Origin of the sequence: Pseudomonas azotoformans, from assembly GCF_900103345.1 — a bacterium.
Classification (GTDB): Bacteria; Pseudomonadota; Gammaproteobacteria; order Pseudomonadales; family Pseudomonadaceae; genus Aquipseudomonas; species Aquipseudomonas azotoformans.
The window spans coordinates 2,566,731-2,622,429 of sequence record NZ_LT629702.1 but is presented as its reverse complement, the minus strand read 5'-3'; the positions used below and the strand labels follow the sequence as shown (position 1 = coordinate 2,622,429).

Below are 55,699 nucleotides of genomic sequence, written 5' to 3'. Positions count from 1 at the left end.
AAACAGCCGACTTCTGCCGGTGCCGAAAGGCCGCTCTGGGTCGATTACGGCTCTCGCGACAGGCAGAGATCGGCCAAAAGCGGCGTTCGATCCACTACCTTCCAGCCAAAAAGCGGAAACGTGCCGATCTGTGAAAGCTAGTCTCTAAGGGTGCGCATTATTTCCCCGACCACATACTTCGTGTATTTCTCACTGGGGTCAGTTTCCGGTGGGTCGTTACTGCGGAACCATTCACCTTGATCGAATGCCTGGTAAAGCGAGAAAGCGGGCTGAGGCATATCGTTAGTCATGCCTACTTCAACCACAGCATTTATGATCCCGTTCATAACGCCCTCGCAAAAATCATAGGGTAGAGATCCTTGGAGATAGCCTTCCGCAACCGCGACGGACAGTCCGTTCAGCACATCGTGCGGTGCAACGCCGAACCTTTCGTAAATGGGGGCTAGATCACTCAGTGTTAAACCCTCTGCTTCCGCTTTTACGGAAAGTTCCTTGAGTTCGACTTTCGATAACACCATGATCATGAGCTTCTTCCGGTTATGTGTAAGGTCGCGCTTACAGAGTGGCCGATCAGCGGTGCCACACTTCAATACCATGCTGCAATACGGACTCATGGTCGGTCAACTTCAGCTACAGGCAATATCCGCTTTGGGTCGGTAGTAGCCTGTAATTAAGCGCTGCTATCGACCCAAAGCGGGCATTTGACAGAAAGCGCGCGTTAACTAACTTTTCACTGCGGCTCCAATTCTGACCACAAACAGCTGCGTCCAATATCGGCCATTAACGTTCCGTAGTCTTCAAAATCACAGACATTCACCTCAGCCTGGCTCGTCCACGTTGCTTCACATTCTTCGCACACCCACAGCAAAATTTTTGTAGAGCGAACCCTCATTGCTCGAACGTAACCTTGGCCGCACCTTCGGCACTCAATTAGCATGCAAATAATCTCTGACAGGACTTCGGCGTAGTCTAATCCTATCGGCCGCTTTTGGCCGAGAGTAGCCATTCATCAAAGCCGTTTTGAGTCCACTGAAAAGGGGACGAATTGATTCTTAATGGATCAATCCGCCCCCATTTTTCATACTTCGACTCAGCCACTGACCTGCCTCGTCTTCTGGATAGCTATGGTCAGCCCGCGGAGGGCGCCTCACGATCAAGGATCTTGGCTGTGAGCAATACGCCCAGCTCACTCAGTTGGTGGATAGCCAGTGCAATATCACGGTGTTTGCCGCTCAGGTCTTCGGATAGATCGAGCAGAAGGGTACTGACAGAGGCGAAGGTTTCGTAACTATTGGCAATGAGGGCTTCATTGCTTGCGTCTGGAGCAACGCAGAAGAGCACGGTTGAATCCTGCATGACGTGAGGCATAAAGATATCCTTACTTGGGCCACCACCTCCCCGCTACTAAACGAGTGGGTGGCAGCTGTACGCAGGTTAGTAGACCGGTGGATATCTAAAGCCGGCGCGTCCGAAAAGGCCCTGCGCACAGCCGCCATCGAGCACAGACGTGATGTCTGACTGATGAAGCTCATGCACATTCAGATAACCGATCCGGGCTACTAAACCCGATCACCGAGAAATTCAGCGACCCCGCCACCTTAGTTTCGACCACCCCAGCGCACAAGCCGGCGGATTCTGACCCACGCGTAGGCAATCGGGCAACCCACTGCCCAGCTTTGGGAATTGTCCTAGGAAACCGCCCTCACACCGTCACCACGATTTTCCCCACCTGCTGGTTCGCCTCCAAAAAACGATGCGCCTCCTGCACCTCATCCAACGCAAATGTCTTCGCAATCACCGGCGCCAACGCGCCCGAGGCCAGCCCGTCCAGAATGAACGCCTTGGCCCGCGCCAGCGCCGCCGGGTCGGCGACGATTTCGGCGTACAGGTACCCCTTGAGCGTCAAACATTTGCCTAACACGGTAAACAACGGAAACGGCGTCGGCTCGGCACTCAGTGCGCCGTATTCCAGCAAGATGCCGCCCTGGGCCATGCTTTGGGTGAGGGCTTCAAAACCCGGCCCGCCGATCGGGTCGAACACCACGCGGGCGCCTTTTCCGTCGGTGAGTTGCATCACGCGTTCCACTAGGTTTTCTTCGTCGCTGACGATGACGTGTGTTGCGCCGGCATCCAGCAGCGCCTGTTTTTTTGCGCGGGTGCGGGTCACGCCGATGGCGGTGGCGCCGACGCTGCGGGCGATCTGGAAGGCGGCGAGGGCGACACTGCTGGAGGCGGCGGTGACCAGTACGGTGTCGCCCTGGGTCAGTTTGGCCTGTTCCACCAGGGCGCCCCAGGCGGTGACGTATTGCATCCAGCACGCAGCGGCTTGTACGAAGCTGAGGGTTTGCGGGTGTTTGACGGTGAGGTGGGCGGGCACGTTGGCGACTTCGCCGTAGGTGCCCCAGCGGGCGATGTCCAGCGGTGGGATGACGCTGACGGCGTCGCCCACCTGCAGGTCACTGACATCGGCGCCGACCGCGACTACCACACCGGCCGCTTCGTAGCCCAGGCGGCTGGGGAATTCGGCTTCTTGCAGGTAGGCGTGGTTGCGGAACATCACTTCGGCGCGGTTGAGGCCGAAGGCTTTGACGTCGATTTGGACCTCATCGGCGGCGGGGGCGGGGACGTCTACGTCTTCGAGTTTCAAGACGCTGGCGTCGCCGTAGGCGTGAATCCGGACGATGCGTGCCATGGGGGGCTGACCTCGGGGTTGATCGATAAGGCGTTCAATGTAGGCCGCAGGCGGGTGGAGATAAAGCACAAACGCCTGCCCGTGCCTCAAGCCTTGGCCAACCTGCGCGCCTCAATCCGCTCAAACAGCCACATCCCCAGCGCCATCGCCAGCACGAACACCCCCACCTGCCATTGCCCGGTCAGCAACAGCGCCACCGCAGGGCCGGGGCACAGCCCGGCGATCCCCCAGCCAACACCAAACACCACACTGCCGAGCAGCAGCCGCCGGTCGAGGGTGCGCCTGGTCGGCATCTGTATCGGCGCGCCCAGCAACGCGGTGCGGCGCTGCCTGGCGACGTAGAAGAACACGCTGCTGACGGCGAGCGCGCCGAGCATGACCAGTGCCAGGGACGGGTCCCATTCGCCGGCCAGGTCGAGAAACCCGAGCACCTTGGCTGGGTTGGTCATGCCGCTGAGGTACAGCCCCAGGCCGAAGATCAGGCCGGCGATCAAGGCGGTCAGTTTGCGCATGCTCAGGCTCCGATCAGATGGCGGATGAGGTAGACAGTGGCAAACCCGCTGCCCATGAAGCACGCCACCGCCACCAGCGAGCGCAGCGACAGGCGTGACAGCCCGCAGATCCCGTGCCCGCTGGTGCAGCCGGCGCCGTAGCGCGTGCCGAGGCCTACCAGCAGCCCCGCCAGCACCAACGCTGCGCCACCGGCCTGGATCGACGCGCCGGGCAAGCTGCCGAACAGTGACCACAGCCAGGGCGAGGCGAGCAGGCCGAGCAGGAACAGGCCCTTTTCAGCGCGGCCTTCAGCGTGTTTGGCCAGCAGGCTGCCGAGCAGGCCGCTGATACCGGCGATGCGCCCGTTGAGCAGGATGAACAGGCCGGCGCTGAGGCCGATCAGGGCGCCGCCGAGCAGGGAGGCCCAGGGGGTGAAGTCGGGGGAGAGGGTCATGGTGCTGGGCCTGCGGGGCGGGATGGGGATGTAGCTTAGCGCTATCACGGTGGTGTGGGGAGGGTCATGAAAAAGCCCCCCTTTTCTCAGCCAGCCGGTCTACCATGCCACCCCGGCAGTGGTTCCACGCGCTACCGAATTCTCTCTTTTAAGGTATCGCCCATGTCCATCGACCAGATCAGCCTGCCCAAGGGCGTCGGCCCCCATGCCACCAAACTGTTCGACGCCATTACCGGCGCCGCCACCCCTGAGGAACTCAACCGCGCCGGCGGCAAGGCCGAGGGTTTTGTGCTGGGGCTTGAGTCCACCAAAGCCATCAAGAGCCAGGTCGCCGAGTCGTTGTATGTGGTGTACGACGACGCGGCGGCGCATCGGGCTAGTGAGTTGAAGGGCTGAGGTCAGAAGCCCTGGCTCACGCTGATCCCGCGTGAGATCGAAAAGCGCGGGTCGATCAACTGCAACCCTTGTTCACCCTTCACCCGGCCGACGGTCACGTGGTAGGTTTTCGGCGCTTCGGAGAGGTTTTCCGGGTGGCGCGTCAGTTGTTCGATCGCCGGGTTTTTCGCCCACGGGGCGACGGGCTTCTGGCGGATGTCCACGGTCACCTGCCAGGATTTTTCCACGGCCGGTCCCATCTGATCGGTGTTGACCTCGGTGCTCTGGACCCTGGCGATCTCATAGCCCTGGGCGTAGCAGAATCCGGAGGCCTGGGGCACGTGGGCGGCTTTACCTGGTTCGGTGAGGGTGTAGGTCTGGTCGCTCTTGGCCAACAGGCCTGCAGCGACCAACGCATCGAAGGCCGGTGCGTTGCCCTTGGACACGCTGCGGGTGAAGCTGTCACCCAGGGTCACGGGGAAGTCTTTGAACATCGGTGCGCTGATGCAGGAAGCCCCTTCCAGGCGGGGTTGCAGGGCGGCTTGGATGTCGGTGTCTGAAGCGCTCTCGCTGCAGGCGGTGAGCAATAGGGTGCTGGTGGCGACGAGGGCCATGGCGGTGATTCGCATCGTTTTATCCTTGACGATTGGGGCAGGTTTTTAGCCCGCGGCAAAGTGTATAGAAATCCTGCTGTCACGAAACCCTCCACGCCGTGGTGTAACCTCTGTCGTTCGAGCGCGTCACCGATAACGGAGAGCCCATGACATTGACTGTCGAAACCCTGCTCAACCTGGCCATGGCCAACCCCATCAACGCCGAAATCACTGCGCGCCTGCCCGACCTGGGCGTGGACCAGTGCTTCCTCACGGCCGGCTGCCTGTTCCAGGCGGTGTGGAATCATCAGTCGAATTTGCCGGCGGCCCAGGGCGTAAAGGACTACGACGTTTTCTACTTCGATACCGACCTGTCCTACGAGGCTGAAGACGCAGTGATCCGTGCGGCCGAGCGCTTGTTCCAGGACTTGGGCGTCAACGTCGAGGTCAAGAACCAGGCGCGGGTGCATCTGTGGTACGGCGAGCGCTTTGGTCGGCCTTACCCGCAGTTGCACACGGCCAGGCAGGGGATTGACCGTTACCTGGTGGCGGGCACATGCATCGGCCTGGAGATTGCCACGGGCGAGGTGTATGTGCCTTATGGGCTGGAGGATGTGGAGCAGGGCGTGTTGCGCATCAACCCGCTGCATCCGGAGCCGGCGTTGTTTGTGCAGAAGGCCCGCAGTTATCAGGCACGCTGGCCTTGGCTGAACATCGTGATGCCCTGAATCGCAGTGAACTTTTACCCGCGTCCTACGCGTCAAAGTTGAAACACCCAGCCAAGGACCGCCCATGACCTTCTTCATCTTCCTGCTCGCCTGCGCCGCCGCTGCCAGTACCGGCATCATCTTCAAACCCGGCGCCTGGTACGACTCCCTGGTCAAACCCAGCTTCACCCCACCCAACTGGTTGTTCCCGGTGGCGTGGACGATCATCTACCTGCTGCTGGCCTGGGCCGGTTATCGCCTGAGCCTTATCCCAGGTAGCCAAATGGTGTTGGCCCTGTGGGCGGCGCAGATTGCGTTGAACACCCTGTGGACGCCGGTGTTCTTCGGCGCCCATCGCCTCGTGGCCGGGATGGTGATTCTTGCGGTGCTGTGGCTGACCGTGGCGACCATGGTGGTACTGGCGGTGCAGCTGGATTTGATCACCGGCTTGATCCTGTTCCCCTACCTGGCGTGGCTGTGCGTGGCGGCGGCGCTGAACTTCTCGATCCTGCGGAATAACCGTTGATGGCCTATACACCCTGGCCCGCCAGTGAGCCGGAACTGGCCGAGATGCGCCGCTTCAACCAGAAGCTTGCCTGGATGCCGCGTTTCAAAATTCGTAATCGCGTCACGCCGCGCCTGATCCAGGCGCTGTTGCGCACCAGCCAAATGCTCAAGAAAGCGCCGGTTGCTGAATGCAAAATGGTTGACTCCGTACCCGTGCGTATCCTGCGACCGAGCGGCAAGCCCAAGGGTGTGGTGCTGGATATCCACGGTGGCGGTTGGGTAATCGGCAATGCGCAGATGGATGACGACCTCAACCTGGGCATGGTCAACGCCTGCGAGGTGGCGGTGGTGTCGGTGGATTATCGGCTGGCGGTCGACACGCCGGTGGAAGGGCTGATGGACGACTGCCTGGCGGCGGCGCGTTGGTTGCTCACCACTAACGAGTTTGCCGGCCTGCCGGTGTTCGTCGTCGGCGAGTCGGCCGGCGGGCACCTGGCGGCGGCGACATTGTTGGCGTTGAAGCAATGGCCGCAGTTGCTCCAGCGGGTAAGTGGGGCCGTGTTGTACTACGGCGTCTACGACTTGACCGGTACCCCGAGCGTGCGTACGGCGGGGCCGCAGACGTTATTGCTGGACGGGCCTGGTATGGTTGAAGCGTTGCGCATGCTGACACCTGGCCTCAGCGATGATGAGCGTCGGCAACCGCCGTTATCGCCGTTGTATGGCGACTTCGAAGGCCTGCCACCGGCGTTGATGTTTGTGGGGGAGTTGGACCCGTTGAAGGATGACACGCTGTTGATCGCTGAGCGGTGGCCGGGGGCAGAGGCGTATCTGTTGCCGGAGGCGGCGCATGGGTTTATTCATTTTCCGGTGGTGATGGGGACGCAAGTGCTTGCCTATAGCCGTGAGTGGATAAGCCAGCGGATGAACGGGGAAGTACTCAACCTTCCATCGTCCGATTAATCTTTCGCCTTTCAATACAGCGCCAAGGAAAAAACGTGCCTGTGAACTCACTTAGCCTACGCCCGGCGATTGTCACTGACCTCCCGTCAATCTACCGAGGGGAGTTGGCCTACATCCAACAGTGGGAGCCCACCCACGAAGCCGGCTGGCGCTCGCAGGTGGAGCGCAACCTCGCTTTGTGGGTCGATAACTTCGAGCTGCTCACTGTAGCGGTGCTCGACGGTCAATTTGTCGGGTATTCGCTATGGAAACCCGAGGACAGTTTTGCCGAGCTGTACACGATCAACGTCAGCGAAGCTTATCGGCGCAACGGGATAGGTCGGGCATTACTGCAGGCTTATGGGGTTGCGGCGCGGGGCAGCGGCTGCACTCACCTGAGTTTAAGCGTGCGCCCAGACAACCCTGCCCGGCTGATGTATGAATGTGCAGGGTTTATCGCGGTGGGGACAGACGCCCATGGTTACCTTCGCTATGAACGCGCAAATGAATTGGGAACTTAAAACTTGATCGATTAGTCAGGTTGTTCGGTTGCTCTTATTCTCTAAAAAGGACTCCCCATGCGCGAATACGCCCTCGACTATTTGTTCAACAAAGAGTCCCGCACCCATGTGTTCGAACTCAAGCAACCCCAATTGCCGGTGCATGAAGCGGCATTGCACCTGCTACAGCTGCATTTTGGCGACGCCGAGAATGGCTTGATCCTGCCGCCCGCGGATGCCAGCCCGGATGAAATTCTGGAGCAAGCGCAGGTGGTGGGGATTACGCAGATAGCCGTTGCATGAGTTCACGCCCGATCATTCAGGTGGCCGCTGCCTCGGATATCCCTGAGGTATTGAGGTTCGTGTTGCAAGCCCGTGCCGAGCTTTTCCCCAAGCTCAGAGCGACGGGGATGCAGACGGACTTGGCGCGTTTCGAGGCGATCTATCTGCACGGCGATGGACGATTTCTGATCGCACGTGATGAGGGCCAGATCGTCGCTGCCATCGGCTATCTGCCCTATGACGGGCGTTTCCCGCAGTTGGACTACCAGGGCCGCAAGACGGTGGAGGTGGTGCGCTTGTTCGTAGCGCCAGGGTTTCGCCGTTTTGGCTTGGCGGGGCAGTTGTACCGTGCATTGGAAGCGATGGCGCAGGCGGATGGGGTTGAGGTGATGTACCTGCATACCCACCCGTTCTTGCCGGGGGCGATTGAGTTCTGGGTTCGGCAGGGGTTCGACGTGGTGGATGTGGAAGCAGACCCGGTGTGGCGGACGACGCATATGCAGCGGTTGCTGCAGACCCCTGTAGGAGCGAGCTTGCTCGCGAAGACCTCGTAGGCGCCGCGTTCATCCAGCCAGGACGCGTTATCGTTGACGTTTTTCGCGAGCAAGCTCGCTCCTACAAGGTTTGGTCATACCGGGCGCAGTCGCAGGATCTGCGCCCCATCAAACGGGTCCGTCAGGTAATGCGCCTGCACCCCGAACGTCTCGTGCAAGCGCTGCGGCGTCAGCACTTCCAGCGGTTTGCCCAGGGCCACCAACTGCCCGCGATCCAACACGGCCAGGCGGTCACAGGTCAATGCCTGGTTAAGGTCATGCAGGGCAATCAAGGTGGTGACGGGCAACCCTTGCACGCCCTTCAAGATCGCCAACTGGTGCTGGATATCCAGGTGGTTGGTCGGCTCATCCAGCAATAGAATCTGCGGCCGTTGCGCCAATGCACGGGCGATGTGCACGCGCTGACGTTCCCCGCCCGAGAGGCTGCGCCAGGCGCGCTGGCTCAGGTGGGTGGCGTCGACGTCGTGCAGGGCTTGCTTCACGATGGTGTCGTCCTCAACGGACCACGGGCTCAGCGCCGACAACCATGGCGTACGGCCCAGGGCCACGGCGTCGAATACGCGGATGGCGTCGTCGGTGTCGGCCTGTTGCTCCACCACCGCCAGTTGCTGGGCGATGGCGCGGCGGGACAGCTTGCCCAGGCGCTGGCCGCCCAGCAGCACTTCGCCGGATGCGGGTGCACGCAAGCCGGCGAGCAGCTTGAGCAAGGTGGATTTACCTGAGCCGTTCGGTCCGACAATCCCCAGGGTTTCACCCAACTGCACGTCCAGATGAACATCCCGCAGCAACTCGGCCTCGCGCACCTTGAAGCCCAGCCCGCGGCAGCTCAATACGCTCATCGCGCATTCCTCCGGCCAATCAGGATGAGCGCAAACACCGGCGCACCGACCAGCGCGGTGACCACACCGACCGGAATCACCTGGCCTTTGATCAGCGTGCGCGACAGCACATCCGCCGCAATCAGGAACAACGCACCACCCAACGCGCTGGCGGGCAACAGCCGCGAATGCCCGGTGCCAAGCAACAGGCGCACGGCATGGGGAATCACCAGCCCGACAAAGCCGATAGAGCCGACAATCGACACCATCACCGCCGTCACCAGCGCCGCGCAGCCCACCAGCACAAACTGCACGCGACGCACCGGGATGCCGAGGGACGCCGCCGAGTCGCTGCCAAAGGTAAACGCATCCAGCGCGCGCCGGTGCCACAGGCACACAGTCAAGCCGACGACTGCCACCGGCACCGCCAGCCACACCGAAGGCCAACGCACGCCGCTGAGGTTGCCGAGCAGCCAGAACATAATGCCGCGGGCCTGTTCGGAACTGGCCGACTTGGTGATCAGGAACGCGGTGAGCGCATTGAACAATTGCGAGCCGGCAATGCCGGCGAGGATGATCTGCCCGGTGCCGCTGGCCGAACCACTGGCCCGCGCCAACAGGATCACCAGGGCAAACGCCGCCATCGCGCCGACAAACGCGCCCGCCGACAACGACACCAAGCCGCCGCCCACCCCCATCAACGCCACCAGCACCGCACCGGTCGAAGCGCCGGCGCTGATGCCCAGCAGGTAGGGATCGGCCAGCGGGTTGCGCAACAGCGATTGCAGGATCACCCCGCAGGTCGCCAGCCCGGCACCGCAGGCCGCAGCGACCAGGGCGCGGGTGAGGCGGTAGTTCCACACCACGCCTTCATCGATGGGGTCGAGCACGTAGCCGGCGCCCCACAGTTTGTTGGCGAGTACCTGGAGCACCACCTGTGGCGAGATGGCGGTTTCGCCGATGGCCACGCCGGCGAGCACGGCAATCAGGAGCAGGGCCAGGGCGAGCAGGGTGCGCATCATTTTGGCAGGTCGTAGCCGTCGATGGCCGTGGCCAGTTGTTCAAGGCCGTCGAACATGCGGATGCTAGCCTGCAACGCCAAGGCGTCGAGGATGATGATGCGGTTGTTTTTCACCGCGTCCATGTTGCGCGTGACCGGGTCGCTGCGCAGGAAGGCCAGTTTCTTTTCATGGTCGTCGGCCGGGTAGCGGCGGCGGTCCATGCGGGCGATGACGAGGAAGGTCGGGTTGGCCTTGGCGATGGTTTCCCAACCCACGGCTGGCCACTCTTCATCCGACTGCACCACATTGGAAAGGCCCAGGGTTTGCAGCATGAATTCGGGGATGCCCTTGTGGCCGGCCACGTACGGGTCGCTGGCCATCTCGGCACTGGAGAACCACACCAGCGCGCTGGCCTGCTTGAGGCCTTTGCCCTGCACGGTGGCGACGGATTTGGCCAGGCGCGCCTTGAGTTCGTCGTTCAACTGCTGGCCGCGATCCTGTACGTCGAAAATCTGTGCCAGTTGGCGGATGCTTTTGTAGATGGTCTCGATGCGAAACGGCTCCAGCCGCGTGCCGTCGGCGCCCACCAGGTTGTCCTTGCCTTCGCAGTCGGAGGGCAGCAGGTAGGTGGGGATCTTCAGTTCATGGAACTGCTCGCGGGTGCCGACCACGCCTTGCGGCCCCACCACCCATTCCAGCTCGGCGGCCACCAGCTGCGGGCGCTTGGCGATCACTGCTTCGAAGCTCGGCTCGTTGTTGGCCAGGCGCTCGATGTTATCGTTCTGCGCCTTGTACTGCGGCAACACGCTGTTGAACCACAGTGAAGTGCCGACCACTTTATCGCCTACGCCCAGGGCATAGAGCATCTCGGTGGCCGCCTGGCCGATGGTCACGCTGCGGGCGGGGGCTTGCGGGAAGGTGATCTGGCTGCCGCAGTTTTCCACGGTCAGCGGGTAGTGAGTGGGCGCGGCGTGGGCCAGGGCACAGAAGCCGATACCTGTGAGCAGGGCGGTAACGCGTGGCAGCATGGGGCGATCTCCGAGTGAAGCGTGCGTGCCATTCGGAAATCCACTCTCGGGCGCCGGGGGCGCGACAGGCAAGAATGTCCTTCCCGGACACCCCGCCGGTTAGTGATTGAGCGTGAGCCGGCAGGTTTCCTGACTGATGCGTCGTCGCCACGCTCCAGCCTTCCCGGACGAGGTCCAGTGGCATCTAGGAGCAGGCTCAGCACCTACAGTTGCGGGGGCAGTTCCGATTGGCGCGGGTGTACCGTGCCTCGGATTCCCTATTAGTCCCGTTTGGGAACCGGCGCGGTATGGTAGTCGATCACGCGGTCGAGCGGGAGGCCGTGAAACCAGCAGTGGCTCTTTGAAGGTGGGGCTCCTATGATGCGCAGCCCATGGATCGCTTTATCTCAAGGAATAGACAGTGAAATTATTCGTCGCGCTCGCCCTCGCCGCCGCTCTCGTCGGTTGTGCCACCCAGGGTAAATCTGAAAAGCAGATTCTTGATGAGGCCGCCTCCGCCTATGTCAAGTCGATGCCGGCTGGGTCGGACAAGCTCCGGCTGCATACGATGAGCATCCCCAAAAGCGGTATGTTCGGCGATACCCTGGCGATTTCCATGGCGGGTGAGCAAAATGCCGCGCACCTCAGGGCAGAGCTGCTTGATGCCAAACGCTTGGGCGATGTGTTCTTTTTGATTATCGGTGCCAGCACGCCGGTTGATGTTGCGGTGATCGGCAAAGCAGTCGAAGGGCAAAACTTAAAGGGTATGCAGATTTACTACTCGGGCACTGAGGCGCAGAAAGACGCCGTGCGTGCGGCAGTCGAGAAAACGCAGGCACAGTTTCATTACATCAATGCGCAATGATGGCTAGCCCGTTGACTCGCCTGGGTACGGCGCTCGCCACAGTTGCAGTGTTCACCCTTGATGGAATCGTATCAGCCAGATCAAGAGCGGCTCGCCTCGCGTCGTGGTGAGTGTCGGTTGTCAACGCGGATCAACCTGTGAAGCGTTGATCAAAGACGAATGTCTTCAGGCCCCTGGATCAGCGCTTCAATCCGCGTGCCGGTGGCGCGTTCTTCGTTGCTGAAGCCGTCGTAGTCGGCCAGGTTGCCGAAGCGGATACCGGTCAGGCGCTCGATCTGGATCACACTGCGCTGGTAGGTGCGCAGTTGGCCGAACACCAGCTCCAACTGGCCCAGTTCGCGGCTCTGATCGATCATGTAGGCGCTGGCCGAAGGCTTGCCGTCATCGCTGAGGTAGGCGACCACCTTCCAGAACGCCTTGGGGATCTGCACGCCCCGGTACATGCGGTCGTCGTCGGCGAACACCGGGCCGCTGAACACTGTGGCCCGGGCTTTCCAGCGTTGCGTGTTGTCGAGGATGTAGTCTTCGAGTTCCAGCCAGGTCTTCTGGTTGAAGCCGCTCATCTGCGGTGAGCAGTTGGTGAAGTGGAAGGTGTCGAGGTTGGCGGTTTGCGCCACGTCGCCCCAATTGGGGTCCTGGCGGCGCACCAGGTGGCCGCGATCGAGGCCATTGCTGGCGTAGAGCGCTTCGCCGACTTGGGCGTCGACCGGCAGGCGGCCATCGTAGGCCCAGGTGTCGTTGCTGCGGATGATGTCCACATGCTGCCCGCCATCGATGTTCACGCCCACATACAGCGCTAGGCGCTTGGCACGTGACATCGTGATGGAGAAGTGTGTGTAGTCCAGGCGCTTCTGGGCATCACTCGCCAACGCTTCTTCCAGCGTGGGCCAGGGCACCCCGAAGCTGCCGAGAAAGTCCTCCGCATAGCCGCGCCGGTCCTTCAAGTCTTTGGCCGGGGTGACGCGGGGTGTCGCTGCGCGTGCCTCCAGCAGCGTGGGGCTCGGCGCGATCAGCGGGCGCAGGTCGGTGAGCCGGGGGCGGTGGGCGAGGTCGATTTTGGTTTTACGTGCGGGCATCGGTCAGTCCTCCTTGGATAAACACGACTGCAACATAGGTTAATGACAATTGATCATGCGCACCAACCCCTGGGGGCTATCCTCAAACGGTCACCCGGACGTTCAGCACACGCCAACAAGGAGCCAGCCAATGTGTGATCGCCATCACCGTAACCCGATTTTCTGCCTGATCCCGCCGTATATGCTCGACCAGATCGCGCGCAACGGTGACAAAGCGCAACGGGATATCGCGCTGCGTACCCGCGCCAAGGACAGCACGTTCCGCTCGCTGCGTATGGTCGCGGTGCCTGCCAAAGGGCCGGCGCACCTGGCGCTGGCCATGGGCGCCGACAAACGGCGCTCGATCTACAGCGCCGAGGGTAGCGACAGCCTGCCGGGCAAACTGATCCGTGGCGAAGGCCAGCCCGTCAGTGGCGACGCGGCGGTGGACGAGGCCTATGATGGGCTGGGTGCCACCTTCGACTTTTTCGATCAGGTCTTCGACCGCAACTCCATCGACGATGCTGGCATGGCCCTGGACGCTACCGTGCACTTTGGCCAGAACTACAACAATGCGTTCTGGAACTCGACCCAGATGGTGTTCGGGGATGGGGACGGCGAGTTGTTCAACCGCTTCACGGTGGCCCTCGACGTGATTGGCCATGAACTGGCCCACGGTGTCACTGAGGATGAGGCCAAGCTGATGTATTTCAATCAGTCCGGTGCGTTGAACGAGTCGCTGTCGGACGTGTTCGGTTCGTTGATCAAGCAGTATGCGTTGAAGCAAAAGGCCGAGGACGCCGATTGGCTGATCGGCAAAGGGTTGTTCACCAAGAAGATCAAAGGCACCGCGCTGCGCTCGATGAAAGCCCCCGGCACCGCGTTTGACGACAAGCTGCTGGGCAAGGACCCTCAGCCCGGCCACATGGATGATTTTGTGCAAACCTACGAGGACAATGGCGGGGTGCATATCAACTCCGGCATTCCCAACCGTGCGTTCTACCAGGTGGCGACAAACATCGGCGGATTTGCCTGGGAGCGTGCCGGGCGCATCTGGTACGACGCATTGCGCGATGCGCGGTTGCGGCCGAACTCGGGGTTTTTGCGCTTTGCGCGCATTACCTACGATGTTGCCGGTCGACTCTATGGCGCGAACAAGGATGAGCAAAAGGCGGTCAAGGAGGGCTGGAAGGCGGTCGGTATTTCGGTCTGACGTGAGGAACAGCCATGCAAATTTCGCTGAAGGAAAACGGCGGGCCTGCTTTTTTTCCGGGCCTGGCCAAGCCGCGTACGGTTGAGCTGGACAGCCTGCCCGAGCAGGACCAGCAGGAGTTGCGGCAGTTGGTCGAGGCGTGCGACTTCTTTCAACTGCCGCAAAGCAGTGAGCCTGCGCCCGGTAACCCGGGCCAGGTGCATTACACCCTGACGGTGAAGGAGGACCAGCGCGAACACACGGTCTGTGTGCTCGCGCCGGTGAAGTCGCAGGCACTGGAGGGGTTGGTGCAGTGTGTGCGGCGGCATATTCGTGCATAAACAATTTCAGTCGACCAGATTCCTGTGGTGAGCGGGCTTGCCCTAATGCCGGTCAGTTAAGGGGCAGAACGGGCAACCAGTCACCTGTGGTGAGCGGGCTTGCCCCGCGTTGGGCTGCGAAGCAGCCCCAAAACATAGCCCCGGAGCTGTCTGGCACACTGCAGTGCTTTTATTGGGGCTGCTGCGCAGCCCAACGCGGGGCGAGCCCGCTCGCCACAGTTACAGTGTTCCTCCTTAACTGACTGGCATTAGGGCTTGCCCCGGGTCTGGCGCTGCTCTGATTTATGTGCGATCCAGCCACACGGTCTGGGCATTGCAGAACTCGCGGACGCCGAAGTGCGACAACTCACGCCCGAAGCCGCTTTTCTTGATCCCGCCAAACGCCACCCGAGGGTCGGAGACGCTGAAGGCATTGACGAAGATGCCGCCGGTTTCCAGCTGATTGGCGATGTCCCGCGCCTTCGCCGGGTCGCTGGTGAAGATGCTCGCGGTAAGGCCGAACTCGCTGTCATTCGCCAGGGCCACCGCATGGTCGGCGTCGCGGGCGGTGATGATCGAGGCCACGGGGCCGAACAGTTCCTGTTTGAACGAGGTCATCTGGTCGGTGACGTTGGCCAGTACGGTCGGCGCATAGTAATTGCCGGCGCCGGGTACTTTATGGCCGCCCAGCAGCAGGGTGGCACCTTCTTCCAGGGTGGCCTGGACCTGACCGTGCAGCTCATCGCGCAGGTCGAAGCGGGCCATCGGGCCGATGTAGGTGGCGGCTGAAGTCGGGTCGCCCATCACCATTGCGCGGCTGGCTTCGAGGAATTTGGCGGTGAAGGCTTCCACCACGCCTTCCTCGATGATCAGGCGCTTGGCGGCGGCACAGACCTGGCCGCTGTTCTGGAAACGGCCGATCAGTGCGGCTTGCACGGCGGCGTCGAGGTCGGCGTCGTTGAGCACGATGAACGGGTCGGAGCCACCCAGTTCCAGCACGCATTTTTTCAACGCGGCGCCGGCCTGGGAGCCGATGGCGATCCCGGCGCGCACGCTGCCGGTGAGGGTGACGGCGGCGATGCGTGGGTCGGCGATGGCCTTGGACACACCGTCGTTGGTCACGTTGACCACTTCAAACAGGCCTTCGGCGAAACCGGCTGTGCGGAACGCCTGTTGGATCAGGTAAGCGCTGCCCATCACATTCGGCGCGTGTTTGAGCACGTAGGTGTTGCCGGCCAGCATGGTCGGCACGGCGCCGCGCAGCACTTGCCACACCGGGAAATTCCACGGCATCACCGCGAAGATCGGGCCCAGCGGGCGGTATTCGATCTGGGCGCTGCCGTTGTCCACCAGGGTCGGTTCCGGGGCGAGCATGGCCGGGCCGTGGGCGGCGTACCACTCGCTGAGTTGCGCGCATTTTTCGATTTCGCCACGGGCCTGGGCGATGGGTTTGCCCATTTCCAGGGTAATCATCTGCGCCATGTCTTCGGCTTGTTCGCGCAGGGCGCTGGCCAGGCTCAGCAGCAACTCGGCGCGCTGGCTGACCGGCTGGCGTCGCCAGGTGCGGAAGGCGAGGGTGGCGCGCTCGAGGGCGGCGTCCAGTTGCTGCGCGGTTTCATACGGGTAGCTGCCGACTGTCTCGCCGGTGGCCGGGTTGATCGAGAGGGCGTGGGTAGTCGCGTTCATGGCACCGTCCTGCTGAATGATGAGATTGGGTTCAGCCTACGGGGCTAGCTCTTTTCTGAGAACTGAATAATATTAAGCAATACATTCACGATTGGAGAATGACTTGGACCTGGTGCAGCTGGAAATCTTCAAGGCCGTTGCCGAGCAAGGCAGCATCAGCGCCGCCGCGCAGTTGATTCACCGCGTGCCGTCGAACCTGACCACGCGTATCAAGCAACTGGAGCAGGACCTGGGCGTGGAGCTGTTTATTCGTGAGAAAAGCCGCTTGCGCTTGTCGCCGGCGGGCTGGAATTTCCTCGGCTACGCGCGGCGCATCCTCGACCTGGTGCAGGAAGCCCGTGCGACGGTGGCGGGGGACGAGCCCCAGGGCGCGTTTGCCCTCGGTTCGCTGGAAAGCACGGCAGCGGTGCGTATCCCGGCGTTGCTCGCGGCGTACAACCAGAAACACACCAAGGTCGAGCTGGACCTGAGCACCGGACCGTCGGGCACGATGATCGAGGGGGTGTTGTCGGGGCGCCTGGCGGCGGCGTTTGTCGACGGGCCGGTGCTGCATGCCACGCTGGAAGGGGTGGCGGTGTTTGAAGAGGAGATGGTGGTGATTGCGCCGCTGCATCATGCGCCGATCAAGCGCGGCCAGGATGTGAACGGCGAGAACATCTACACCTTCCGTTCCAACTGCTCATACCGACACCATTTTGAACGCTGGTTTTCACAGGACGGCGCGGTGCCGGGCAAGATCTTCGAGATCGAGTCCTACCACGGCATGCTCGCCTGCGTCAGTGCCGGCGCCGGGCTGGCGCTGATGCCCCGCAGCATGCTGGAGAGCATGCCGGGGTCGGCGGCGGTGAGTGTGTGGCCGCTGACGGATAACTTCCGGGTTCTGCACACCTGGCTGATCTGGCGGCGGGGGACGGTGTCGCAGAGCCTGAACAGCTTCGTGAAGCTGTTGGAGGAACGCAATCAAATGTGGGAGGGGCGGTGCGACGATTCGACTTGCTCCCGATAGCAGTGTGCCAGTCACTACATCTGTGTCTGAGCCACCGCCATCGGGGGCAAGTCGAATCGTCGCACCGCCCCTCCCACATTTTGATCTGTATCAGCCGCCAAATTGCAGGGTGCCCATGGCCAGTTTTGCCATCAGTGCCGTTGCGCCCAGCTGCACCAGCCACAGTGCCAGGCCACCGAGGAACACACCGAGTGCCACTTGCAGTACCAGGCTCTTCTGGCGCTTTACATGCGGCGCGCGCGGGGTGAAGTGGTCGAGTTCGTCGCGGTCGGCACGCAGGTCCAGGTCATCGTTTCTCATAAGGTACTCACAGCAAAGGGGCGGTCGAGGTTCAGTCTAGGGGCTGGAGACGAAAAAGGGGAAGCCATCGGCTTCCCCTTCTGGTGCAACGACTGCAGGTTTACAGCACCTGAACGATTGCCTTTGTGACTGCATCAATGTTCGACTGGTTCAACGCCGCCACACAGATACGCCCGGTATCCAGTGCGTAGATGCCGAATTCGCTGCGCAAGCGGGTAACTTGCTCAACGGTCAGGCCGGAGTAGGAGAACATCCCGCGCTGGCGGCCGACGAAGCTGAAGTCGTGGCCTGGAGCGGCCTTGGCCAGTTCGGCGACCATCTGCTCACGCATGCCACGGATGCGCAGGCGCATTTCGGCCAGTTCGGCTTCCCACTGGGCGCGCAGCTCAGGGCTGTTCAGCACTGCGGCAACAATCGCCGCGCCGTGGGTGGGCGGGTTGGAGTAGTTGGTGCGGATCACACGCTTGACCTGGGACAGGATGCGCGCGCTTTCTTCCTTGGACTCGCCGACGATGGACAGTGCGCCCACCCGTTCGCCGTACAGGGAGAACGACTTGGAGAACGAGCTGGACACAAAGAAGGTCAGGCCCGATTCAGCGAACAGGCGCACCGCTGCGGCGTCTTCGTGGATGCCGTCGCCAAAGCCCTGGTAGGCCATGTCGAGGAACGGCACCAGGTTCTTGGCCTTGACCACGTCCAGCACGTTCTGCCAGTCGGCCGGGCTCAGGTCGACGCCGGTCGGGTTGTGGCAGCAGGCGTGCAGTACCACGATGGATTGCGGCGGCAGGGCGTTGAGGTCTTCGAGCAGGCCGGCACGGTTCACGTCGTGGGTGGCGGCGTCGTAGTAGCGGTAGTTCTGCACCGGGAAACCGGCGGTTTCGAACAGGGCGCGGTGGTTTTCCCAGCTCGGGTCGCTGATGGCGACGACGGCGTTGGGCAGCAGTTGCTTGAGGAAATCAGCCCCCAGCTTCAGCGCGCCAGTGCCGCCGACCGCTTGTACGGTGGTGACGCGGCCAGCGCTGAGCAGTGGCGATTCAGCGCCGAACAGCAGGGTTTGCACGGCCTTGTCGTAGGCCGCGATGCCGTCGATCGGCAGGTAGCCACGGGCGGCGTGTTGCGCCACGCGAATGGCTTCCGCTTCGGCAACGGCACGCAAGAGTGGAATCTTCCCCTCCTCGTTGCAGTAAACGCCCACGCCAAGGTTGACCTTGGTGGTTCGTGTATCGGCGTTGAATGCTTCGTTGAGGCCCAGGATAGGATCGCGTGGTGCCATTTCGACAGCGGAGAACAGGCTCATTTTTGCGGCAGCTCTATGGGGGGTAGGAGGGACGTGTCGCGCTCCAGCCGAATGCACTAGAGCGGTGCACAAACGGGGAGCTAGTATAGAGGCCATCACTGCCGAGGGCGACAGCCGAAATGGCTTTTCGGCCAAGTTTTTCGGTTTATTTGCTGACCGTTAGTCTTATTGCAACATTGATCCGGCACGGCACGTAGGACGATGGTCTTGAAACCCGTCACATTCGGCACCACTTCTACAGCTATCATGGTTTTTTCCTGCAACCTGCGATGATCATTCGCGGGTTGCTGAGCTATTTCGTCCCTGGCGGTTTCGAGTCTGGGGTGACTACACGAGGTACGTTATGTCGGATTTCCAACTCGTCACCCGTTTTGAACCCGCTGGCGATCAGCCGGAAGCCATTCGCCAGATGGTCGAAGGCATCGAAGCCGGCCTGGCGCACCAGACGCTGCTCGGGGTGACCGGTTCGGGCAAGACCTTCAGCATCGCCAACGTGATCGCGCAGATCAACCGCCCCACCCTGGTGCTGGCGCCGAACAAGACCCTGGCCGCGCAGCTCTACGGCGAGTTCAAGGCGTTCTTTCCGAACAACGCGGTGGAGTACTTCGTTTCCTACTACGACTACTACCAGCCCGAAGCCTATGTGCCGTCCTCCGACACCTTTATCGAGAAGGATGCGTCGATCAACGACCACATCGAGCAGATGCGGCTGTCGGCGACCAAGGCGCTGTTGGAGCGCAAGGACGCGATCATCGTCACCACGGTGTCGTGCATCTACGGCCTGGGCAGCCCGGAAACCTATTTGAAGATGGTGCTGCACGTCGATCGCGGCGACAAACTCGATCAGCGTGAACTGCTGCGCCGCCTGGCCAGCCTGCAATACACCCGCAACGACATGGACTTCGCCCGCGCGACCTTCCGGGTGCGCGGCGACGTGATCGACATCTACCCGGCCGAATCCGACCTGGAAGCGATCCGCATCGAGCTGTTCGATGATGAAGTCGAGAGCCTGTCGGCCTTCGACCCGTTGACCGGCGAGGTGATCCGCAAGCTGCCGCGCTTCACCTTCTATCCGAAAAGCCACTACGTGACCCCGCGTGAAACCCTGATGGGCGCCATCGAGGGCATTAAGGTCGAGCTGGCCGAGCGCCTGGAGTACCTGCGTTCCAACAACAAACTGGTCGAAGCCCAGCGTTTGGAGCAGCGCACCCGCTTTGACCTGGAGATGATCCTGGAGCTGGGCTACTGCAACGGTATCGAAAACTACTCGCGCTACCTGTCGGGCCGCGAGTCCGGTGCGCCGCCGCCGACCCTCTACGATTACCTGCCGCCGGATGCGCTGCTGGTGATCGACGAATCCCACGTCAGCGTGCCGCAGGTCGGCGCGATGTATAAGGGAGACCGGTCGCGCAAAGAGACCTTGGTGGAGTACGGTTTCCGCCTGCCGTCGGCGCTGGATAACCGGCCGATGCGCTTTGATGAGTGGGAAGCCATCAGCCCGCAGACTATTTTTGTGTCCGCCACGCCCGGTAACTACGAGGCCGAGCATGCGGGCCGTGTGATCGAACAACTGGTGCGCCCGACCGGCCTGGTCGACCCGGAAATCGAAATCCGCCCGGCGTTGACCCAGGTCGACGACTTGCTTTCGGAAATCACCAAGCGCGTCGCGCTGGAAGAACGGGTGCTGGTCACCACGCTGACCAAGCGCATGTCCGAAGACTTGACCGACTACCTGGCCGACCACGGCGTGCGCGTGCGCTACCTGCACTCGGACATCGACACCGTGGAGCGCGTGGAGATCATCCGCGACCTGCGCCTGGGCACCTTCGATGTGCTGGTGGGGATCAACCTGCTGCGTGAAGGTTTGGACATGCCGGAGGTGTCGCTGGTGGCGATCCTCGATGCCGACAAAGAAGGCTTCTTGCGTTCCGAGCGCTCGCTGATCCAGACCATCGGTCGTGCCGCGCGTAACCTCAATGGCCGGGCGATCCTGTACGCCGACCGCATCACCGGTTCCATGGAGCGGGCGATTGGCGAGACCCAGCGTCGGCGCGACAAGCAGATCGCGTTCAACCTGGAAAATGGCATCACGCCCAAGGGCGTGTTCAAGGACGTTGCCGATATAATGGAAGGCGCCACCGTGCCGGGCTCGCGCAGCAAGAAGCGCAAGGGCATGGCCAAGGCCGCCGAAGAAAGCGCCAAGTACGAGAACGAACTGCGCTCGCCGAGTGAGATCACCAAGCGCATCCGGCAACTGGAAGAGAAGATGTACCAGCTGGCGCGGGATCTGGAGTTCGAAGCGGCGGCGCAGACGCGGGATGAGATCGGCAAGTTGCGTGAGCGCTTGCTGGCCGTCTGATTTGCGGTGGTTTTACCGGCCTCATCGGGGGCAAGCCCCCTCCCACAGTCGATATGTGAACACCGTCAAATGTGGGAGGGGGCTTGCCCCCGATGGCTGCGCCTCGGTTTTCCAGAAATCCCCCAGGCTGTTACCATTCGCCCCTTGTTTCAATTTTCAGTTTTATCGCCCATTCGAGACCTGCCATGACCACCGTCCGCACGCGCATCGCGCCATCGCCTACTGGGGATCCCCACGTCGGCACTGCTTACATCGCCTTGTTCAACTACTGCTTTGCCAAGCAGCACGGCGGTGAGTTCATCCTGCGGATCGAAGACACCGACCAACTGCGCTCCACCCGCGAGTCGGAACAGCAGATTTTCGATGCTTTGCGCTGGCTGGGCATTACCTGGGCGGAAGGCCCGGATGTCGGCGGCCCGCACGGCCCGTATCGCCAGAGTGAGCGCAGCGACATCTACAAGCAGTACACCCAGCAGCTGGTCGACATGGGCCATGCGTTCCCGTGCTTCTGCACCGCCGAAGAACTGGACCAGATGCGCGCCGAGCAACAGGCCCGCGGCGAAACCCCGCGTTACGATGGCCGTGCGCTGCTGCTGTCGAAAGAAGAAGTGGCCCGTCGCCTGGCTGCCGGCGAGCCTCACGTAATCCGCATGAAAGTGCCGAGCGAAGGCGTGTGCGTGGTGCCGGACATGCTGCGCGGTGACGTCGAGATCCCGTGGGACCGCATGGACATGCAGGTGCTGATGAAGACCGACGGCTTGCCGACGTACTTCCTGGCCAACGTGGTCGACGACCACCTGATGGGCATCACTCACGTATTGCGCGGCGAAGAATGGCTGCCGTCGGCGCCCAAGCTGATCCTGCTCTACGAGTACTTCGGCTGGGAACAACCGCAGCTGTGCTACATGCCGCTGCTGCGTAACCCGGACAAGAGCAAGCTGTCCAAGCGCAAGAACCCGACCTCGGTGACCTTCTACGAGCGCATGGGCTTCATGCCGGAAGCGATGCTCAACTACCTGGGCCGCATGGGCTGGTCGATGCCGGACGAGCGCGAAAAGTTCTCGCTGCAGGAAATGGTCGACAACTTCGACCTGTCCCGTGTGTCGCTGGGCGGGCCGATTTTCGACATCGAGAAGCTGTCGTGGCTCAACGGTCAGTGGCTGCGTGATCTGCCGGTGGAAGAGTTCGCCAGCCGTGTGCAGCAGTGGGCGTTGAACCCAGAGTACATGATGAAGATTGCGCCGCTGGTGCAGGGCAGGGTGGAGACCTTCAGCCAGGTCGCACCGTTGGCCAGCTTCTTCTTTGCCGGTGGCGTGAACCCGGATGCCAAGCTGTTTGAATCCAAGAAGCTGTCGGGCGACCAGGTTCGCCAGTTGATGCAGTTGATCCTGTGGAAGCTGGAAAGCCTGCGCCAGTGGGAGAAGGATGCGATCACTGCGACGATCCAGGCGGTGGTGGAGTCCCTCGAATTGAAGCTACGCGACGCCATGCCGTTGATGTTTGCCGCGATCACCGGGCAGGCCAGTTCGGTGTCGGTGCTTGATGCGATGGAAATCCTGGGCCCGGACCTGACCCGTTTCCGTCTGCGCCAAGCCCTTGATTTGCTTGGTGGTGTATCGAAGAAAGAAAACAAAGAGTGGGAAAAGCTGCTGGGCGCCATCGCCTGAGCAAGCGGTTGAAACGGCGAAACCCCGGTTTTTCGGGGTTTCGCCGGTAAGTGATTGTTATCCCGGCAAAAAATTTTGGAAATTGTTGAAAATAAATTTGACACACTTCCAAACCGCCATTAAGATTCGCCCCGTCCTCACCGATGAGGGGCTATAGCTCAGCTGGGAGAGCGCTTGCATGGCATGCAAGAGGTCAACGGTTCGATCCCGTTTAGCTCCACCAATTTACAGGTTCAAGGTCTGGCCACACCGTCCTTGAATCGATCAGCTCTCAGCGCTGATCAGATGTACAGAAGGTTTTGTCCCCTTCGTCTAGTGGCCTAGGACACCGCCCTTTCACGGCGGTAACAGGGGTTCGAGTCCCCTAGGGGACGCCAGTTTCAACAAGCAGTTCGCAAGGCCTGCTGCGTCGCGAGACGAAAAATCCGGGGCTATAGCTCAGCTGGGAGAGCGCTTGCATGGCATGCAAGAGGTCAACGGTTCGATCCCGTTTAGCTCCACCAATTTACAGTTCCAAGGTTCCGGCCACACCGTCCTTGGATCGATCAGTCTCAGCCTGATCAGTGTACAGAAGGTTTGTGTCCCCTTCGTCTAGTGGCCTAGGACACCGCCCTTTCACGGCGGTAACAGGGGTTCGAGTCCCCTAGGGGACGCCACGATTACCCGCTCTGCGGGATTTTTAAGGGTCATTCAATTATTGAATGGCCCTTTTGTTTGTCTGGCGTTTGGCCAATTCTTTTTCCTTCCCTACTTTTTCTTCTGACCAGCGGTCATGGCTGTCGCTTGCCAAATATTATTATGGTAATAATATTCAACCCATGAACATCGGAGGCAATGATGAGCGATAAAAAAGCGCAAACCCGCGAACGCATTTTGCAGGCCGCCAGCGCCGCGCTGATCCAGCGTGGCCCGGCCGAACCGAGTGTGGGTGAAGTGATGGGTGCGGCGGGGCTGACGGTCGGTGGTTTCTATGCGCACTTCGAAAGCAAGGATGCATTGATGCTGGAGGCCTTCACTCAGTTGCTGGCCAAGCGTCGTGCGTCGATTGATGACATGGACTCACAGCTGACCGGAGAGGAGCGCAGAAGCCTGGTGGCGGCGTTCTACCTGTCGCGCAAGCACCGTGACTCCACCGCCCAGGCCTGTCCGATCCCGGCCACTGTCGGCGAGATGAGCCGCCTGCCGGATGAGTTCCGCCAGGCGCTGAATGAGCACTGTGAGCTGATGGCCGCGCAGTTGGCCGCCAGCCCCGAGGACACCGACAAGGCCCTGGCTGACATGGCGCTGATGATCGGTGGCCTGGCCCTGGCCCGCGCCTTGGGACCGGGCGAGTTGTCTGACCGTGTGTTGCGCGCCGCCAAGTCGGCTGTGCGCTAGAAGAGGGCAGCATGATGGGCACGCTTACCTGGATTCGTCGTTTCAACGGCACGCTGGGGCACCTGGCACCACAAACGGTCGCCAATCGCATGCGTCGCGCCTTCATGACGCCCCGCGACCTGCCGCCACGTGACTGGGAACTGCCGCTACTGGCGCAATCGGAGCGCATCACCCTGCGTTTCGGCTTGTCCGCGTTGCGCTGGGGCCAGGGGCCGGCGGTGCTGTTGATGCACGGTTGGGAAGGGCGCCCCACCCAATTTGCCAGCCTGATCACCGCATTGGTCGATAACGGCTACTCGGTGATTGCCCTTGATGGTCCTGCCCATGGCCGTTCGCCGGGGCGTGAAGCCCATGTGCTGCTGTTTGCCCGCGCCATGCTCGAAGCTGCCGCCGAGTTGCCGCCGCTGCACGCCGTGATCGGCCACTCCATGGGCGGCGCCAGTGCGATGCTGGCGGTGCAGTTGGGGCTGCGCACCGAGGCGTTGGTGAGTATCGCCGCGCCGTCGCGCTTTCTGGATGTGCTGCGTGGTTTTACCAAGATGGTTGGTTTGCCGGCGCGGGCACGTTCAGCATTTATCCAGGAGGTCGAGCAGACCTTCGGAATGCCGCTCAAGCATCTGGATGTGGCCCACTACCAGATGAATATTCCCGGCCTGATCGTGCACGCCGAAGACGATACCTTCGTTCCGGTCAAAGCCTCCCAGGCCATTCACGAAGCCTGGTTCGACAGTCGCCTGTTGCGGCTGGAGCAGGGCGGTCACCAGAAAGTCTTGGCCGATCCGCGCGTGATCGATGGTGTGCTGGCGTTGCTGGCCGGTGCTCGTTTACAGGAGCGGCAAAGCGCCTGATACACTCTCCCCGCCGACATTAATCGATAGGGAGCAAGATATGGGCTGGGATTTGGCAACGCCGTTTATCATCGATCTGCAGGTTGCTCCTGAAGATATCGACGGCCTGGGGCACGCCAATAACGCGGTATACGTGTCCTGGCTGGAGCGCTGCGCCTGGCGCCACTCCCAGCGCCTGGGCCTGGACCTGAGCGAATATCGCCGCCTGGATCGCGCCATGGCCGTGGTGCGCCATGAGATCGATTACCTGGCCGCTGGCTATGAAGGCGATGAGCTGCAACTGGCCACCTGGATCGTCGACTGGGACCAGCGCCTGAAAATGACCCGGCGCTTCCAACTGGTCCGCCCCCGTGACGGCGCGACCCTGTTGCGTGCACAAACCACCTTCGTCTGCATTGAGCTGTCCACCGGCAAGCCCAAGCGCATGCCGGCTGAATTCCTCGACGGTTATGGCCCCGCCCTGACAGGGGGTTAACGGTTGCTGTGGGAAACCCAGTAAACTGCGCCACGATTTTTGTTGAGTGTTTTCCATGCAAATTGCTTTGGCGCCCATGGAGGGGTTGGTCGACAACATCCTGCGGGACGTGCTGACCCGTGTCGGCGGTATCGACTGGTGCGTGACCGAGTTCATCCGCGTCAACGACCGCCTGCTCACCCCTGCGTATTTCCATAAGCTCGCTCCGGAACTGCTGCACGGTGCCCACACCGCTGCCGGTGTGCCGCTGCGCGTGCAGTTGCTCGGCTCCGACCCGGTGTGCCTGGCGGAAAACGCCGCCCTGGCCTGTGAGCTCGGTTCCCAGGTCATCGACCTCAACTTCGGTTGCCCGGCCAAGACCGTCAACAAGTCCCGTGGCGGTGCGGTACTGCTCAAGGAGCCGGAGCTGCTCAACCAGATCGTCGAGCACGTACGCCGTGCTGTGCCGGCGCACATCCCGGTGACTGCCAAGATGCGCCTGGGTTTCGACAGCCCGGACGGCGCCCTGGTCTGCGCCACGGCCCTGGCCGAAGGCGGCGCGGCGCATATCGTGGTGCATGCGCGTACCAAAACGGATGGCTACAAGCCGCCCGCGCACTGGGAATGGATCCCGCGGGTGCAGGATGTGGTCAAGGTGCCGGTGTTCGCCAATGGCGATATCTGGAGCGTCGAAGACTGGAAGCGTTGCCGCGAAATCAGCGGTGCCGAAGACATCATGCTGGGCCGTGGCCTGGTGGCGCGCCCGGACCTGGCGCGGCAGATCGCTGCGGCGCGGGCGGGTGAGGAGGTGGTTGAAATGACCTGGGCGCAGATGCAGCCCATGCTCCAGGACTTCTGGACCCAGTCGGTGGCGCAACTGACCGAGCGTCAGGCACCAGGTCGTTTGAAGCAATGGCTGGCGATGCTGACGCGCAACTATCCGGAAGCGGTGGAGCTGTTTACGGCCATGCGCCGGGAAACCGAGCTGGCACAAGTGAGCCGTTTGCTCGGTATGGTGCCGGTAGACACGCAGTGAGTGACGGTGCTGAAAAATAGCGTTTATATTTAATAAGTTTACAAAAGCATTGATGAATGGGCGCCCTTGGCGCCCTTTTTTTGTACTGTGTTTAAGTGAATGCTCCGGGGGCTGAAGAGGGCGGACTCATGTTTACTGATGTTGAATAGGGCGGTTGAATGTATGCAGTTATTTGATTGGTATTTTAATTTTTCAGGAAGAACGCAATTTGATTGTTTTCTGATACGGGCCCGTGCGCAACTAACATAAGTGTTGGGTTTTGTTGGGGGTTAATGGTTTCATTATTTTCGATTTAGGCTTGGTTGTTACCGTGTTTGTCCATGCGGCGTTCGCTGGCGCAGTGGGTTTAGAGCGTTTCCTCAAATAGTCATGGGCTAAAATCTGATTTTCAATTTTGTTTGCCTTATGTGAAGTCGGATTATTGGAACTTGATCGCGTTTTAGTCCACGAAAATAGGGACTGCGAGATGTGATTGTTTCCAGTTTTATATTAATTGCTGTCCGGGTTTCTAAATGCTTCGAGGCAGCACATAACTAATCATGAGGTTACAAGATGTCCAATGTATCGCTTGGCACGCCTAAAGTTTTTGTTCCGGAACTCCAGTTGGGTGGCCAAAGTTCTACCGGTCTTGTGAAAGATGTTGAACGCGTTAGCACGCTCGCTACGGATCTCGGTATTAAAGGGGCTGCACGAGAGGTTAATAAAACTGTGATGGGGGCAAAGGAGATTTCCGTTAACTCTGATGCGCTGGAAAAATTATTCGAGATGTTTGATCTGGTCTTCAAGGCCATGCGCAGCCTGTTGTCCGGCAGGTCATTCAGTTCTAACGCCGCGACGGTAGTACCGCATGCAGCAAAGGCGGAGAGTGGTATTGAAGTGTCTGTGGAGGGCGGGTTGAATTCCAAAGGGAAGCCGTCACCTGCTGTAAAGAAAGATGACCGGGTTTCCGGCGGCATTGTGGGTGTGAATATCAATGCAAATGGCTCCACGCAATTGAAGACTGCTGGCGATAATAATAAGTCGACGACAGTCACTGCGGGTAAGGACGCCAAGGTCAATGTTGATGCTGACGGTGCCGTGCAAGTTAAAGTCCCAGGCGATAATAAAGCGGCGACAGTCACGGTGGGCAAGGACGGTGATGTAAGCATCGGTGCTGACACCTCCATGCAAGTGAAGACTGCTGGCGATAATAATAAATCGATGACAGTCACTGCGGGTAAGGACGCCAAGGTCAATGTTGATGCTGACGGCGCTGTGCAAGTTAAAGCCCCAGGCGATAATAAAGTGGCGACAGTCACTGTGGGCAAGGACGGTAATGTCAAGGCCGACGCGAGTGGCAGCGCGCAGATGAAAATCACTGGTTTTAGCAATAGTTCGTCTGCGCAGACTGTCGGAAAGAGCGTTCAAAGGGATGTTGGCAGTGACGCGCAGGTGGGGACGTCGGGTGGTGATGCCCAGGTGCAGGTTATGCCAGATGGCAGTACGCAAGTGAGCGTTACAGCTGAGGAAGGTAAGCAGTTCAGGGTACGTGTGGAGGCTGGTGTCAACGTGCGGATTAGTTCGGAGGGGTGGGGGGAGAACCAACCAGTAACAATCCGTGACATTACCCCGAGGCAGTCGACGCATGCGGCGCTGGGTAAGCAGCCGGAGGCGGAAGTAAAGACCATTTCTCAGTTGAAGGCAGAGGCTAGAGTCGGTACTGAACCCAAGGTGAATGGCGAGTCGAACGGGGAGCAACAGGCTGAGGTAGCAGTCGGTGCAGAGCCGAAGGTCCAGATGCCGCCCACCCCAGAGCACAAGGTCGAGGTTGAGCCAGAGGTACAGGTGCCACCGACCCCGGAGCAAAAGGTCGAGGTAAAGGTCGAGGCTGAGCCAGAGGTACAGGTGCCACCGACCCCGGAGCAAAAGGTCGAGGTAAAGGTCGAGGCTGAGCCAGAGGTACAGGTGCCACCGACCCCGGAGCGCAAGGTCGAGGTAAAGGTCGAGGCTGAGCCAGAGGTACAGGTGCCACCGACCCCGGAGCAAAAGGTCGAGGTAAAGGTCGAGACTGAGCCGAAGGTACAGACGCCGGCCACTCCAGGGCCACAACCTTCGGACAAGGTTGATGCAGAGCCAACTGTAGAAGTGAAAACCCCCACCGCCCCTCGCAGGGTCATGAATCCCCGATTGGAAGGGGTAAGGGCCTGAGGTGCAGACGAGTCTTGATGTCAGCCGGCTCGTCTTAAAAGCTTGATGAGGGATCCAGCCTCCCCAATCACAGGTGCGATTGGGGAGGGCTGGTTGGGGGCAGCGTTTTTTCACTTATTCAATTTGGTTTCGGAGGGTTTATGACCTTTGCTGTCTTTGCTCCTCCTGTCGGCTGGGGGCGTTCACCGGACTACAGGCACGTTACCCACGCTACGGGACAGGCGGTTGCCAAGCCGACCACAAAGGGGGTCGGCTTTGAAGCTTCTCGGCGTCATTTTGGCGAGAATTTTGATACCAGCACCCATGCGGCGGTCATCAAGATGATGATGGCAACCTTTGGGTCAAGCCCGAAAGACATGTTTGCCCAATTCGTGCCGGTTGCCGGGGGGTACGCCATCACCATGAAAGACGAGTTCAAGGTGGTGATTTCCCAGCATGAACTCGAACAGACAAGGCGCGCCTCCCGCTTCACCGGTGCGGACAGCGGTGCCGTCGACAGCGCCAACGTCGCGCTCACCGCCTATGTCAAACGCAAGCAGGTTATGGGCGGCTATCACACTTTCGACGGCGCCTTGGCTGATACCTTGCAGGGTGAGACGACCCTGCGGTGCCTGCGGGGCATGGGCTTGTACGGACTGTCGCAATATGTTCCGACTCATCAGATGGTCGGGGATGGGGTGGCAGGTGTGCTTGAGACACATACCCGAGGCAGTGCGTTTGTCCTTGATGGCGTCAGGCACGACTACACCGAAAGGCGCCGTGTTGACCGAGGCTACGGCTACCGCTTGTTCAACGACAAAACCCCGCTCGAGAAGGCTTCGGCCAATCGCAATAACACGGTTGTTTCACAGATGCCGGTGGGCATGAAACCCAGAAATATATGGAGCGGCTTTTATCAAGGTGCCGAGGGCAATTGCGTCACGATATCGGCGATCAAGGCCGCGATGATGAAGTTTGGTCAGAATCCTGCGGGTATTTACAAAAACATCAGCGCTGTATCGGGCGGTTTTGAGGTGATCATGCGCGATGGCTTCAAGCTGTTTCTGAGTCATGAAGAGCGGCGCAAGGCCGAGCAGGGGTCAAACCTGGACGGTTCTGACCAGGCGCTCAAGGACGACGCCAACTTTTTATACGCCGTGAGCGCCAAGCGTGCGCAACTGGAAAACAACGACATGCGTGCTGGTCGCAGTTTTGAGGACGCCATGCACTCGTTGAATGACGGAGAAGCGCCAGGCCAGGCGTTGCGCAGATTGGGGTTGATTGCCCACGTGCGGCAGAGCACTGCGCAAGAGTTGGCCAAAGGCGCCATTGGCACGCTCGCTGACAATATGCATTCGGTGTTGGCAGTCAGCGGTTCGGTGGACAACTACGGCCAAAAGCTCGGCTTGACGTCATCGGGGTGGTCCGATAGAACAATGTGGGCATTGAAGCTGGTGTGAGGGCTACCTCAGCAGTTGCCGGAACCCCTCGATCGGCAAGGGGCGGCTATGCAAATAACCCTGGAACAGATGGCAGCCCAGTTTTTGCAGGAACGCCAGTTGCTCCGGGGTCTCCACGCCTTCGGCGATCACTTCCAGGTTCAGGCTGCGGGCCATTGCCACAATTGCACGGATGATTTCAGCGTCGTTGGGGTCATGGGTCGCGTCGCGCACAAAGGATTGGTCGATCTTCAGTGCATCCACCGGCAGGCGCTTGAGATAAGTGAGCGATGAATAGCCAGTACCGAAGTCATCCATCGCAAAGCTCACGCCGAGTTTTTTCAGGCGGCGCATTTTGCTGATGGTGTCGTCCAGGTTCTGGATCACGATGCCTTCGGTGATCTCCAGTTTCAAAAGGCTGAATGGCAACTGATGTTGCTTGAGGCTGCGCTCCACCCGCTCCACGAAGTCGTTCTGGCGAAACTGCCGGGGGCTGATGTTCACGCACAGGCTGAAATTCAGTGGGTCTACCAAGCCTTCGTGGATCAGTTGTTGAAAGGCCGCGCAGGCTTCATCCAGGATCCAGGTGCCCACCTCAAGGATCAGGCCGCTGTCTTCCAGCACCTTGATGAACTCGGAAGGTGACTGCGCACCCAGTTGGGGGTGTTGCCAGCGCACCAGGGCCTCGGCGCCGACGATCTTGTTGCCCCGTGCGTCCACCTGGGGTTGGTAATGCACACTGAATTCGCCACGTGACAAGGCCAGGCGCAAGTCTGTTTCCATGCGCAGGCGTTCACTGGCGGTTTTTTGCATGCTGTTGTGAAACATCTGCGTGGTGTTGCGCCCCGAATCCTTGGCGCGATACAGAGCGATGTCGGCACGTTTGAGCAGATCCGCTGGCGTTGAACCATGATCGGGAATCAGTGCTACGCCGATACTTGGCGTGACCTGCAGTCGATGACCGTCCAGGAACATCGGCTCCGAGAGCAGTTCACGCAGGGTATCGGCCAGCTCCTGCACTTGGGCGCTGACTTCCATGCGCGATCCCTCCAGGCCACTGAGCAGCACCACGAACTCATCGCCTCCCAGGCGCGCCACGGTGTCTTCCATGCGCACGCTGGCTTCCAGGCGTGCAGTGACAATCCTCAACACGGTGTCGCCCACCGGGTGGCCGAGGGAGTCGTTGATGTGCTTGAAGTGGTCGAGGTCAAGAAACAGCAGCGCGCCGCGCAGATTATGCCGCTTGAGCAGGGCGATCTGCTGGCTCAGGCGGTCCATCAGCAGGGCGCGGTTGGGCAGGTTGGTCAACGGGTCGTGATAGGCCAGGTGGCGGATCTGCGCCTGGGCGTTTTTCAGCAGGCTCACGTCGCGGGCGGTCAGCAACAGGCACGGGGTTTCATTCAGGGTGATGGGCTCCACCGAGACTTCCACCGCCAGCAACTCGCCGCGCTTGTTGTGCCAGAGCATTTCCAGATGATGAATGCGGCCCTTGATCTGCAACTCGGCCAGCAGCGCGGCGCGCTGGTTTTCATCGGCCCAGATGCCGATCTGATACAGGGTCAAGCCGATGGCTTCCTCGGCGCGATAGCCGGTCAGGCGGCAGAAGCCGTCGTTGACCTCCACATAGCGGCCGGTGTCGCGCTCAGTGATGGAAATGGCGTCGGGGCTGGAATGGAAGGCCTTGGCGAATTTCTCTTCGCTGGCCTTGAGCGCCGCTTCCGAGCGCTGCTGCTGGGTGATATCGCGCAGCGTGGTGACGATGCACGGCTGGTCACCCACCTTGATCAAGCGGCTGGAGATGACGCATGTCAGGGTCTGGCCGTTCTTGTGATGCACCACGATCGCCACATTGTTCAATGCCTGCTCGCGGATCATCCGCTCGATACGCTGCAGGCGCTTGCTCGACTCGTCCCATAGGCCAATCTGCTCGGCGCTTTTGTCGATGACCTCGGCGGCCGTCCAGCCAAAGGTCTGGGTAAACGCGGGGTTGATTTCGATAAACGCGCCGCCCTCCAGGCAGGTGACGCAGATCGGGTCCGGGCTGGCCTGGAACAGGCTGGCGAATTTTTCCTCGGAGGCGGTCAGGCGTTGTTCGCGTTCCACCTGGTCGGTGATGTCCAGCAACGTGCCGGCCATGCGCAGCGGCGCGCCGTGCTCATCACGGTACAGGCGGGCGCGGCTTTCGAGGTAGCGTGAGCTGCCGTCTTCCATGGGCACGCGATACGTCAGCTGATAATTGCCGGCCGGGCCTTCGCGCAGGGTGCGGTAGGCGTTGCGCATGCTCTCGCGCTCGTCATTGGGCATGCCATCGAAGAAGGCGTCAAAGGACTCGTGGAACGGCTCCGGCGGCAGGCCATGCAATTGGGCGGCGCGGGCCGAGCCATAGAGCATGCCGGTGGGGATGTGCCAGTCCCAGGTACCCAGTTGCGCTGAATCCAGGGCCAGGTCGAGGCGTTCCTGGCTGTCCTTGAGGGCCTGCTCGGCTATTTTGCGCTCGGTGGTGTCCAGAAAGGTACTGAGCAGGTAAGCCTCGCCGTCCAATTCCACCTTTTGTGCGCTGAGGGTGCCGTCGTGGATCTGGCCGTTGCTGGCGCAGAACTGCACCTCCATGGTGATGGGCAGGCCCTTGCGCTGGGTCGCCTTGACCAGTTGCGCACGCTGTTCCGGATGGCGCCACAGGCCCAGGTCCAGGGTGGTGCGGCCGATGGCATCGGCGACCGGCCAGCCGAAAAGCATCTCGAAATACTGGTTGGCCTCACTGATCAGTCCGTCGGACTGGCGAGTCAGCAAGACCATGTTGGGGCACAGGTGAAACAGCGTGGCGAAGCGTTTTTCCGAGTGGCTGAGGGCGTGCTCCCGTTCGCGCTGGCGGGTGGTCTCGCGGATCACCCCGATCATGCGCCGCCGCCCGGCTTTGTCAGGTGCCAGGCTGCCATTGATTTCCAGCCAGTGGTGGGTGCCGTCCGGCCACTGGATATGGTGATGCATCGCCTGTTCGAACGGCTCGCCGGCCAATACCGCGTGAAAGGCCCGCACCACGCGGGCGCGATCCTGTGGCGCGAGCAGGTCCAGATAGTCCAGGTCCTTGGGTAGCGGTTGGCGCGGGTCAAAGCCGAACAGCGCCTGGGTGCCCCGCGACCAGCTTATCCTGCCGGTGTCGATTTCCCAGCACCAGGCGCCCAGCCGGGCGGCATTGAGCGCGGCCAGCAGTTGCGGGGCGCTGTCCCAGCTTTGTTCCGCCTCTTGGGGGTCCAGGGCGTAAATGCGGGGCAGGGGTGGCAAGGAGTCGACGGGGTTGCGCATTATCAAAGGGCCTTGGCTCGATGGGCGTAAGGCGCGGTTCAGTTCAGACCTGGAGGCCGCACGGTTTCATGCCGGTATCCCTGGCAGATCGACCTGTGCATCCAATAGGCTCATGAAAGCCCGCGCAGCATTCGACAGCGTCCTTTCGGTGTGCACGATATAGCCTAGCTGGCGACTGAGTTGTATGCCCGGCAAAGCGATACTTGCCACCTGATCATCGAGCATGGTGCGCGGCAGGACGCTCCAGGCCAGGCCGATCGATACCATCATCTTGATCGTTTCCAGGTAGTTAGTGCTCATCGCGATATTTGGCGTGAGGCCCTGGGCCTCGAACAGCCGGCTGACAATATGGTGGGTGAAGGTGTTGCCGCCGGGGAACACCGCCGGGTGGCCGGCAATGTCGGCCAGGTTCACGTGGCCGTTGCTGATCAGGCTGTGCTCCGGCGCCACCACGAAGTCCAGCGGGTCGTCCCACACCGGAGTGGCACGCACCAGATGGTGGGGATCGGGTGCCAGGGTGATCACCGCCACTTCGGCGCGGCCGTGGAGGATTTCTTCGTAGGCCACTTCCGAATCGAGGAACTGAATATCCAGTGCCACATTCGGGTATTCCCGGGTGAATGCGCGCAGCACCGGCGGCAAACGATGCAGGCCGATATGGTGGCTGGTGGCCAGGGTCAGGCGCCCGCTGACTTCGCCGGTGAGGTTGGTGAGGGCGCGGCGCGTGTCGTCCAGCACGTTGAGGATCTGATAGGCGCGTGGCAGCAAGGCCCGTCCGGCCTCAGTCAGGCCGACTTCACGGCCCAGGCGGTCGAACAAACGCACTTTCAATTGTTGCTCCAGGCCGGCAATGCGCTTGCTGATGGCTGGCTGGGTCAGGTGCAGGCGTTCACCGGCACCGGAGAAGCTGCCGGTCTCGGCGATGGCGATAAAGGCATTGAGGTTGGCCAGGTCCATTCATGTATTCCAGTTGGTAATCCAAAGCATAAAAAATATGAATTTGAGTTATTTAATGTAGCGCCATACCATCAGCCTCACAAGCCAAAGGGTTATTGAAAAGCCCGGCATAGAGAAATACCGCTGATGAGGACCGACTGATGGCCGGCAAAACGCTTTACGACAAGCTTTGGGATTCCCATGAAGTGAAACGGCGCGACGATGGCTCGTCGCTGATCTATATCGACCGTCACATCATCCATGAAGTGACCTCGCCCCAAGCGTTCGAAGGCCTGCGGCTGGCCGGGCGCAAGCCTTGGCGCGTCGACTCCATCATCGCCACCCCGGACCACAACGTACCGACCACGCCTGAGCGCAAGGGCGGCATCGAAGCCATTGCCGACCAGGTGTCGCGTTTGCAGGTGCAGACCCTCGACGACTACTGCGACGAATATGGCATCACTGAATTCAAGATGAATGACGTGCGTCAAGGCATCGTGCACGTGATCGGCCCGGAGCAGGGCGCTACCTTGCCGGGCATGACCGTGGTCTGCGGCGACTCCCACACCTCCACCCACGGTGCGTTCGGCGCCCTGGCCCACGGCATCGGCACCTCCGAGGTGGAGCATGTGTTCGCCACCCAGTGCCTGGTCGCCAAGAAGATGAAGAACATGTTGGTTAAAGTCGAAGGCCAGTTGCCGTTCGGCGTGACCGCCAAGGACATCGTGCTCGCCGTGATCGGCAAGATCGGCACCGCCGGCGGTAACGGCCATGCCATCGAGTTTGCCGGCAGCGCGATTCGCGACCTGTCCATCGAAGGCCGCATGACCATCTGCAACATGTCCATCGAAGCCGGTGCCCGCGTGGGCATGGTGGCGGCGGACGAAAAGACCGTTGAATACGTCAAGGGCCGTCCATTTGCCCCACAAGGCAAGGACTGGGACGCCGCTGTCGAGGCCTGGAAAGACCTGGTCTCCGACGCCGATGCGATGTTCGACACCGTGGTCGAGTTGGACGCTGCCCAGATCAAGCCGCAGGTCAGTTGGGGCACTTCGCCGGAGATGGTCCTGGCCGTCGACCAGAACGTGCCCGACCCGGCCCGGGAAGCCGACCTGGTCAAGCGCGGCTCCATTGAGCGTGCCTTGAAGTACATGGGCTTGAAGGCCAACCAGGCGATTACCGACATTCAGTTGGATCGCGTGTTCATCGGTTCCTGCACCAACTCGCGGATCGAAGACCTGCGCGCCGCGGCAGTGATCGCCAAGGGCCGCAAAGTTGCCTCGACCATCAAGCAAGCCATCGTGGTGCCGGGCTCGGGCCTGGTCAAGGCGCAGGCTGAAGCCGAAGGCCTGGACAAGATCTTCCTCGAAGCCGGTTTTGAATGGCGTGAGCCAGGCTGCTCGATGTGCCTGGCGATGAACCCGGACCGTTTGGAGTCGGGTGAGCATTGCGCGTCCACTTCCAACCGTAACTTCGAAGGGCGCCAGGGCGCCGGTGGGCGTACCCACCTGGTCAGCCCGGCCATGGCCGCCGCCGCTGCCGTCAACGGTCGTTTCATCGACGTTCGCGAATTGATCTGAGGAATACCCGATGCGTGCTTTTACTCAACACACCGGCCTTGTCGCCCCTCTGGATCGCGCCAACGTCGACACAGACCAGATCATCCCCAAGCAGTTCTTGAAGTCGATCAAGCGCACCGGCTTCGGCCCCAACCTGTTCGACGAGTGGCGCTACCTGGACGTGGGCTACGCCTACCAGGACAACTCCAAGCGCCCGCTGAACAAGGACTTCGTGCTCAATGCCGAGCGTTATCAGGGCGCCAGCGTCTTGCTGGCCCGGGAAAACTTCGGTTGCGGTTCCAGCCGTGAACACGCGCCGTGGGCCCTGGAAGAGTATGGCTTTCGCAGCATCATCGCGCCGAGCTATGCCGACATCTTCTTCAACAACAGCTTCAAGAACGGCTTGCTGCCGATCATCTTGAGCGATGCTGAAGTGGACGAGTTGTTCAAGCAGGTTGAGGCCGAAGAGGGCTACCAACTGACCGTCGACCTGGCCGCGCAGACCGTGACCCGTCCCGATGGCAAGGTGTACCACTTTGAGGTGGATGCCTTCCGCAAGCACTGCCTGATCAACGGCCTGGACGATATCGGCCTGACCCTGCAGGACGGCGATGCGATTGCCGCGTTTGAGGCCAAGCACCGGGCGAGTCAGCCTTGGTTGTTTCGCGATTGATGTAGGTAGGCTCGCCGCTATCGGGGGCAAGCCCCCTCCCACATTTTGAGCTGCGAACACATTCAAGTGTGGGAGGGGGCTTGCCCCCGATGAGGCCAGTGTCAACAACACAAGTCCCAAGGAAACCGCCATGACCACCACCGCCCACACCCAAGTCGTGCAAAAACAATTCGGCGAGCAAGCCTCCGCCTACCTGAGCAGTGCCGTGCACGCCCAGGGCACCGAATTCGCGCTACTCCAGGCCGAACTGACCGGGCAGGGCAGTGCACGACTGCTGGACCTGGGCTGCGGTGCCGGTCATGTCAGCTTCCACGTCGCGCCCCTGGTCAAGGAAGTGGTCGCCTACGACCTGTCCCAACAGATGCTCGACGTGGTCGCCGCTGCTGCGACGGACCGTGGCCTGGGCAACATCCGCACCGTGAACGGCGCCGCTGAGCGCCTGCCGTTCGCCGATGGCGAGTTCGACTTCGTGTTCAGCCGCTACTCGGCCCACCACTGGAGCGACCTCGGCCTGGCCCTGCGTGAAGTACGCCGGGTGCTCAAGCCGGGTGGCGTGGCGGCCTTCGTCGACGTCTTGTCACCGGGCAGCCCGCTGTTGGACACTTACCTGCAAACCGTCGAAGTGCTGCGCGACACCAGCCACGTGCGCGACTACTCCGCCGCCGAGTGGATGCAGCAGCTCAGCGAGTCCGGCTTGCATGTGCGCACCAGCAGCCGCCAGCGTTTGCGCCTGGAGTACACCTCTTGGGTCGAGCGCATGCGCACGCCGCAGGTTCTGCGTGCCGCGATTCTTGAGCTGCAAACGGCGATGGGCCAGGAAGTGCGTGATTATTACGAAATTCAAGCCGACGGCACCTTCAGCACCGACGTGCTGGTGGTTTTCGCCGAACGCTGATTGATTTTTCCCGACCTGCCCACGGGCGGGTCGCTTGATGAAATGAGGAACGCATGAGCAAGCAGATTCTGATTCTCCCTGGCGACGGTATTGGTCCGGAAATCATGGCCGAAGCGGTCAAGGTGCTGGAACTGGCCAACACCAAGTACAGCCTGGGCTTCGAGCTGAGCCACGACGTGATCGGCGGCGCGGCCATCGACAAGCACGGCGTACCGCTGGCCGACGAGACCCTGGACCGCGCCCGCGCGGCCGACGCCGTATTGCTCGGCGCTGTGGGCGGCCCGAAGTGGGACAAGATCGAACGTGACATCCGCCCTGAGCGCGGCCTGCTGAAAATCCGCGCGCAACTGGGCCTGTTCGGTAACCTGCGCCCGGCGATCCTCTACCCGCAACTGGCCGATGCCTCGAGCCTCAAGCCGGAAGTGGTGGCAGGCCTGGATATCCTGATCGTGCGCGAGCTGACCGGCGGTATCTACTTCGGCTCGCCACGGGGCGTGCGCGAGTTGGAGAATGGCGAACGCCAGGCCTACGACACCCTGCCGTACAGCGAGAGCGAAATCCGCCGTATCGCCCGTGTCGGCTTCGACATGGCCCGCGTGCGTGGCAAGAAGGTCTGCTCGGTGGACAAGGCCAACGTACTGGCCTCCAGCCAACTGTGGCGCGAAATCGTCGAAGAAGTCGCCAAGGATTACCCCGACGTCGAACTGAGCCACATGTACGTCGACAACGCCGCCATGCAGCTGGTGCGTGCGCCGAAGCAGTTCGACGTGATCGTCACCGACAACCTGTTCGGCGACATCCTGTCCGACCAGGCGTCGATGCTCACCGGTTCCATCGGCATGCTGCCGTCGGCGTCCCTGGACACCAACAACAAGGGCATGTACGAGCCTTGTCACGGTTCGGCGCCGGACATCGCGGGCCAGGGTATTGCCAACCCGCTGGCGGCCATTTTGTCGGTGTCGATGATGCTGCGTTACAGCTTCAACCTGAGCGACGCGGCGGATGCCATCGAGAAAGCCGTGAGCCTGGTGCTGGATCAGGGTTTGCGCACCGGCGACATCTGGTCGCAGGGTTGCACCAAGGTCGGTACGCAAGAAATGGGCGACGCAGTAGTCGCCGCGCTGCGGAATCTGTAATCTCTCGGGCCCGCTTGCAGTTGTTGCTGCAAGGCGGCCCACTTTTTAACAAGGTGTAGTTGCGATGAAACGTGTAGGTCTGATCGGTTGGCGCGGTATGGTCGGTTCCGTGCTCATGCAGCGGATGCTGGAAGAGCAGGATTTCGATCTTATTGAGCCGGTGTTTTTCACCACTTCGAATGTGGGTGGCCAGGGGCCGTCCGTGGGCAAGGATATTGCTCCGCTCAAGGACGCCTACAACATTGAAGAGCTGAAAACCCTCGACGTGATTCTGACCTGTCAGGGTGGCGACTACACCAGCGAAGTCTTCCCCAAGCTGCGCGAAGCCGGCTGGCAGGGTTACTGGATCGACGCCGCCTCGAGCCTGCGCATGCAGGACGACGCGGTGATCATCCTCGACCCGGTGAACCGCAAGGTCATCGACCAGCAGTTGGACGCGGGCACCAAGAACTACGTCGGCGGCAACTGCACCGTCAGCCTGATGCTGATGGGCCTGGGCGGCTTGTTCGAAGCCGGCCTGGTCGAGTGGATGAGTGCCATGACCTATCAGGCGGCCTCGGGTGCCGGCGCACAGAACATGCGCGAGCTGATCAAGCAGATGGGCGCGACCCACGCCGCCGTCGCCGATCAACTGGCCGACCCGGCCAGCGCGATCCTCGACATTGACCGCCGCGTGGCCGAAGCCATGCGCAGCGATGCCTACCCGACTGAAAACTTCGGCGTGCCGTTGGCCGGTAGCCTGATCCCGTGGATCGACAAGGAACTGCCGAACGGCCAGAGCCGCGAAGAGTGGAAGGCCCAGGCCGAGACCAACAAGATCCTCGGCCGCTTCAAGAGCCCGATCCCGGTAGACGGCATCTGCGTGCGTATCGGCGCGATGCGCTGCCACAGCCAGGCGCTGACCATCAAGCTGAACAAAGACGTGCCGATTGCCGATATCGAAGCGTTGATCAGTCAGCACAACCCTTGGGTCAAGCTGGTGCCGAACAACCGTGATATCAGCATGCAGGAGCTGAGCCCGACCAAGGTCACCGGCACCCTGAATGTACCGGTGGGCCGTCTGCGCAAACTGAACATGGGCAGTCAGTTCCTTGGTGCATTCACCGTGGGCGACCAGCTGCTGTGGGGCGCGGCCGAACCGCTGCGCCGCATGTTGCGGATTTTGCTGGAGCGTTGATCGCGTAAGGCAATGAGAGAAACCCGCGTTCTGGTGACAGGCGCGGGTTTTTTGTTGTTTGGTCGGGCCTCATCGGGGGGCAAGCCCCCTCCCACACTCGAACGGGTTCGCAGGTCAAAATGTGGGAGGGGGCTTGCCCCCGATGAGGCCATCAGCCCCACCACAAACCCCAGCTTAATTGCCTCACCCCCCACCACCCGGTAAAGTGCCGCTCCCCCCGCAATGCCCGAGGCAGCCCCCATGACCCAGACCTTTGAAATCGCCGTGATCGGCGCCACCGGCACCGTCGGTGAAACCCTGGTGCAGATCCTCGAAGAGCTGGATTTTCCGGTAGGCACCCTGTATTTGCTGGCGGGCAACAACTCGGCCGGCGCCTCCGTGCCCTTTCGCGGCAAGAATGTGCGGGTCAAGGAAGTCGACGAATTTGACTTCAGCAAGGCGCAGCTGGCGTTCTTTGCGGCGGGGCCGGCTGTCACCCTGAGTTTTGCGCCGCGTGCCACGGCGGCGGGGTGCTCGGTGATCGACTTGTCCGGTGCGTTGCCGGCCGAACAGGCGCCGCAGGTGGTGCCGGAGGCCAATGCCCACGTGCTGGAAGGCCTGAAGAAGCCGTTCCAGCTCGGCAGCCCGAGCCCGTCTGCGACCAACCTGGCGGTGGTGCTGGCGCCTTTGCGGGGCTTGCTGGATATCCAGCGGGTGAGCGTCACCGCCAGCCTGGCGATGTCGGCCCAGGGGCGTGAAGCCGTCAGCGAACTGGCCCGGCAAACCGCCGAGCTGCTGAATATGCGCCCGCTGGAGCCGAAGTTCTTTGATCGGCAGGTCGCCTTCAACCTGTTGGCGCAGGTCGGTACGCCGGATGCCCAGGGGCATACGACCCTGGAAAAACGCCTGGTCCACGAGTTGCGTGCAGTGCTGGGATTACCTTTGCTAAAGATTTCCGCAACCTGCGTTCAAGCCCCGGTGTTTTTTGGCGATAGCCTGACAGTGTCCCTGCAACTGGGGGCGGCGGTCGATCTGGTTGCGGTGAGCCGCGCACTTGACGCTGCGCCGGGCATCGAGCTCGTGGATGAAGGGGATTTTCCTACAGCAGTCGGCGATGCAGTGGGCCAGGATGTGGTCTATGTCGGTCGCGTCCGGGCAGGCGTGGATGACCCGGCGGAACTAAATCTGTGGCTGACGTCAGATAACGTACGCAAAGGCGCCGCACTGAATGCCGTACAGCTGGCGCAGTTGTTGATAAAAGGCCTTGCGTAAAAGATACTTGGCGGCAATTTGTAGATTGATTCTAGCCAGGCGCTATGCTTGGCCCCAGGCAGGAAAAGTTGCGCGTCGGTGACCTATCGGCTCGCCATGCCTTATGGCAGCGGTTACCAACCTTCTCGCAGGCCGGGGAGTGTTCAAACAAAGGATGAGGCTATGGTTCAAGTTCGCAAGCTGGTGTTAGCAATAGCGGCCGCCTCGGCGCTGTCCTCCGGTATGGCGCAGGCGCTGCAGCTGGGGGAGATGACCCTCAAGTCGAAGTTGAATCAGCCGTTGGCGGTGGAAATCGAATTGCTCGATGTCGGTGGCCTCACCGCTACCGAGATCACGCCAAGCCTGGCGTCTGCCCAGGCGTTTGTGGATGCCGGCGTCGATCGCCAGGCGTTTCTCAATGACCTGACGTTCACCCCGGTGATCAACCCCAATGGCCGCAGCGTGGTGCGCGTCACCTCCAGCAAGCCGTTGCCGGACTCCTACGTACGTTTTCTGTTGCAGGTGCAATGGCCTAATGGCCGTTTGATGCGTGACTACAGCGTCTTGCTCGACCCGGCCAAGTTCGACCAGTCGGCACCCGCAGCTGTCGCGCCTGCGCCGCGTCTGGCTGCTCCGGCCAGCACCGCGACCGCAGCGAGCAAACCGGCACAACACACCACCACCTCCCGCGACACCCTGTGGGAAATTGCCGCGAAGCACCGCAATGGCGGCTCCGTGCAGCAGACCATGCTGGCGATCCAGGCGCTGAACCCGGATGCGTTCATCGACGGCAATATCAACCGTCTGAAAACCGGCCAGGTCCTGCGCCTGCCGGATGCCGTACAAAGCACCGCGCTGCCGCAACCCCAGGCAATTGCTGAGGTCAGCGCGCAAAATGCCGCCTGGCGTCAGGGTCGACGCGCCGCCACCAATCCGGCAGCGGGCAAACAGCAACTGGACGCCACCAAGCGCACCCAGGCAGGCAACGCGCCTGCAAGCACCAACGCCAAGGACAACTTGAGCCTGGTGTCGGCCGAAGCCGCCAAGAAGGGCGCCAAGGGCAAGGCGGGCGACAGTGCGGCACTCAGCGACAAGCTGGCGATGACCCAGGAGCAACTGGACACCACCCGACGCGACAACGAAGAGCTGAAAAGCCGCGCGGCAGACCTGCAAAGTCAGTTGGACAAGCTGCAAAAACTGATTCAACTGAAAAACGATCAACTGGCGCGTTTGCAGGCTGAAAAGGGTGTTCCGGCTGCTCCGGCGACTGCAGCAATGCCTGCGCAGTTGGCAGGCGAGCCATCCACTGCACCTGCTACGCCCGATGCCGTCACCCCTGCACCCGTCGCGCCAGCGCCTGAACCGGTCAAGACAGGTGTGGCACCGGCCAGCCCCGACGGCAAATTCAACGAACTGCTGACCAACCCGATCGTACTCGGTGTGATCGGGGGCGCAGCGGGCCTGTTGGTGTTGTTGCTCCTGTTGTTGTGGGCGCGCCATCGCAATGCGCGCCGCGAAGAGGAAAAACACTTGCGCATGGCGCGGGCCCTGGCTGAAGAGCCGGAGTTCACCTCGAACCTCCATGACGACCTGCCGCCAAGCAGCTTCGAAGGCCTGGAGACGCCGCCGCCCAGCGTAAAGCTGGCCGCCGCACCGGCCCCGGCTCCGGTGGTTGAGCCGGCGCCTGTTGTGCCGACCGTTGCTTCCGTACTGGCGCCGCTGGCTGTTGCCGTGGCTCCGGTGAACTCAAACGATGCGCTGGCCCAAGCCCAGTCCCATATCGACCGTGGTCACCTGAACCAGGCCGCCGACGTGCTGGAGCAAGCGATCAAGCATGAGCCCAAGCGCAGCGACCTGCGCTTGAAGCTGATGGAAGTCTACGGCCTGCAAAACGACAAGGACGGCTTCGTGACCCAGGAGCGTCAACTCGTGGCCAATGGTGAAAACCATGCCCAGGTCGAACAGCTCAAGAGTCGCTTCCCGGCCATGGCGGTGTTGGCGGCGGGTGTTAGCGCCGCAGTGGCTGCAGCTGCCCTGGACGCTCAATACGTCAAGGATTTGCTGGAAGACAAGCCGGCTGCTCCTGCGCCCGAGGCCTTCGACACCGATTTCGATCTGAGCCTCGACGAGCTTGAGCAGGCGTCCCCGGCCGAGGTCAAGGACGATCAGCAGACGTTCGAGTCGCTGCTGCAGCAGCAGACCGAAGCCAAGGCCAGCCCGGATGACCTGTCGGACTTCGATCTGGACCTGCAACTGGATGCCCCCGCTTCGGCACAATCCGATGACGACTTCCTCTCGGGCCTGGAAGAGCAGATGAAGGACGTGCCGGCCGTCGAGCCGCCGACCCTCACGCCTGCGGCGCTGGATGACTTCGATTTGCCAGAAGATTTCGACCTGTCCCTGGCCGATGAGCCGGAAGCCGCCGCCAAGCCCGATGCGTTCACGTCGGAGCTGGATGATGTCAACGCCGAGCTGGATCGCTTGTCCCAGAGCCTGGAGCATCCATCCATCGAGCCGTCTTTCACCGCAGAAGATGCGGCGCAGGGCGATGATGAGCCGGAATTCGACTTCCTCTCCGGCACGGATGAGGTGGCCACCAAGCTCGACCTCGCCCAGGCCTATATCGACATGGGGGATGCGGACGGTGCTCGGGATATCCTTTCCGAAGTGTTGACCGAAGGTGATGAGGTTCAACGCGGCGAGGCCAAGGAAATGCTCGGCCGGTTGGCGTAACAGCCCGTTGTTCAAACAGCGGCGACCTTCGGGTCGCCGTTTTGCTTTTGTGGGCTCCCCTGCAAACCGGCATAATGGCCGCCTTCGCGCAACTCATCAGGCTCTCAGTTCTTGGCAAATATAGATAACCCGACCGCCGAAATGGCGGCCGCAGGCTTTTACCGCATCGCCTTGGGCGTGGAATACAAGGGCTCGCGCTATCGCGGCTGGCAGCGTCAGGCGTCCGGCGTGCTGACGGTGCAGGAGACCCTGGAAAACGCCCTGTCGAAAGTCGCCGATTCACCCGTATCGCTGATGTGTGCCGGGCGTACCGACGCCGGTGTGCATGCGTGTGGCCAGGTGGTGCACTTCGATACTCAGGCCGAGCGGTCAATGAAGGCCTGGGTGATGGGCGCAAATATCAATTTGCCCCATGACGTCAGCGTCAGTTGGGCCAAGGTCATGCCGGCGCACTTTCATGCGCGTTTCAAGGCCATCGCCCGGCGCTATCGCTATGTGATCTACAACGACCAGATCCGCCCGGCGCACCTCAACGAAGAAATCACCTGGAACCACCGTCCGTTGGACGCCGAGCGCATGGCCGAGGCCGCGCAGCACCTGGTGGGTGTGCATGATTTCAGCGCCTTCCGTGCTGGCCAGTGCCAGGCCAAGTCGCCGATCAAGGAAGTCCACCACCTGCGGGTGACCCGCCACGGCAAGATGATCGTGCTGGATATCCGCGCCGGGGCCTTCCTGCATCACATGGTGCGCAACATCGCCGGGGTGCTGATGACCATTGGTACCGGCGAGCGCCCGGTGGAGTGGGCCAGGGAAGTGCTGGAAAGCCGCGTGCGTCGCACGGGTGGGGTTACGGCACATCCGTTCGGCCTGTACCTGGTGGATGTGGAGTACCGCGACGAGTTCGAGTTGCCGGAGCGCTTCATCGGGCCACACTTCCTCACAGGTTTCAGCGAACTTGGCGGCTGACGCCTGGAATAGCTTTTGTTACCATCCGGGACTTTCTCGGTCCAACCCTGGAGTTTCCACGACATGTCAGCCGTTCGCAGCAAGATTTGCGGGATTACCCGCATAGAAGACGCGCTGACGGCGGTCGAGGCAGGGGCGGATGCCATCGGTTTCGTGTTTTATGCCAAGAGCCCGCGGGCGGTGAATGTGGTGCAGGCGCGGGCGATCATCGCGGCGTTGCCGCCATTCGTGACCACCGTGGGTTTGTTCGTTAACGCCAGCCGCTGCGAACTCAACGAAACCCTGGATGCCGTACCCTTGGACATGTTGCAGTTCCATGGCGACGAAACGCCTGAGGAATGTGAAAGTTACCAGCGGCCGTATATCAAGGCGCTGCGCGTCAAGGCCGGGGATGATATCGCGGCGGCGTGTTCCGCCTACGGCAGTGCCCGCGGGATTTTGCTGGACACCTATGTCGAAGGCGTACCCGGCGGTACGGGCGAAGCGTTCGACTGGTCGCTGATTCCCGCAGGCTTGAGCAAGCCGATCATCCTGGCCGGCGGGCTCAACCCCGCAAATGTCGGGGCGGCAATCGAACAGGTGCGGCCGTATGCCGTGGATGTCAGCGGCGGGGTGGAGCAGGGCAAGGGCATCAAGGATCACAGCAAGATTCGCGCATTCATGCAGGCCGTGCGCAACAGCAGTGGTGCAATGTGACGGCTGGCAGTCTGCCGCCGTCCATAACTACCACTGTGTAAAACAGCCCGGCGCCGCCTGTGGTGGCCCGGAAACGAAGTGGCAACCCTGCGCTGGCAGGTTGTCTGGAAGGCTGAGGATACAGGCAGGAAAAGGCCGGTCGAACGTCTGACCCCGTCCAGCCTGTGTCATCGCCACATATGAATTTAGCTCAAGGGCATACGCGGGGCTGTGTTCAAGCCACCGGTACTGGAGAAAGAAAGCATGAGCAACTGGTTAGTAGACAAACTGATCCCTTCGATCATGCGTTCCGAGGTGAAGAAAAGCTCGGTTCCTGAAGGTCTGTGGCATAAGTGCCCGTCCTGCGACGCGGTGCTGTACCGCCCGGAGCTGGAAAAGACCCTGGACGTTTGCCCCAAGTGCAACCACCACATGCGTATCGGCGCTCGCGCCCGCATCGATATCTTCCTGGACGCCGAAGGCCGTAACGAACTGGGTGCCGACCTGGAGCCGGTTGACCGTCTGAAGTTCCGCGATGGCAAGAAGTACAAGGACCGCCTGGTCGCCGCGCAGAAGCAGACCGGTGAGAAAGACGCACTGATTTCCGTCAGCGGCAAGCTGCTGGGCATGCCGGTCGTGGTGTCGGCGTTCGAGTTCTCCTTCATGGGCGGCTCCATGGGTGCCATCGTCGGTGAGCGCTTTGTCCGCGCCGCCAACTACGCCCTGGAAAACCGTTGCCCGATGATCTGCTTCGCCGCTTCCGGCGGTGCGCGCATGCAGGAAGCCCTGATCTCCCTGATGCAAATGGCCAAGACTTCTGCGGTGCTGGCGCGTCTGCGCGAAGAAGGCATCCCGTTCATCTCCGTGCTGACCGACCCGGTCTACGGTGGCGTATCCGCCAGCCTGGCCATGCTGGGTGACGTGATCGTCGGCGAGCCCAAGGCGCTGATCGGCTTTGCCGGCCCCCGCGTGATCGAGCAGACCGTGCGTGAAAAACTGCCGGAAGGTTTCCAGCGCAGCGAGTTCCTGCTGGAGCACGGCGCGATCGACCTGATCATCCCGCGCGGTGAGTTGCGTCCACGCCTGGGTAACCTGCTGGCGCAAATGATGGGCCTGCCGACCCCGGTGTACGTCGCGCCTAAAGTCGAGCCGATCGTCGTACCGCCGGTGCCTGCAAACCTATGACCCAACGTACCCTGGGCGAATGGCTCGCCTACCTTGAGCAGTTGCATCCGTCCGCCATCGACATGGGCCTGGAGCGCTCGCAACAGGTAGCGGCCCGCCTTGGGTTGGGCCGCCCGGCGCCGCGTGTGATCACGGTGACCGGTACCAACGGCAAAGGCTCTACCTGCGCCTTTGTCGCGGCGCTGCTGCAGGCCCAGGGGCTGAAAGTCGGCGTCTATAATTCCCCGCACCTGCTGCGTTATAACGAGCGGGTGCAGCTCAATGGTGTCGAAGCCACCGACGAGCAACTCTGCGAAGCCTTCGCCGCACTCGATGCGGGCCGGGGCGAGATCTCCCTGACCTACTTCGAGATGGGCACCCTGGCGGCGTTCTGGCTGTTCGAGCGTGCGCAACTGGATGTGGTGGTGCTGGAAGTCGGTCTGGGTGGGCGCCTGGACACGGTCAACGTGGTCGATGCCGACTTGGCATTGGTCACCAGTATTGGTGTGGACCACGCCGACTACCTGGGTAATACCCGTGAGTCCGTGGCCTATGAAAAGGCTGGGATCTTCCGCCAGGGCAAGCCGGCGCTGTGTGGTGATATTGACCCGCCGTACACCTTGCTGGACAAGGTGCGTGAGCTGGATTGCCCATTTTTCCTGCGGGGCCGCGAATTCAACCTCGAGATCGGTGATCAGCACTGGCAATGGCGTGGGCGCGATGCCCGTGGCCAGGCCGTCGAGTTGCGCGATTTGCCGCTGCTGAACCTGCCGATGGAAAACGCCGCGCTGGCGCTGCAAGCGTATCTGTTGCTTGATCTGCCGTGGAAGGTCGAGCAGATCTCGGCCACCTTGCTGGCGACTCGCGTGGTGGGGCGTCTGGACCGTCGTGAATTCGAATGGCAGGGCAAGCGGCTAAACCTGATGCTGGATGTGGGGCATAACCCCCATGCGGCCGAGTACCTGGCGCAGCGTCTGTCGCGTACGCCGCCGGTCGGCCAACGCCTTGCCGTATTCGGTCTGCTGGCCGATAAGGACCTGGACGGTGTGGTCGCACCCTTGCTGGGTCGTGTCCAGGCCTGGGCTGTTGCGCCGCTGGATACGCCGCGCAGCCGTCCGGCCGCCGAGCTGGAAGTGGCCTTGCAGAACCTTGCTGTGCCCGTGACGTCGTATGCAAGCGTCACCGATGCCCTTGAAGCACAGTGCGCCATTGCCACGCCCGATGATGAGATTCTGTTGTTCGGGTCATTTTATTGTGTTGCCGAGGCGCTTGAGTGGTTGGCCCGGCGCTCCACGGAGGAAGCTGCACATGGCATTACTGGATAGCGCATACAAGCAGCGAATGGTCGGTGCCCTGGTGCTGGTTGCATTGGCGGTGATCTTCCTGCCAATGCTGTTTTCCCGTCAGGACGAAGAGCGTCAGGTCGTCGTCGAGGCGCCGGCCGCGCCCCAGGCGCCCGCAGTGCCTCAGGTGCAGGTTCAGCCGGTGGTGGTGCCTGAGCCCCAGGCGTTGCCTGAGGACGAGCCCGTGCCGACCAATGATGAGGTGGCCGCACAGCAGGCACCGTCGATGCCGGTACAGCCAAGTGTGCCGGTGGTGAAGCCGGCGCCTGCGCCGACTGTAGCGGCCAAGCCTGCTGCGCCCGCACCTGCGCCCAAGCCGGTTGCGCCGCAGCCTGCCGCGCCAGGCAAGCCGGACGTCGGCCAGAGCCGCATCGATCCGAATGGCTTGCCGATCAGTTGGTCGATCCAGGTGGCCAGCCTGGGTAACCGCGAGGGGGCCGACGCGTTGCAGAAGAAGCTGCGTAGCCAAGGCTACAACGCCTATATTCGTAGTGCCGATGGCAAGAACCGCGTGTTTATCGGACCGCTGATCGAGCGTGCCGAGGCCGATCGCCTGCGCGATTTGCTGGATCGCCAGCAGAACCTCAAGGGTTTCGTGACCCGGTTCCAGCCTGAGCGCGGTTGATTTCGCAGCGGTTTGAGTTTGAAATGCGTTCAAGTGTGGGAGGGGGATTACCCCTCCCACAGTTGTTTTGGGGTGTGCTTGAAATTGGATTCACTCGTCCCAAACTACTGATTTGCAAGGCAGCCACAATCACAGCTTACCGACAGCCCGACGCTCTGCTAAAATGCGCCGCCTCATCTGTCCGTAGGCTCCAACGTGCCATTTACCTGGGTTGATTGGGCGATTGTTGCAATCGTCGCCATCTCCGCTTTGATCAGTCTAAGCCGCGGCTTCGTCAAAGAAGCACTGTCGTTGCTGACCTGGATCATCGCAGGAGTCGTAGCCTGGATGTTCGGTGGTTCATTGTCGGTCTACCTGGCCGGATACATCGAGACACCTTCGGCTCGCGTCATCGCGGGCTGCGCCATCATGTTCATCGCCACGCTGCTGGTGGGGGCAATGGTCAATTATCTTATTGGCGAGTTGATACGTGTCACCGGCCTCTCCGGGACCGATCGATTTCTCGGCATGGCCTTCGGCGCCGCGCGTGGCGCGCTGCTGGTGGTCGTGGCGGTCGGGCTGTTGAGCCTGGGGCCGGTACAGCAGGATTCGTGGTGGCAGGAGTCGGTACTCGTGCCAAAATTTCTATTGGTTGCAGACTGGTCCAAGAACCTCATTCTGGGGTGGAGCAGTCAGTGGCTGGCCAGCGGAATCAGCGTACCCGCTGATCTTCCGTTCAAGGAACACCTCTTGCCGGCCAAAACGCCTCAGTAAGTTGTGTTCAGTCAAGATTCATTAAGTAGGGGTTGCGTCGCATGTGTGGCATCGTCGGTATCGTCGGTAAGTCGAACGTCAATCAGGCGCTGTATGACGCGCTAACCGTCCTCCAGCACCGCGGCCAGGACGCTGCCGGTATTGTGACCAGCCACGACGGCCGGTTATTCCTGCGCAAGGACAATGGCCTGGTACGTGACGTGTTTCATCAGCGTCACATGCAGCGCCTGGTCGGGCACATGGGTATTGGCCATGTGCGTTATCCGACTGCCGGTAGCTCGACTTCGGCCGAAGCTCAACCGTTCTACGTCAACTCGCCTTACGGCATTACCCTGGCGCACAACGGCAACCTGACCAACGTTGAACAACTGGCCAAGGAGATTTACGAGTCTGACCTGCGCCACGTCAACACCAGCTCCGACTCGGAAGTGCTGCTCAACGTGTTCGCCCACGAGCTGGCCCAGCGCGGCAAGCTGCAGCCGACCGAAGAAGACGTATTCGCTGCAGTGACTGACGTGCATAACCGTTGCGTCGGTGGTTACGCGGTAGTGGCCATGGTCACCGGCTATGGCATCGTCGGTTTCCGCGACCCGCACGGCATCCGTCCGATCGTGTTCGGCCAGCGCCACACCGACGAAGGCGTCGAGTACATGATCGCTTCCGAAAGCGTGTCCCTGGACGTGCTGGGCTTTACCCTGATCCGCGACCTCGCGCCAGGCGAAGCGGTGTACATCACCGAAGACGGCAAGCTGCACACCCGCCAGTGCGCCGTGGCTCCGAAACTCACCCCGTGCATCTTCGAACACGTCTACCTGGCGCGTCCGGATTCGATCATCGACGGCGTTTCGGTCTACAAGGCGCGCCTGCGCATGGGCGAGAAGCTGGCCGAGAAGATCCTGCGCGAGCGTCCCGAGCACGATATCGACGTGGTGATCCCGATCCCGGACACCAGCCGTACCGCTGCGTTGGAGCTGGCCAACCACCTGGGCGTCAAGTTCCGCGAAGGCTTCGTGAAGAACCGCTACATTGGCCGCACGTTCATCATGCCGGGCCAGGCAGCGCGCAAGAAGTCGGTACGCCAGAAGCTCAATGCCATCGAGCTGGAGTTCCGTGGCAAGAACGTGATGCTGGTGGATGACTCCATCGTGCGTGGCACCACCTGCAAGCAAATCATCCAGATGGCCCGCGAAGCCGGTGCGAAGAACGTCTACTTCTGTTCCGCAGCGCCTGCCGTGCGTTACCCGAACGTGTACGGCATCGACATGCCGAGCGCCCACGAGCTGATCGCACACAACCGTTCGACCCAGGACGTGGCCGACCTGATCGGCGCCGACTGGCTGATCTACCAGGACCTGCCAGACCTGATCGAAGCGGTCGGCGGTGGCAAGATCAAGATCGAGCAGTTCGATTGCGCCGTGTTTGACGGCAAGTACGTGACTGGCGACGTTGACGAGGCCTACCTGAACAAGATCGAGCAGGCGCGTAACGACTCGTCGAAGATCAAGACCCAGGCGGTCAGCGCGATCATCGACCTGTACAACAACTGAGTGACAACCGGCCCTGAGGGGCCGGTTTTGTATCTTAAATAAAGAATTGAGTAAGGAGTGGCAGCATGAGTCAGGAATGGGATGCCGGTCGGTTGGACAGCGACCTCGATGGCGTAGCTTTCGATACCCTGGCTGTGCGTGCCGGCCAGCACCGCACCCCGGAAGGTGAGCACGGTGATCCGATGTTCTTCACCTCCAGCTACGTGTTCCGTACTGCGGCTGATGCCGCTGCGCGCTTTGCTGGCGAAGTGCCGGGCAACGTGTATTCGCGTTACACCAACCCGACCGTGCGCGCGTTCGAAGAGCGTATCGCGGCGCTGGAAGGCGCTGAGCAGGCGGTTGCAACGGCGACCGGCATGGCAGCCATCCTGGCGGTGGTGATGAGTCTGTGCAGCGCTGGCGACCATGTGCTGGTGTCGCGCAGCGTGTTCGGTTCGACCATTAGCCTGTTCGAGAAGTACTTCAAGCGCTTCGGCATTCAAGTGGACTACGTGCCCCTGGCGGACCTGTCCGGCTGGGATGCGGCGATCAAGGCCAACACCAAGCTGCTGTTCGTCGAGTCGCCGTCCAACCCATTGGCCGAACTGGTGGATATCGCGGCGTTGTCCGAAGTGGCGCACGCCAAGGGCGCAATGCTGGTGGTCGACAACTGCTTCTGCACCCCGGCGCTGCAACAGCCGTTGAAGCTGGGCGCGGATATCGTTGTGCACTCGGCCACCAAGTTCATCGACGGCCAGGGCCGTTGCATGGGCGGTGTGGTGGCGGGGCGCAGCGAGCAGATGAAGGAGGTCGTCGGCTTCCTGCGCACCGCTGGCCCTACCTTGAGCCCGTTCAATGCCTGGATCTTCCTCAAGGGCCTGGAGACCCTGAGTCTGCGCATGAAGGCCCACTGCGCCAACGCCCAGGCGCTGGCCGAGTGGCTGGAGCAGCAGGGCGGTATCGAGAAGGTGCACTACGCAGGCCTCAAGAGCCACCCGCAACACGAACTGGCCCAGCGTCAGCAGCGCGGTTTCGGTGCTGTGGTGAGCTTTGAAGTCAAGGGCGGCAAAGAGGGCGCCTGGCGCTTTATCGATGCAACACGCCTGATCTCCATCACCGCCAACCTGGGTGACAGCAAGACCACCATTACCCACCCGAGCACCACCTCCCACGGTCGCCTGGCGCCGCAGGAGCGTGAGGCAGCGGGTATCCGTGACAGTCTGATCCGCATCGCCGTAGGCCTGGAAGACGTGGCTGACTTGCAAGCTGACCTGGCTCGCGGGCTGGCAGCCTTGTGATCGAGTGGTCCATGGAGGCTGCGGCGGCCAGTAACGGGCGTGTTGCGCTGGTGACGGGGGCGGCACGGGGCATTGGCCTCGGGATTGCCGCGTGGCTGATCAGCGAAGGTTGGCAGGTGGTGTTGACCGACCTGGACCGCGAGCGCGGTTCCAAGGTGTCCAAGGTGCTGGGAGACAACGCCTGGTTTATCAGCATGGACGTGGGCGACGAGAAGCAAGTCGCCCAGGGTGTTGCCGAGGTGTTGGGGCAGTTTGGGCGCCTGGACGCGTTGGTCTGCAACGCGGCGGTGGCCGACCCGCGCAATATCACCCTGGAAAGCTTGGACCTGGCGTACTGGAACCGAGTGCTCGCGGTGAACCTCAGTGGGCCGATGTTGTTGGCCAAACACTGTGCGCCTTATCTGCGTGCCCACGGCGGTGCCATCGTCAACCTGGCGTCGACCCGGGCTCGGCAGTCTGAGCCGGACACCGAGGCCTATGCGGCGAGCAAGGGTGGCTTGTTGGCCCTGACGCACGCCCTGGCGATGAGCCTGGGGCCGGAAGTGCGGGTCAACGCGGTCAGCCCCGGCTGGATCGATGCGCGTGACCCGGCGGCCCGGCGTGCCGAGCCGTTGAGTGACGCCGATCACGCCCAGCATCCGGCGGGTAGGGTGGGGGCCGTGGAAGATGTGGCGGCGATGGTGGCATGGCTGCTGTCGCGCCAGGCGGGGTTTGTCACCGGGCAAGAGTTTGTCGTGGACGGTGGCATGAGCAAGAAGATGATTTACAGCGAGTAGGGTGGATAGCCGTCTTGAAGCAATTTTGTCTTTTTCAGAAAAACTTCAAGCGGGCTATTGACTTAGGTCCGCTACCTGCGTAAATTTCGCGGCCTCAACGAAGCAAAGGGTGATTAGCTCAGCTGGGAGAGCATCTGCCTTACAAGCAGAGGGTCGGCGGTTCGATCCCGTCATCACCCACCACTTCTTGAGAGTTTTGCTTCAGTGCAAGACGCAACGTTAAAGGTTGCACCGACGCGCAGCGGTAGTTCAGTCGGTTAGAATACCGGCCTGTCACGCCGGGGGTCGCGGGTTCGAGTCCCGTCCGCTGCGCCATATTTTCCAGGTTCGAGTTGTCGGGCTTGAGATTGAACAGCCAAGGCTGATCGGTCAGATGTTTAAAGACGGTTGAGGCTTTATGTTCAGCCGGTCAAGCGATACGCAGCGGTAGTTCAGTCGGTTAGAATACCGGCCTGTCACGCCGGGGGTCGCGGGTTCGAGTCCCGTCCGCTGCGCCATATCTGCCTCAAGGCCCACTGAACGCCTTGGAGCACAAAGTAAGCCTCTGGCTACTTTGATCCGATAGCAAAGACCCTGGTCGAAAGACCGGGGTTTTTTGTGTCTGCGATTTGATAATGCAACCTGGAGGAGCCCGCAAACGAGCTCCTGCAGGTTCGAGTCAGAATCCCAATTTGTCGCGTAGCCCATAGTACCAGGCGCCCATTGCCGCAAACGGTGTGCGCAACAGTTGCCCGCCCGGGAACGGGTAGTGTGGCAGGTCGGCAAACGCGTCAAAACGCTCTGCCTGGCCTCGCAGTGCCTCCGCCAGTACCTTGCCCGCCAGGTGCGTATACGTCACGCCATGGCCGCTGCAGCCCTGTGAGTAGTAGATGTTGTCGCCCAGGCGACCTACCTGCGGCAAGCGCGACAGGGTCAGCAGGAAGTTTCCGGTCCAAGCGTAGTCAATCTTCACGTCTTTGAGCTGTGGGAAGGCCTTGAGCATCTTCGGGCGGATGATCGCTTCGATGTTTGCCGGGTCGCGTGCGCCATACACCACGCCGCCGCCGAAGATCAGGCGCTTGTCGTTGGTGAGGCGGTAGTAATCGAGCAGGTAGTTGCAGTCTTCGACGCAGTAATCTTGCGGCAGCAAAGTTTTCGCCAGCTCGTCGCCCAAGGGGGCGGTGGTGATTACTTGCGTGCCGCACGGCATCGACTTGGCGGCCAACTCCGGCACCAGGTTGCCCAGGTAGGCATTCCCCGCGACGATGATGAACTTGGCCCTGACCTTGCCCTCGGCGGTATGCACCACCGGGTTGGCGCCGCGCTCGATACGCACGGCAGCGGATTGCTCGTAGATCGTACCGCCCAGGGACTCCACGGCAGCCGCTTCGCCGAGTGCCAGGTTGAGCGGGTGGATGTGCCCGCCGCTCATGTCCAGCAGGCCGCCCACATAGTTGTCACAGGCCACGACCTCGCGAATGCGACGCTCGTCCAGCAGCTCCAGTTGAGTGTGGCCGTAGCGCTCCCACAGGCGCTTCTGTGACTCCAGGTGGCCCATGTGCTTGCTGTTGAGAGCGGCAAATACACCGCCGTCCTTCAGGTCGCACTGAATCTGATACTTGGCCACCCGCTCGCGAATGATCTTGCCGCCTTCAAACGCCATCTGCCCCAGCAGCTCCGCCTGCTTGGGGCCGACGCTGCGCTCGATCACATCGATATCCCGGCTGTAGCTGTTGACGATCTGCCCGCCGTTACGGCCCGAGGCGCCAAAACCCACCTTGGCGGCTTCGAGCACCGTTACGCGAAAACCGTTCTCCAGCAGGAACAGCGCACTGGAGAGGCCGGTGTAGCCGGCGCCGATCACGCACACATCGGTTTCGACTTCGCCTTGCAGGGTCGGGCGAGGTGGAACGGCATTCGCGGAAGCGGCGTAATACGACTGGGGATAGGGGGTGTTCGCCATCCTGGAACCTCTGTTTTATATTTTTTACGATTGCGCCGATCCTACCTGAGTTGAAAATTGCCTGCCAGCCACCCGAAATCCGCGGGTGTGCCCCGCGTAAATAAAAAATTCGCATATTCATAGGGTTAGCTGCAAAAAAGATGTTGACACCCCTCCGGAATTCCGTAGAATGCCGCCTCACAGCAGGCACGTAGCTCAGTTGGTTAGAGCACCACCTTGACATGGTGGGGGTCGTTGGTTCGAGTCCAATCGCGCCTACCAAACAAAATCCGCTCTGCTGGGCGGTCTAGAAGGGCTCACCGAAAGGTGGGCCCTTTTTTGTTGCCTGCGATTTGCAAAACTTTTGCAAACCCTCTCTTCAGCCCGTATCTCCAAGAAAAATCTGCAGCAACACCAGTTCAACAACCGCCACCAGCAGCAAAAACAGCACGAACCCAAATGAGAACACGCGTTTTCGCCGTGGTGGGGTGTAGTCGCCTGCGAACTCAAGCAGCTTCCAGATGAACTCGAGAAACTCGCTCACGATGGCGGCTTACTTGGCCTTGGCGTTCTTGATATCGCTGATCATCTGTTTGGCAATCGCCTGCACCTGCTTCTGCGTCATGGCCGAGGCAATGCCTTCCCAGGCGGATGACGAGGTGTCGTAGGTGCGCGAGCCAATCGGCGTGCCGGATTTCAGGTCGGAGTAATCCGCGCGGGAGAACACCCAGGCGTTGCCTACCAGCGCACCGGCGACATATCGTGAGCCCGGCTCGATGTAACGAAACTTGCTCACATTTATCTTGATGCCGACGCCTTCTTCACCGCTCGGTGTCACCGCCGTGCTTTCAGTGACATTGAAGCCGGCCTGTCGGGCTTCGACCTGGAGTGCGTTGTTCCAGTCACGCTTGAGCAGGTTCCAGTCAGGGTTTTGCTCGACCTGGCCTTCGCCCTTGATGCTGACCACAAGGTTGTGTTTAGCGGAATCCGGGATCGCCAGCGCGGCGCTGCCGCCACTT

The 55,699-nt window shown here is 61.3% G+C and carries 53 protein-coding genes, 8 tRNA genes and 1 riboswitch (1 of these 62 running past the window's edge); of the genes, 43 read left to right on the top strand and 18 right to left on the bottom strand.

All coding sequences use genetic code 11. The features are described from left to right. Positions 1-137: 137 nt before the first annotated feature. The 5 genes from BLR69_RS11540 to BLR69_RS11515 form a co-directional block, all read right to left on the bottom strand. On the bottom strand, positions 138-524 hold the full coding sequence (locus BLR69_RS11540; protein ID WP_071492955.1) for a hypothetical protein: 387 nt from the start codon (positions 522-524) through the stop codon (positions 138-140). Positions 525-1,128: 604 nt separating this feature from the next. After that, the gene (locus tag BLR69_RS11530; RefSeq protein WP_071492865.1) at positions 1,129-1,368 is read right to left on the bottom strand and encodes a DUF6124 family protein; all 240 of its coding nucleotides are present in this window, start codon (positions 1,366-1,368) and stop codon (positions 1,129-1,131) included. Positions 1,369-1,702: 334 nt separating this feature from the next. Then, entirely contained in the window at positions 1,703-2,692 is a 990-nt protein-coding gene (locus BLR69_RS11525) for a zinc-dependent alcohol dehydrogenase family protein (RefSeq protein WP_071492866.1), read from the bottom strand. Positions 2,693-2,778: 86 nt separating this feature from the next. Continuing rightward, complete coding sequence (locus BLR69_RS11520) at positions 2,779-3,204, bottom strand: DUF6691 family protein (protein WP_071492867.1); 426 nt, start codon at positions 3,202-3,204, stop codon at positions 2,779-2,781. A gap of 2 nt (positions 3,205-3,206) precedes the next feature. Then, the gene (locus BLR69_RS11515; RefSeq protein ID WP_071492868.1) at positions 3,207-3,638 is read right to left on the bottom strand and encodes a YeeE/YedE family protein; all 432 of its coding nucleotides are present in this window, start codon (positions 3,636-3,638) and stop codon (positions 3,207-3,209) included. 162 nt (positions 3,639-3,800) lie between these two features. Between BLR69_RS11515 and BLR69_RS11510 the strand changes: the two genes are divergently transcribed. Further along, positions 3,801-4,034: a hypothetical protein gene (locus BLR69_RS11510; protein ID WP_058425621.1), complete on the top strand. Its 234-nt coding sequence runs from the start codon at positions 3,801-3,803 to the stop codon at positions 4,032-4,034. A 2-nt stretch (positions 4,035-4,036) separates the two neighbouring features. Here the strand turns inward: BLR69_RS11510 and BLR69_RS11505 are convergent, their stop codons facing one another. Continuing rightward, positions 4,037-4,642 carry a hypothetical protein gene (locus tag BLR69_RS11505; RefSeq protein WP_071492869.1) on the bottom strand — a complete coding sequence of 202 codons (606 nt, stop codon included), beginning with the start codon at positions 4,640-4,642 and terminating at the stop codon, positions 4,037-4,039. 131 nt (positions 4,643-4,773) lie between these two features. Between BLR69_RS11505 and BLR69_RS11500 the strand changes: the two genes are divergently transcribed. The 6 genes from BLR69_RS11500 to BLR69_RS11475 all read left to right on the top strand — a co-directional run bounded on the left by BLR69_RS11500 (position 4,774) and on the right by BLR69_RS11475 (position 8,098). Next, the gene (locus tag BLR69_RS11500) at positions 4,774-5,334 is read left to right on the top strand and encodes a nucleotidyltransferase family protein (RefSeq protein WP_071492870.1); all 561 of its coding nucleotides are present in this window, start codon (positions 4,774-4,776) and stop codon (positions 5,332-5,334) included. A 64-nt stretch (positions 5,335-5,398) separates the two neighbouring features. Next, complete coding sequence (tspO, locus tag BLR69_RS11495; protein ID WP_071492871.1) at positions 5,399-5,839, top strand: tryptophan-rich sensory protein TspO; 441 nt, start codon at positions 5,399-5,401, stop codon at positions 5,837-5,839. After that, entirely contained in the window at positions 5,839-6,783 is a 945-nt protein-coding gene (locus BLR69_RS11490) for an alpha/beta hydrolase (RefSeq protein WP_071492872.1), read from the top strand. The genes tspO and BLR69_RS11490 overlap by 1 nt, the downstream gene beginning before the upstream one ends. 104 nt (positions 6,784-6,887) lie before the next feature. Continuing rightward, positions 6,888-7,283, top strand: coding sequence for a GNAT family N-acetyltransferase (locus BLR69_RS11485; RefSeq protein WP_232000975.1), 396 nt, complete (start codon positions 6,888-6,890; stop codon positions 7,281-7,283). A gap of 57 nt (positions 7,284-7,340) precedes the next feature. Beyond that, on the top strand, positions 7,341-7,565 hold the full coding sequence (locus BLR69_RS11480; RefSeq protein ID WP_071492873.1) for a hypothetical protein: 225 nt from the start codon (positions 7,341-7,343) through the stop codon (positions 7,563-7,565). After that, on the top strand, positions 7,562-8,098 hold the full coding sequence (locus BLR69_RS11475; protein ID WP_071492874.1) for a GNAT family N-acetyltransferase: 537 nt from the start codon (positions 7,562-7,564) through the stop codon (positions 8,096-8,098). The genes BLR69_RS11480 and BLR69_RS11475 overlap by 4 nt, the downstream gene beginning before the upstream one ends. A gap of 74 nt (positions 8,099-8,172) precedes the next feature. On the opposite strand, the gene BLR69_RS11470 is transcribed toward BLR69_RS11475, so the two are convergent. From BLR69_RS11470 to BLR69_RS11460, 3 genes are read right to left on the bottom strand one after another with little or no spacing between them, the layout of a single operon-like run. Continuing rightward, positions 8,173-8,937, bottom strand: coding sequence for an ABC transporter ATP-binding protein (locus BLR69_RS11470; protein WP_071492875.1), 765 nt, complete (start codon positions 8,935-8,937; stop codon positions 8,173-8,175). Beyond that, positions 8,934-9,938 (bottom strand): FecCD family ABC transporter permease, encoded by a 1,005-nt coding sequence (locus BLR69_RS11465; protein ID WP_071492876.1) that lies wholly within the window; start codon positions 9,936-9,938, stop codon positions 8,934-8,936. The genes BLR69_RS11470 and BLR69_RS11465 overlap by 4 nt, the downstream gene beginning before the upstream one ends. Then, positions 9,935-10,945: an ABC transporter substrate-binding protein gene (locus tag BLR69_RS11460; protein WP_071492877.1), complete on the bottom strand. Its 1,011-nt coding sequence runs from the start codon at positions 10,943-10,945 to the stop codon at positions 9,935-9,937. The genes BLR69_RS11465 and BLR69_RS11460 overlap by 4 nt, the downstream gene beginning before the upstream one ends. A gap of 102 nt (positions 10,946-11,047) precedes the next feature. Beyond that, positions 11,048-11,242, bottom strand: a riboswitch (cobalamin riboswitch). A 103-nt stretch (positions 11,243-11,345) separates the two neighbouring features. Here BLR69_RS11460 and BLR69_RS11455 point away from each other — a divergent pair. Further along, positions 11,346-11,789 (top strand): hypothetical protein, encoded by a 444-nt coding sequence (locus BLR69_RS11455; RefSeq protein ID WP_071492878.1) that lies wholly within the window; start codon positions 11,346-11,348, stop codon positions 11,787-11,789. 149 nt (positions 11,790-11,938) lie between these two features. Here the strand turns inward: BLR69_RS11455 and BLR69_RS11450 are convergent, their stop codons facing one another. Then, entirely contained in the window at positions 11,939-12,865 is a 927-nt protein-coding gene (locus BLR69_RS11450) for a DNA/RNA non-specific endonuclease (protein ID WP_071492879.1), read from the bottom strand. Between the two features lie 130 nt (positions 12,866-12,995). On the opposite strand from BLR69_RS11450, the gene BLR69_RS11445 reads away from it, so the two are divergent. Continuing rightward, positions 12,996-14,057, top strand: coding sequence for a M4 family metallopeptidase (locus BLR69_RS11445; protein ID WP_071492880.1), 1,062 nt, complete (start codon positions 12,996-12,998; stop codon positions 14,055-14,057). A gap of 14 nt (positions 14,058-14,071) precedes the next feature. Beyond that, positions 14,072-14,377 (top strand): protealysin inhibitor emfourin, encoded by a 306-nt coding sequence (locus BLR69_RS11440; RefSeq protein WP_071490119.1) that lies wholly within the window; start codon positions 14,072-14,074, stop codon positions 14,375-14,377. 282 nt (positions 14,378-14,659) lie between these two features. Here BLR69_RS11440 and BLR69_RS11435 read toward each other — a convergent pair whose 3' ends face one another. Beyond that, positions 14,660-16,042 carry an aldehyde dehydrogenase family protein gene (locus BLR69_RS11435; RefSeq protein WP_071492881.1) on the bottom strand — a complete coding sequence of 461 codons (1,383 nt, stop codon included), beginning with the start codon at positions 16,040-16,042 and terminating at the stop codon, positions 14,660-14,662. A 103-nt stretch (positions 16,043-16,145) separates the two neighbouring features. Here BLR69_RS11435 and ptrR point away from each other — a divergent pair, with 103 nt between their 5' ends. Continuing rightward, positions 16,146-17,048 (top strand): putrescine utilization regulator PtrR, encoded by a 903-nt coding sequence (gene ptrR / locus BLR69_RS11430; RefSeq protein ID WP_071492882.1) that lies wholly within the window; start codon positions 16,146-16,148, stop codon positions 17,046-17,048. A 90-nt stretch (positions 17,049-17,138) separates the two neighbouring features. Here ptrR and BLR69_RS11425 read toward each other — a convergent pair whose 3' ends face one another. Then, positions 17,139-17,348, bottom strand: coding sequence for a hypothetical protein (locus BLR69_RS11425; RefSeq protein WP_071492883.1), 210 nt, complete (start codon positions 17,346-17,348; stop codon positions 17,139-17,141). A gap of 100 nt (positions 17,349-17,448) precedes the next feature. Beyond that, complete coding sequence (locus BLR69_RS11420; protein WP_071492884.1) at positions 17,449-18,645, bottom strand: amino acid aminotransferase; 1,197 nt, start codon at positions 18,643-18,645, stop codon at positions 17,449-17,451. Between the two features lie 343 nt (positions 18,646-18,988). Between BLR69_RS11420 and uvrB the strand changes: the two genes are divergently transcribed. From uvrB to BLR69_RS11360, 12 genes are all read left to right on the top strand, one after another. Further along, complete coding sequence (gene uvrB, locus BLR69_RS11415; protein ID WP_028617131.1) at positions 18,989-21,004, top strand: excinuclease ABC subunit UvrB; 2,016 nt, start codon at positions 18,989-18,991, stop codon at positions 21,002-21,004. 185 nt (positions 21,005-21,189) lie between these two features. Beyond that, entirely contained in the window at positions 21,190-22,671 is a 1,482-nt protein-coding gene (gene gltX, locus BLR69_RS11410) for a glutamate--tRNA ligase (RefSeq protein WP_058427800.1), read from the top strand. Between the two features lie 147 nt (positions 22,672-22,818). Then, a tRNA-Ala gene (locus BLR69_RS11405) sits at positions 22,819-22,894 on the top strand. Between the two features lie 78 nt (positions 22,895-22,972). Beyond that, positions 22,973-23,048, top strand: a tRNA-Glu gene (locus BLR69_RS11400). Between the two features lie 50 nt (positions 23,049-23,098). Beyond that, a tRNA-Ala gene (locus BLR69_RS11395) sits at positions 23,099-23,174 on the top strand. Positions 23,175-23,251: 77 nt separating this feature from the next. Beyond that, positions 23,252-23,327 (top strand) — tRNA-Glu (locus BLR69_RS11390). A gap of 181 nt (positions 23,328-23,508) precedes the next feature. Beyond that, positions 23,509-24,048 (top strand): TetR/AcrR family transcriptional regulator, encoded by a 540-nt coding sequence (locus tag BLR69_RS11385; protein WP_058426896.1) that lies wholly within the window; start codon positions 23,509-23,511, stop codon positions 24,046-24,048. Between the two features lie 14 nt (positions 24,049-24,062). Continuing rightward, on the top strand, positions 24,063-24,896 hold the full coding sequence (locus tag BLR69_RS11380; RefSeq protein ID WP_071492957.1) for an alpha/beta hydrolase: 834 nt from the start codon (positions 24,063-24,065) through the stop codon (positions 24,894-24,896). Between the two features lie 40 nt (positions 24,897-24,936). Next, positions 24,937-25,371 (top strand): acyl-CoA thioesterase, encoded by a 435-nt coding sequence (locus BLR69_RS11375; protein ID WP_071492885.1) that lies wholly within the window; start codon positions 24,937-24,939, stop codon positions 25,369-25,371. A 55-nt stretch (positions 25,372-25,426) separates the two neighbouring features. After that, a complete protein-coding gene (locus BLR69_RS11370) occupies positions 25,427-26,386 on the top strand; it encodes a tRNA dihydrouridine synthase (protein ID WP_071492886.1) in 960 nt (319 codons plus the stop codon). 552 nt (positions 26,387-26,938) lie between these two features. Then, complete coding sequence (locus tag BLR69_RS11365) at positions 26,939-28,573, top strand: hypothetical protein (RefSeq protein WP_071492887.1); 1,635 nt, start codon at positions 26,939-26,941, stop codon at positions 28,571-28,573. Positions 28,574-28,713: 140 nt separating this feature from the next. Continuing rightward, the gene (locus BLR69_RS11360) at positions 28,714-30,012 is read left to right on the top strand and encodes a hypothetical protein (protein ID WP_071492888.1); all 1,299 of its coding nucleotides are present in this window, start codon (positions 28,714-28,716) and stop codon (positions 30,010-30,012) included. A 3-nt stretch (positions 30,013-30,015) separates the two neighbouring features. Here the strand turns inward: BLR69_RS11360 and BLR69_RS11355 are convergent, their stop codons facing one another. Further along, positions 30,016-33,294, bottom strand: a complete 3,279-nt coding sequence (locus BLR69_RS11355) for an EAL domain-containing protein (protein ID WP_071492889.1) — start codon at positions 33,292-33,294, stop codon at positions 30,016-30,018. Between the two features lie 66 nt (positions 33,295-33,360). Beyond that, positions 33,361-34,251, bottom strand: a complete 891-nt coding sequence (locus BLR69_RS11350; RefSeq protein ID WP_071492890.1) for a LysR family transcriptional regulator — start codon at positions 34,249-34,251, stop codon at positions 33,361-33,363. 140 nt (positions 34,252-34,391) lie between these two features. On the opposite strand from BLR69_RS11350, the gene leuC reads away from it, so the two are divergent. The 19 genes from leuC (at position 34,392) to BLR69_RS11255 (ending at position 53,256) form a co-directional block, all read left to right on the top strand. Beyond that, complete coding sequence (gene leuC, locus BLR69_RS11345; protein WP_071492891.1) at positions 34,392-35,810, top strand: 3-isopropylmalate dehydratase large subunit; 1,419 nt, start codon at positions 34,392-34,394, stop codon at positions 35,808-35,810. A 10-nt stretch (positions 35,811-35,820) separates the two neighbouring features. Next, positions 35,821-36,462, top strand: coding sequence for a 3-isopropylmalate dehydratase small subunit (gene leuD / locus BLR69_RS11340; protein WP_064055144.1), 642 nt, complete (start codon positions 35,821-35,823; stop codon positions 36,460-36,462). Between the two features lie 130 nt (positions 36,463-36,592). Continuing rightward, positions 36,593-37,357: a class I SAM-dependent methyltransferase gene (locus tag BLR69_RS11335; protein ID WP_071492892.1), complete on the top strand. Its 765-nt coding sequence runs from the start codon at positions 36,593-36,595 to the stop codon at positions 37,355-37,357. Between the two features lie 53 nt (positions 37,358-37,410). Beyond that, positions 37,411-38,493, top strand: coding sequence for a 3-isopropylmalate dehydrogenase (leuB, locus tag BLR69_RS11330; RefSeq protein ID WP_071492893.1), 1,083 nt, complete (start codon positions 37,411-37,413; stop codon positions 38,491-38,493). A 64-nt stretch (positions 38,494-38,557) separates the two neighbouring features. Beyond that, complete coding sequence (asd, locus tag BLR69_RS11325; RefSeq protein WP_058426885.1) at positions 38,558-39,670, top strand: aspartate-semialdehyde dehydrogenase; 1,113 nt, start codon at positions 38,558-38,560, stop codon at positions 39,668-39,670. 240 nt (positions 39,671-39,910) lie between these two features. Continuing rightward, complete coding sequence (locus BLR69_RS11320; RefSeq protein ID WP_071492894.1) at positions 39,911-40,921, top strand: aspartate-semialdehyde dehydrogenase; 1,011 nt, start codon at positions 39,911-39,913, stop codon at positions 40,919-40,921. 162 nt (positions 40,922-41,083) lie between these two features. Continuing rightward, a complete protein-coding gene (locus BLR69_RS11315; protein ID WP_071492895.1) occupies positions 41,084-43,633 on the top strand; it encodes a FimV/HubP family polar landmark protein in 2,550 nt (849 codons plus the stop codon). Positions 43,634-43,774: 141 nt separating this feature from the next. After that, positions 43,775-44,599 (top strand): tRNA pseudouridine(38-40) synthase TruA, encoded by an 825-nt coding sequence (gene truA, locus BLR69_RS11310; RefSeq protein ID WP_071492219.1) that lies wholly within the window; start codon positions 43,775-43,777, stop codon positions 44,597-44,599. Positions 44,600-44,662: 63 nt separating this feature from the next. Next, positions 44,663-45,295 carry a phosphoribosylanthranilate isomerase gene (locus BLR69_RS11305; RefSeq protein WP_071492896.1) on the top strand — a complete coding sequence of 211 codons (633 nt, stop codon included), beginning with the start codon at positions 44,663-44,665 and terminating at the stop codon, positions 45,293-45,295. A gap of 243 nt (positions 45,296-45,538) precedes the next feature. Beyond that, positions 45,539-46,459 carry an acetyl-CoA carboxylase, carboxyltransferase subunit beta gene (accD, locus tag BLR69_RS11300; protein ID WP_058426880.1) on the top strand — a complete coding sequence of 307 codons (921 nt, stop codon included), beginning with the start codon at positions 45,539-45,541 and terminating at the stop codon, positions 46,457-46,459. After that, on the top strand, positions 46,456-47,763 hold the full coding sequence (gene folC / locus BLR69_RS11295) for a bifunctional tetrahydrofolate synthase/dihydrofolate synthase (protein WP_071492897.1): 1,308 nt from the start codon (positions 46,456-46,458) through the stop codon (positions 47,761-47,763). Before accD ends, folC begins: the two co-directional genes overlap by 4 nt. Next, entirely contained in the window at positions 47,747-48,406 is a 660-nt protein-coding gene (locus BLR69_RS11290) for an SPOR domain-containing protein (RefSeq protein ID WP_071492898.1), read from the top strand. Before folC ends, BLR69_RS11290 begins: the two co-directional genes overlap by 17 nt. Before the next feature lie 195 nt (positions 48,407-48,601). Then, entirely contained in the window at positions 48,602-49,159 is a 558-nt protein-coding gene (locus BLR69_RS11285; RefSeq protein ID WP_003192538.1) for a CvpA family protein, read from the top strand. 41 nt (positions 49,160-49,200) lie between these two features. Continuing rightward, on the top strand, positions 49,201-50,706 hold the full coding sequence (purF, locus tag BLR69_RS11280) for an amidophosphoribosyltransferase (protein ID WP_058426877.1): 1,506 nt from the start codon (positions 49,201-49,203) through the stop codon (positions 50,704-50,706). A 65-nt stretch (positions 50,707-50,771) separates the two neighbouring features. Further along, positions 50,772-51,983, top strand: coding sequence for an O-succinylhomoserine sulfhydrylase (locus BLR69_RS11275; RefSeq protein WP_071492899.1), 1,212 nt, complete (start codon positions 50,772-50,774; stop codon positions 51,981-51,983). 11 nt (positions 51,984-51,994) lie between these two features. Then, positions 51,995-52,759: an SDR family oxidoreductase gene (locus BLR69_RS11270; protein WP_071492900.1), complete on the top strand. Its 765-nt coding sequence runs from the start codon at positions 51,995-51,997 to the stop codon at positions 52,757-52,759. A gap of 107 nt (positions 52,760-52,866) precedes the next feature. Continuing rightward, a tRNA-Val gene (locus BLR69_RS11265) sits at positions 52,867-52,942 on the top strand. 55 nt (positions 52,943-52,997) lie between these two features. Then, a tRNA-Asp gene (locus BLR69_RS11260) sits at positions 52,998-53,074 on the top strand. A gap of 105 nt (positions 53,075-53,179) precedes the next feature. Continuing rightward, positions 53,180-53,256 (top strand) — tRNA-Asp (locus BLR69_RS11255). 161 nt (positions 53,257-53,417) lie between these two features. Here the strand turns inward: BLR69_RS11255 and BLR69_RS11250 are convergent. After that, positions 53,418-54,701 carry an NAD(P)/FAD-dependent oxidoreductase gene (locus BLR69_RS11250; RefSeq protein ID WP_071492901.1) on the bottom strand — a complete coding sequence of 428 codons (1,284 nt, stop codon included), beginning with the start codon at positions 54,699-54,701 and terminating at the stop codon, positions 53,418-53,420. Between the two features lie 184 nt (positions 54,702-54,885). On the opposite strand from BLR69_RS11250, the gene BLR69_RS11245 reads away from it, so the two are divergent. Further along, positions 54,886-54,962 (top strand) — tRNA-Val (locus BLR69_RS11245). 97 nt (positions 54,963-55,059) lie between these two features. Here the strand turns inward: BLR69_RS11245 and BLR69_RS30740 are convergent. Together BLR69_RS30740 and BLR69_RS11240 are read right to left on the bottom strand one after the other, a co-directional pair. Then, positions 55,060-55,224 carry a hypothetical protein gene (locus BLR69_RS30740; protein ID WP_156790786.1) on the bottom strand — a complete coding sequence of 55 codons (165 nt, stop codon included), beginning with the start codon at positions 55,222-55,224 and terminating at the stop codon, positions 55,060-55,062. A 9-nt stretch (positions 55,225-55,233) separates the two neighbouring features. Continuing rightward, positions 55,234-55,699, bottom strand: partial view of a DUF4410 domain-containing protein gene (locus BLR69_RS11240; protein WP_071492902.1) — the 3' portion only. 80 nt of this gene lie beyond the right edge of the window; the window shows 466 of its 546 coding nt (coding positions 81-546); its start codon lies beyond the right edge, outside the window; its stop codon occupies positions 55,234-55,236.

Bases quoted from the DNA above. Each gene is read 5' to 3' on its own strand.
- BLR69_RS11480 (WP_071492873.1), top strand. From the start codon at position 7,341: ATGCGCGAATACGCCCTCGACTATTTGTTCAACAAAGAGTCCCGCACC.
- gltX (WP_058427800.1), top strand. From the start codon at position 21,190: ATGACCACCGTCCGCACGCGCATCGCGCCATCGCCTACTGGGGATCCC.
- BLR69_RS11385 (WP_058426896.1), top strand. From the start codon at position 23,509: ATGAGCGATAAAAAAGCGCAAACCCGCGAACGCATTTTGCAGGCCGCC.
- BLR69_RS11470 (WP_071492875.1), bottom strand. From the start codon at position 8,937: ATGAGCGTATTGAGCTGCCGCGGGCTGGGCTTCAAGGTGCGCGAGGCC.
- tspO (WP_071492871.1), top strand. From the start codon at position 5,399: ATGACCTTCTTCATCTTCCTGCTCGCCTGCGCCGCCGCTGCCAGTACC.
- BLR69_RS11445 (WP_071492880.1), top strand. From the start codon at position 12,996: ATGTGTGATCGCCATCACCGTAACCCGATTTTCTGCCTGATCCCGCCG.
- truA (WP_071492219.1), top strand. From the start codon at position 43,775: ATGGCGGCCGCAGGCTTTTACCGCATCGCCTTGGGCGTGGAATACAAG.
- leuD (WP_064055144.1), top strand. From the start codon at position 35,821: ATGCGTGCTTTTACTCAACACACCGGCCTTGTCGCCCCTCTGGATCGC.
- BLR69_RS11380 (WP_071492957.1), top strand. From the start codon at position 24,063: ATGGGCACGCTTACCTGGATTCGTCGTTTCAACGGCACGCTGGGGCAC.
- BLR69_RS11315 (WP_071492895.1), top strand. From the start codon at position 41,084: ATGGTTCAAGTTCGCAAGCTGGTGTTAGCAATAGCGGCCGCCTCGGCG.
- BLR69_RS11450 (WP_071492879.1), bottom strand. From the start codon at position 12,865: ATGCCCGCACGTAAAACCAAAATCGACCTCGCCCACCGCCCCCGGCTC.
- BLR69_RS11540 (WP_071492955.1), bottom strand. From the start codon at position 524: ATGATCATGGTGTTATCGAAAGTCGAACTCAAGGAACTTTCCGTAAAA.
- folC (WP_071492897.1), top strand. From the start codon at position 46,456: ATGACCCAACGTACCCTGGGCGAATGGCTCGCCTACCTTGAGCAGTTG.
- BLR69_RS11350 (WP_071492890.1), bottom strand. From the start codon at position 34,251: ATGGACCTGGCCAACCTCAATGCCTTTATCGCCATCGCCGAGACCGGC.
- asd (WP_058426885.1), top strand. From the start codon at position 38,558: ATGAAACGTGTAGGTCTGATCGGTTGGCGCGGTATGGTCGGTTCCGTG.
- BLR69_RS11440 (WP_071490119.1), top strand. From the start codon at position 14,072: ATGCAAATTTCGCTGAAGGAAAACGGCGGGCCTGCTTTTTTTCCGGGC.
- leuB (WP_071492893.1), top strand. From the start codon at position 37,411: ATGAGCAAGCAGATTCTGATTCTCCCTGGCGACGGTATTGGTCCGGAA.
- BLR69_RS11375 (WP_071492885.1), top strand. From the start codon at position 24,937: ATGGGCTGGGATTTGGCAACGCCGTTTATCATCGATCTGCAGGTTGCT.
- BLR69_RS11505 (WP_071492869.1), bottom strand. From the start codon at position 4,642: ATGCGAATCACCGCCATGGCCCTCGTCGCCACCAGCACCCTATTGCTC.
- BLR69_RS11530 (WP_071492865.1), bottom strand. From the start codon at position 1,368: ATGCCTCACGTCATGCAGGATTCAACCGTGCTCTTCTGCGTTGCTCCA.
- BLR69_RS11475 (WP_071492874.1), top strand. From the start codon at position 7,562: ATGAGTTCACGCCCGATCATTCAGGTGGCCGCTGCCTCGGATATCCCT.
- BLR69_RS11465 (WP_071492876.1), bottom strand. From the start codon at position 9,938: ATGATGCGCACCCTGCTCGCCCTGGCCCTGCTCCTGATTGCCGTGCTC.
- BLR69_RS11525 (WP_071492866.1), bottom strand. From the start codon at position 2,692: ATGGCACGCATCGTCCGGATTCACGCCTACGGCGACGCCAGCGTCTTG.
- BLR69_RS11365 (WP_071492887.1), top strand. From the start codon at position 26,939: ATGTCCAATGTATCGCTTGGCACGCCTAAAGTTTTTGTTCCGGAACTC.
- BLR69_RS11425 (WP_071492883.1), bottom strand. From the start codon at position 17,348: ATGAGAAACGATGACCTGGACCTGCGTGCCGACCGCGACGAACTCGAC.
- leuC (WP_071492891.1), top strand. From the start codon at position 34,392: ATGGCCGGCAAAACGCTTTACGACAAGCTTTGGGATTCCCATGAAGTG.
- BLR69_RS11490 (WP_071492872.1), top strand. From the start codon at position 5,839: ATGGCCTATACACCCTGGCCCGCCAGTGAGCCGGAACTGGCCGAGATG.
- BLR69_RS11500 (WP_071492870.1), top strand. From the start codon at position 4,774: ATGACATTGACTGTCGAAACCCTGCTCAACCTGGCCATGGCCAACCCC.
- BLR69_RS11275 (WP_071492899.1), top strand. From the start codon at position 50,772: ATGAGTCAGGAATGGGATGCCGGTCGGTTGGACAGCGACCTCGATGGC.
- BLR69_RS11320 (WP_071492894.1), top strand. From the start codon at position 39,911: ATGACCCAGACCTTTGAAATCGCCGTGATCGGCGCCACCGGCACCGTC.
- purF (WP_058426877.1), top strand. From the start codon at position 49,201: ATGTGTGGCATCGTCGGTATCGTCGGTAAGTCGAACGTCAATCAGGCG.
- BLR69_RS11510 (WP_058425621.1), top strand. From the start codon at position 3,801: ATGTCCATCGACCAGATCAGCCTGCCCAAGGGCGTCGGCCCCCATGCC.
- BLR69_RS11335 (WP_071492892.1), top strand. From the start codon at position 36,593: ATGACCACCACCGCCCACACCCAAGTCGTGCAAAAACAATTCGGCGAG.
- BLR69_RS11435 (WP_071492881.1), bottom strand. From the start codon at position 16,042: ATGAACGCGACTACCCACGCCCTCTCGATCAACCCGGCCACCGGCGAG.
- BLR69_RS11305 (WP_071492896.1), top strand. From the start codon at position 44,663: ATGTCAGCCGTTCGCAGCAAGATTTGCGGGATTACCCGCATAGAAGAC.
- BLR69_RS11520 (WP_071492867.1), bottom strand. From the start codon at position 3,204: ATGCGCAAACTGACCGCCTTGATCGCCGGCCTGATCTTCGGCCTGGGG.
- BLR69_RS11420 (WP_071492884.1), bottom strand. From the start codon at position 18,645: ATGAGCCTGTTCTCCGCTGTCGAAATGGCACCACGCGATCCTATCCTG.
- BLR69_RS11360 (WP_071492888.1), top strand. From the start codon at position 28,714: ATGACCTTTGCTGTCTTTGCTCCTCCTGTCGGCTGGGGGCGTTCACCG.
- BLR69_RS11270 (WP_071492900.1), top strand. From the start codon at position 51,995: ATGGAGGCTGCGGCGGCCAGTAACGGGCGTGTTGCGCTGGTGACGGGG.
- BLR69_RS11355 (WP_071492889.1), bottom strand. From the start codon at position 33,294: ATGCGCAACCCCGTCGACTCCTTGCCACCCCTGCCCCGCATTTACGCC.
- accD (WP_058426880.1), top strand. From the start codon at position 45,539: ATGAGCAACTGGTTAGTAGACAAACTGATCCCTTCGATCATGCGTTCC.
- BLR69_RS11515 (WP_071492868.1), bottom strand. From the start codon at position 3,638: ATGACCCTCTCCCCCGACTTCACCCCCTGGGCCTCCCTGCTCGGCGGC.
- uvrB (WP_028617131.1), top strand. From the start codon at position 18,989: ATGTCGGATTTCCAACTCGTCACCCGTTTTGAACCCGCTGGCGATCAG.
- BLR69_RS11460 (WP_071492877.1), bottom strand. From the start codon at position 10,945: ATGCTGCCACGCGTTACCGCCCTGCTCACAGGTATCGGCTTCTGTGCC.
- BLR69_RS11370 (WP_071492886.1), top strand. From the start codon at position 25,427: ATGCAAATTGCTTTGGCGCCCATGGAGGGGTTGGTCGACAACATCCTG.
- BLR69_RS11250 (WP_071492901.1), bottom strand. From the start codon at position 54,701: ATGGCGAACACCCCCTATCCCCAGTCGTATTACGCCGCTTCCGCGAAT.
- BLR69_RS11290 (WP_071492898.1), top strand. From the start codon at position 47,747: ATGGCATTACTGGATAGCGCATACAAGCAGCGAATGGTCGGTGCCCTG.